Annotated in this window: 36 protein-coding genes and 1 riboswitch (2 of these 37 running past the window's edge); of the genes, 14 read left to right on the top strand and 22 right to left on the bottom strand. The window is 69.2% G+C overall.

Annotation, left to right across the window (positions count from 1 at the left end; genetic code table 11):
• Both GobsT_RS28750 and GobsT_RS28745 read left to right on the top strand, forming a co-directional pair.
• Nucleotides 1-1396, top strand: partial view of a DUF1501 domain-containing protein gene (locus tag GobsT_RS28750; RefSeq protein WP_010043303.1) — the 3' portion only. It extends 8 nt beyond the left edge of the window; 1396 of the gene's 1404 nt are visible here — the last part of the coding sequence; its start codon lies beyond the left edge, outside the window; its stop codon occupies nucleotides 1394-1396.
• A gap of 47 nt (nucleotides 1397-1443) precedes the next feature.
• Nucleotides 1444-3234 carry a sulfatase-like hydrolase/transferase gene (locus tag GobsT_RS28745; protein WP_010043306.1) on the top strand — a complete coding sequence of 597 codons (1791 nt, stop codon included), beginning with the start codon at nucleotides 1444-1446 and terminating at the stop codon, nucleotides 3232-3234.
• A 9-nt stretch (nucleotides 3235-3243) separates the two neighbouring features.
• Here the strand turns inward: GobsT_RS28745 and GobsT_RS28740 are convergent, their stop codons facing one another.
• From GobsT_RS28740 to rfbF, 7 genes are all read right to left on the bottom strand, one after another.
• A complete protein-coding gene (locus GobsT_RS28740) occupies nucleotides 3244-4011 on the bottom strand; it encodes a cephalosporin hydroxylase family protein (protein WP_010043315.1) in 768 nt (255 codons plus the stop codon).
• A complete protein-coding gene (locus GobsT_RS28735; RefSeq protein ID WP_148087907.1) occupies nucleotides 3999-5198 on the bottom strand; it encodes a class I SAM-dependent methyltransferase in 1200 nt (399 codons plus the stop codon). Before GobsT_RS28735 ends, GobsT_RS28740 begins: the two co-directional genes overlap by 13 nt.
• Complete coding sequence (locus tag GobsT_RS28730) at nucleotides 5188-6096, bottom strand: NAD-dependent epimerase/dehydratase family protein (protein WP_010043317.1); 909 nt, start codon at nucleotides 6094-6096, stop codon at nucleotides 5188-5190. The genes GobsT_RS28735 and GobsT_RS28730 overlap by 11 nt, the downstream gene beginning before the upstream one ends.
• The gene (gene rfbC / locus GobsT_RS28725) at nucleotides 6093-6626 is read right to left on the bottom strand and encodes a dTDP-4-dehydrorhamnose 3,5-epimerase (protein WP_010043318.1); all 534 of its coding nucleotides are present in this window, start codon (nucleotides 6624-6626) and stop codon (nucleotides 6093-6095) included. Before rfbC ends, GobsT_RS28730 begins: the two co-directional genes overlap by 4 nt.
• Nucleotides 6627-6768: 142 nt before the next feature.
• A complete protein-coding gene (locus GobsT_RS28720) occupies nucleotides 6769-8013 on the bottom strand; it encodes a class I SAM-dependent methyltransferase (protein WP_010043319.1) in 1245 nt (414 codons plus the stop codon).
• Complete coding sequence (locus GobsT_RS28715) at nucleotides 8010-8996, bottom strand: NAD-dependent epimerase/dehydratase family protein (protein ID WP_010043320.1); 987 nt, start codon at nucleotides 8994-8996, stop codon at nucleotides 8010-8012. The genes GobsT_RS28720 and GobsT_RS28715 overlap by 4 nt, the downstream gene beginning before the upstream one ends.
• A 59-nt stretch (nucleotides 8997-9055) precedes the next feature.
• On the bottom strand, nucleotides 9056-9823 hold the full coding sequence (rfbF, locus tag GobsT_RS28710) for a glucose-1-phosphate cytidylyltransferase (RefSeq protein ID WP_010043321.1): 768 nt from the start codon (nucleotides 9821-9823) through the stop codon (nucleotides 9056-9058).
• 229 nt (nucleotides 9824-10052) lie between these two features.
• On the opposite strand from rfbF, the gene GobsT_RS28705 reads away from it, so the two are divergent.
• Nucleotides 10053-11522, top strand: a complete 1470-nt coding sequence (locus GobsT_RS28705) for a tetratricopeptide repeat protein (RefSeq protein ID WP_010043322.1) — start codon at nucleotides 10053-10055, stop codon at nucleotides 11520-11522.
• Between the two features lie 355 nt (nucleotides 11523-11877).
• Nucleotides 11878-12177, top strand: coding sequence for a hypothetical protein (locus tag GobsT_RS28700; RefSeq protein WP_148087906.1), 300 nt, complete (start codon nucleotides 11878-11880; stop codon nucleotides 12175-12177).
• A gap of 221 nt (nucleotides 12178-12398) precedes the next feature.
• Here GobsT_RS28700 and GobsT_RS28695 read toward each other — a convergent pair whose 3' ends face one another.
• Nucleotides 12399-15944 carry a beta strand repeat-containing protein gene (locus GobsT_RS28695; RefSeq protein WP_109570800.1) on the bottom strand — a complete coding sequence of 1182 codons (3546 nt, stop codon included), beginning with the start codon at nucleotides 15942-15944 and terminating at the stop codon, nucleotides 12399-12401.
• 1129 nt (nucleotides 15945-17073) lie between these two features.
• On the opposite strand from GobsT_RS28695, the gene GobsT_RS28690 reads away from it, so the two are divergent.
• The 3 genes from GobsT_RS28690 (at nucleotide 17074) to GobsT_RS28680 (ending at nucleotide 24388) form a co-directional block, all read left to right on the top strand.
• The gene (locus GobsT_RS28690; RefSeq protein WP_010046801.1) at nucleotides 17074-18591 is read left to right on the top strand and encodes a serine hydrolase; all 1518 of its coding nucleotides are present in this window, start codon (nucleotides 17074-17076) and stop codon (nucleotides 18589-18591) included.
• An 89-nt stretch (nucleotides 18592-18680) separates the two neighbouring features.
• The gene (locus tag GobsT_RS28685) at nucleotides 18681-22820 is read left to right on the top strand and encodes an AAA domain-containing protein (RefSeq protein ID WP_010046803.1); all 4140 of its coding nucleotides are present in this window, start codon (nucleotides 18681-18683) and stop codon (nucleotides 22818-22820) included.
• Nucleotides 22821-22984: 164 nt separating this feature from the next.
• Nucleotides 22985-24388, top strand: a complete 1404-nt coding sequence (locus GobsT_RS28680; protein WP_010046807.1) for an IS701 family transposase — start codon at nucleotides 22985-22987, stop codon at nucleotides 24386-24388.
• Nucleotides 24389-24740: 352 nt separating this feature from the next.
• Here the strand turns inward: GobsT_RS28680 and GobsT_RS28675 are convergent, their stop codons facing one another.
• Complete coding sequence (locus GobsT_RS28675; RefSeq protein ID WP_010046813.1) at nucleotides 24741-25070, bottom strand: hypothetical protein; 330 nt, start codon at nucleotides 25068-25070, stop codon at nucleotides 24741-24743.
• 76 nt (nucleotides 25071-25146) lie between these two features.
• On the opposite strand from GobsT_RS28675, the gene GobsT_RS40645 reads away from it, so the two are divergent.
• Both GobsT_RS40645 and GobsT_RS40640 read left to right on the top strand, forming a co-directional pair.
• Nucleotides 25147-26205, top strand: coding sequence for an IS66 family transposase (locus tag GobsT_RS40645; RefSeq protein ID WP_109570801.1), 1059 nt, complete (start codon nucleotides 25147-25149; stop codon nucleotides 26203-26205).
• The gene (locus GobsT_RS40640) at nucleotides 26202-26528 is read left to right on the top strand and encodes an IS66 family transposase (RefSeq protein WP_010045508.1); all 327 of its coding nucleotides are present in this window, start codon (nucleotides 26202-26204) and stop codon (nucleotides 26526-26528) included. The genes GobsT_RS40645 and GobsT_RS40640 overlap by 4 nt, the downstream gene beginning before the upstream one ends.
• On the opposite strand, the gene GobsT_RS28660 is transcribed toward GobsT_RS40640, so the two are convergent.
• On the bottom strand, nucleotides 26461-27579 hold the full coding sequence (locus GobsT_RS28660; RefSeq protein WP_010045510.1) for an IS4 family transposase: 1119 nt from the start codon (nucleotides 27577-27579) through the stop codon (nucleotides 26461-26463). The genes GobsT_RS40640 and GobsT_RS28660 overlap by 68 nt on opposite strands.
• Before the next feature lie 134 nt (nucleotides 27580-27713).
• The gene (locus GobsT_RS28655; RefSeq protein WP_010045512.1) at nucleotides 27714-29348 is read right to left on the bottom strand and encodes a CTP synthase; all 1635 of its coding nucleotides are present in this window, start codon (nucleotides 29346-29348) and stop codon (nucleotides 27714-27716) included.
• Nucleotides 29349-29637: 289 nt separating this feature from the next.
• On the opposite strand from GobsT_RS28655, the gene GobsT_RS28645 reads away from it, so the two are divergent.
• Entirely contained in the window at nucleotides 29638-30870 is a 1233-nt protein-coding gene (locus tag GobsT_RS28645; protein WP_232068452.1) for an ISKra4-like element ISGob7 family transposase, read from the top strand.
• Between the two features lie 141 nt (nucleotides 30871-31011).
• On the opposite strand, the gene GobsT_RS28640 is transcribed toward GobsT_RS28645, so the two are convergent.
• From GobsT_RS28640 to GobsT_RS28590, 11 genes are all read right to left on the bottom strand, one after another.
• Entirely contained in the window at nucleotides 31012-31695 is a 684-nt protein-coding gene (locus GobsT_RS28640) for a Dph6-related ATP pyrophosphatase (protein WP_010045515.1), read from the bottom strand.
• Entirely contained in the window at nucleotides 31692-32639 is a 948-nt protein-coding gene (locus GobsT_RS28635; protein ID WP_010045517.1) for a cobalamin-binding protein, read from the bottom strand. Before GobsT_RS28635 ends, GobsT_RS28640 begins: the two co-directional genes overlap by 4 nt.
• 11 nt (nucleotides 32640-32650) lie before the next feature.
• Nucleotides 32651-33193 carry a DUF6580 family putative transport protein gene (locus GobsT_RS28630; protein WP_010045523.1) on the bottom strand — a complete coding sequence of 181 codons (543 nt, stop codon included), beginning with the start codon at nucleotides 33191-33193 and terminating at the stop codon, nucleotides 32651-32653.
• Between the two features lie 119 nt (nucleotides 33194-33312).
• Nucleotides 33313-33504: riboswitch (cobalamin riboswitch) on the bottom strand.
• A 32-nt stretch (nucleotides 33505-33536) separates the two neighbouring features.
• Nucleotides 33537-34298, bottom strand: coding sequence for a 3-deoxy-manno-octulosonate cytidylyltransferase (gene kdsB, locus GobsT_RS28625; RefSeq protein ID WP_010045527.1), 762 nt, complete (start codon nucleotides 34296-34298; stop codon nucleotides 33537-33539).
• A gap of 79 nt (nucleotides 34299-34377) precedes the next feature.
• On the bottom strand, nucleotides 34378-35100 hold the full coding sequence (locus GobsT_RS28620; protein ID WP_010045529.1) for an ABC transporter ATP-binding protein: 723 nt from the start codon (nucleotides 35098-35100) through the stop codon (nucleotides 34378-34380).
• Nucleotides 35093-36262: an ABC transporter permease gene (locus GobsT_RS28615; protein ID WP_010045531.1), complete on the bottom strand. Its 1170-nt coding sequence runs from the start codon at nucleotides 36260-36262 to the stop codon at nucleotides 35093-35095. Before GobsT_RS28615 ends, GobsT_RS28620 begins: the two co-directional genes overlap by 8 nt.
• A 42-nt stretch (nucleotides 36263-36304) precedes the next feature.
• Complete coding sequence (locus GobsT_RS28610; RefSeq protein WP_033199147.1) at nucleotides 36305-36937, bottom strand: ABC transporter permease; 633 nt, start codon at nucleotides 36935-36937, stop codon at nucleotides 36305-36307.
• A 149-nt stretch (nucleotides 36938-37086) separates the two neighbouring features.
• Nucleotides 37087-37923, bottom strand: coding sequence for an alpha/beta fold hydrolase (locus GobsT_RS28605; RefSeq protein WP_010045535.1), 837 nt, complete (start codon nucleotides 37921-37923; stop codon nucleotides 37087-37089).
• 788 nt (nucleotides 37924-38711) lie between these two features.
• A complete protein-coding gene (locus GobsT_RS28600) occupies nucleotides 38712-38984 on the bottom strand; it encodes an acyl carrier protein (RefSeq protein WP_010045537.1) in 273 nt (90 codons plus the stop codon).
• Nucleotides 38984-42370: a polyketide synthase dehydratase domain-containing protein gene (locus GobsT_RS28595; protein WP_010045541.1), complete on the bottom strand. Its 3387-nt coding sequence runs from the start codon at nucleotides 42368-42370 to the stop codon at nucleotides 38984-38986. The genes GobsT_RS28600 and GobsT_RS28595 overlap by 1 nt, the downstream gene beginning before the upstream one ends.
• 337 nt (nucleotides 42371-42707) lie before the next feature.
• Entirely contained in the window at nucleotides 42708-50489 is a 7782-nt protein-coding gene (locus tag GobsT_RS28590; RefSeq protein ID WP_109570802.1) for a type I polyketide synthase, read from the bottom strand.
• Between the two features lie 340 nt (nucleotides 50490-50829).
• Here GobsT_RS28590 and GobsT_RS28585 point away from each other — a divergent pair, with 340 nt between their 5' ends.
• From GobsT_RS28585 to GobsT_RS28570, 4 genes are all read left to right on the top strand, one after another.
• Nucleotides 50830-51915, top strand: coding sequence for a S49 family peptidase (locus GobsT_RS28585; protein ID WP_109570803.1), 1086 nt, complete (start codon nucleotides 50830-50832; stop codon nucleotides 51913-51915).
• 517 nt (nucleotides 51916-52432) lie between these two features.
• Nucleotides 52433-55936: a hypothetical protein gene (locus GobsT_RS28580; RefSeq protein WP_010050009.1), complete on the top strand. Its 3504-nt coding sequence runs from the start codon at nucleotides 52433-52435 to the stop codon at nucleotides 55934-55936.
• A gap of 147 nt (nucleotides 55937-56083) precedes the next feature.
• The gene (locus GobsT_RS28575; protein ID WP_010050011.1) at nucleotides 56084-57241 is read left to right on the top strand and encodes a hypothetical protein; all 1158 of its coding nucleotides are present in this window, start codon (nucleotides 56084-56086) and stop codon (nucleotides 57239-57241) included.
• Between the two features lie 115 nt (nucleotides 57242-57356).
• Nucleotides 57357-57671 carry the 5' end (the start) of a hypothetical protein gene (locus tag GobsT_RS28570; RefSeq protein ID WP_010050013.1) on the top strand. It continues 540 nt past the right edge of the window, so the window shows 315 of its 855 coding nt (coding positions 1-315); the start codon lies at nucleotides 57357-57359; the stop codon falls past the right edge of the window.

Genomic DNA, 57671 nt, shown 5'->3' with positions numbered 1-57671 from the left:
TCGCGATTTCGCCTCCCTCGCTCTCGCCGCGATGCTCCACCGCGACGGCTACTCCTCCGACGCGGCGTGGGCGCCGCCGGACGGGAAGCCCCACTTCGCCCCCAAGGCGAAGTCGGTGATCTGGCTGTTCATGAACGGCGGCGTCTCGCACATGGAGACGTTCGACCCGAAGCCGGCGCTCACCAAGTTCGCGGGCAAGACCATCAAGGAAGGCCCGGTGCCCGACGCGCAGGACCCCGAGAAGCTCAAACTCGCCCGGGTCACCGTGGTCAACGACGCGAACGGCCAGCAGCGGAACAAGCTGTACCCGCTCCAGGTGGGGTTCCGGAAGTACGGGCGGGCGGGCGTCGCGTTCAGCGACTGGGTGCCCCACATCGGCTCCTGCGTCGATGACCTGGCGGTGATCCGCTCGATGTGGACGACCGACGACAACCACGGCGCCCAGACGCAGTTCCACACCGGCCGCCACATGCTCGACGGCGAGTTCCCCACGCTCGGCGCCTGGGCGCATTACGGGCTCGGCACGCTGAACGAGAACCTGCCCCAGTTCGTGTCGATGGGCAGCCGCGAGTACTGGAACCTCAAGGACGGCCACTACCTCGGCCCGGCGCACGACGCCGTCCCGGTCCGCGTCGATCCGGCGAACCCGCTCGACTACGGCAAGCCCGAGGTGGCGGTGACCGCCGCCGAACAGAAGGCCGGCTTCACGCTGTCCGGGAAGCTCAACAAGTTGCGCGAGAAGGATTACCCGAACGACCCCGCCCTGGACGCCCGCATCAAGAGCTACGAGCTGGCGTTCCGAATGCAGAAGTCGCTGCCCGAACTGCTCGACTTCTCAAAGGAAACTGAGGAAACCAAGAAGCTCTACGGGATCGACCGGCCCGAGACGCGCCCCTTCGGGATGCAGTTGCTGGCGTCGCGGCGGCTGGTGGAGCGCGGCGTCCGGTTCGTCCAGATCCAGCACGGGGCCGGCGGCGCGGGCGTGTGGGACGCGCACGGCGGCCTCAAGGCGAACCACGCGAAGAACTGCCTCGCGGTCGATCAGCCGGTCGGCGGGCTGCTGAAGGACCTGAAGCGGCTCGGGCTGCTCAAAGAGACGATCGTGGTGTTCTGCACCGAGTTCGGCCGCACCCCCGGGTCGCAGGGGAGCGACGGCCGCGACCACCACATCTACGGGTTCAGCGTGTGGATGGCCGGCGGCGGCTTGAAAGGCGGGGTCGTTCACGGCGCGACGGACGAGATCGGATTCCACGCGGTCGAGAACCGGCACTACGTCACCGACGTTCACGCCACGATCCTACATCAACTCGGCCTCGACTCGCGGAAGCTCGAGATCCCGGGCCGCAAGCGCCTCGACATCGACCACGGGGCCGTCATCAAGGACATCATCGCGTAGCCGGCGCGGCTCGCGCGGCCCCTTCCGCCTCTCCTGGAGACTCTCTCGTGTTACGCGCGTTTGCGGTTCTGGCGCTCGGCTTCTTCGCGCTCCCGGCTTCGGCCGCGGGCAAACCCAACGTCGTGCTGATCGTGATCGACGACTTGGGGCAGCGGGATCTCGGCTGCTACGGCAGCACGTTCTACAAGACCCCCAACATCGACCGGATGGCCAAAGACGGCGTGCGGTTCACCGACTTCTACGCCGCGTGCCCGGTGTGCTCGCCCACCCGCGCGAGCATCATGACGGGCAAGTACCCGCAGCGCGTCGGCATCACCGACTGGCTCCCGGGGCGCAAGGACCTGCCCGGCCAGCGGCTCAAGCGGCCCGAACTGAAGAACGAACTCGCGCTCGAAGAAGTCACCGTCGCGGAGACGCTCAAAGGGCACGGGTACGTCACCGCGCACATCGGCAAATGGCACCTGGGCGGGAAAGGGTTCGAGCCCGAGAAGCAGGGCTTCGACGTGAACGTCGCCGGCGACCACACCGGCACCCCGCTGAGCTACTTCGCCCCCTTCGCGAATAAGGCCGGGGCGACGATGCCGGGGCTGGAGAAGGCCGCGCCCGACGAGTACCTCACGGACCGGCTGGCCGCGGAGGCCGAAACGTTCATCACCGCGAACAAGGACAAGCCGTTCTTCCTGTACCTGCCGCACTACGGCGTTCACACCCCTCTGCGGGCGCCGCAACCGCTGGTCGATAAGTACAAAACTCAGGCCGTCCACGGGCGGCAGAGCAACCCCGTGTACGCCGCGATGGTCGAGAGCATGGACGCCGCCGTCGGGCGGGTGCTCAAGCGGCTCGACGACCTGAAGCTGAGCGACAACACGCTGGTGCTCTTCACGAGCGACAACGGCGGCCTCGCGACCCTCGAAGGGATGCCGTTCGCACCGACGATCAACGCCCCGCTGCGCGAGGGGAAGGGGTACCTGTACGAGGGCGGCGTTCGCGTGCCGCTGATCGCGAAGTGGCCCGGCAAGGTCAAGCCCGGGACCGTTATGGATCAGGTCGCGTGCAGCATCGACTTCTTCGACACGATCCTCGAAGCGACGGGGGCGACGAGCGCGGCCCGGCGCGACGGCGTTTCGCTGGTGCCGGCGTTCGGCGGCGAGAAGTTGAAGCCGCGGGCACTGTACTGGCACTACCCGCACTACGCGAACCAGGGGAGCCGGCCCGGCGGGGCGGTTCGCGCGGGCAACTACAAGCTGGTGGAGTACTACGAGGACGGCCGGCGCGAGCTGTTCGACGTGGCGAAGGACCTGTCCGAGAGCCGCAACCTCGCCGCGGACAAGCCGGACGTGGTGAAGGACCTGGCCGCGAAGCTCGACGCCTGGCGCACGGACGTGGGCGCGAAGATGCCGACCCCGAACCCGGACTACCGGCCGAACCCGCCCGACAAGGACGGGGCGATCACGCTGCACGCACGCACCGCGCTCGTGACCGGCACGATGCTGCGGTTCGAGCCGCTTCCGCACAAGAACACGCTCGGGTTCTGGGTGAACAAGGACGACTCCGCGACGTTCGACTTCACGGTAGACAAGGGCGGCACGTTCGCCGTCGAGGTGCTCCAGGGGTGCGGGAGGGGGAGCGGCGGCGCGGAGGTGGAACTCGCCGTCGGGGCCGAGAAGCTCACCTTTACGGTCAAGGACACCGGCGGGTTCCAGGCGTTCGAGGCCCGCGACGTGGGCACGCTCAAGGTCGCGGCGGCCGGGCGGCACACGCTCACCGTGAAGGCGAAGACCAAGCCCGGGGCCGCGGTGATGGACCTGCGGCAGATCGTGCTGCGGCCCGCGAAGTAGGCGCCCGGCTCACGCCGCCCGGCGCAGGTACGCCGACGGCCAGTAGGTGACGTGCCGGGCGATCTTCCCCTCGTTGAACGCGAACGTGTTCTCTTCGAGCGTGAACTGCGGGTTGGCGGCCTGGAACTCGCGGGCCGCTTCGGTCGGGTTGTCCCACTCCCACCCGGGCTGCGACCCGGGCCGCCCGGCCAGCGCGCCCATGATCCCGTCGGTCGCCACGATGTACGACCCGGGGCTGACCAGCTCCGCGTACAGGTCCAGTTCGGCGCGGACGTGGGCCTTGGAGTGGTTCGAGTCGAGCAGCACCAGCACCCGCTCGCCGGGGCGGATGAGGCCCTTCACCTGCGCGACCGTTTCGGGGGCGGTGGAGCTGCCCTCAATGAGCGTGATGTAACCGGCCAGCGGGTGCGCCTCGATCGCGGCCCGGTTGTGCGGCCGGATCTCGATGTCCACCCCGATCACGCGCCCCTTATCGGTCGCCTTGCACAGGCTCGCGTAGTAGATGAGTGAGCCGCCGTGGGCGACGCCGGTTTCCACGATCACGTCCGGCTTCACCCGGTGCAGCACCTCCTGAATCCGGATCATGTCCTCGGGCAGTTGAATGATCGGGCGCCCGAGCCAGGTGAAGCCGTAGGCGTACTTCTGCGTCCAACCGACGGTGACCCAGTGCTCGGTGATGAGGTCGAACGCCGCGGCCGAGTCCAGCGGGTGCTCCTCGCGTGCCCCGCCGCGCTCGGCGGTCACGGTCCGGGCGTCGGTGTCGATCACGAGTCGCATGTCACGGCCTCCTGCATCGGGTCGATCACCTCGGCGCGGCTCCCGAGGGCGGCGAGCTGGTCCCGCACCTCGGCGAGGTAGTTGGGGTTGAACACCAGCACCGCGGCGGCCCCGGCGGCGGCCCCGGGGGCGGCGATCGGGTGCCCGGTCCCGGGGAGGTACTTGCCCTGCTTGGCGGGGTTCACGTCCACCACCCCGGCGACCCGCGTCCCGTCCGGGTCCGCGAGGTTGCAGAACGTGACGCCCTTCGCCCCCGCGCCCCACGCGAACACCGGCCCCCGCGCGCCCGCCTCTTCGAGCATGGCGCTCCACGCGGCGCGAAGGTTCTGTTCCTCGGCCGTGAACGCGCGGGCGAGCGCGCACGAATGCGCTCCGCTCTTCAGCTCCCGCGCTTCGGGAGGAGGGCCGCCCCCCCACACCGCCGTGCCTTCGGCCCAGAGGTACTGGCCGCCGAAGATGTGCCGCACGTCGGTGACGCCGAACCCGGCGCGCGCGAGCGCCAGCGCGAGGCTCTCCGCCGTGAACAGCGAGCAGTGCTCGTAGAAGAAGTCCCACGGCACGCGGTTCCGCAGGATCCACTCGGCGCACGGGGTCTCGAAGAACACCCGGGTCGCGCCCGACGCGCCCACGCCGGCCCGCACGGTGCGGAGCAGGGCCAGCGGGTCCGGTATGTGCTCGATCACGTGCCGGCACACGACCGCGTCGGCAGGCACCGCCGTTTCCGGGCCGTAGAAGTCGGGAACGAACCGGACCCGCCAGCCCGGCGCCTCCAGCGGGCCGGTGTACGCGGGATCGAACCCGATCGCGTCGCACGCGCTCCGCGGGTGCCCGAGCAGCTTGTGAAGGAACGCGCCCTTCCCGCACCCGACCTCGACGATGCGTCCGGACGAAACCCCGCGCCCGACGACGATGTGGTCGGCCAGTTGGTCGAGGTGCGCGTTGAACGCGGCGGAGTGGTTTTGGCTGTTCTCGTAGCTCGGCCCGTACTCCACGAGTGCCGGGTCGAACACCGCGTTGAACACGAAGCCGCACCCGCCGCACGCACGCATCTCCAGGTCGCCGCGCGCGATCGCGCGGGCGGACGCGGCCGCGTCGAACAGCAGGTTCTGGTGAACGGGTACGCCGGTCCGGGACAGGAACGGTTCGGTGCCGGCCGAGCCGCACACTGGGCAGGTCTCACGCGGCACGGTTCGCCCTCCACCAGCCCACGGTCTCGTCCAGCCCGGTGCCGAGGTCGATCCGGGGCCGCCACCCGAGTTCGTCGCGGAGCCGGGTCACATCGGCGACCAGGAGCGGCGGTTCGGCCGCGGGCGTGTCCCGCTCGCCCAGCCGGACCAGTTCGGGCCGCCCGCACGCGGCGGCCACCCGCCCGATCACATCGCGGACCGCGACCGGCGTTCCCGACCCGACGTTCACGGCGCCCGTCAGCCCGGCCCGCGTGAGCGCGACGAGCGCGTCGGCGGCGTCGTCCACGTGCAGGAAGTCGCGCACCTGTGTGCCGGCAGAGCACGCCGCCGGCGCGCCCGCGAGCAGCGCCCGGGCGACCGACGGGACCAGCCGCGCCGGGTGCTCGTGCGGCCCGTACAGGAAGAACAGCCGCGCCCGCGCGACGTTCACGCCCCGTGCCGCGCCCAGCGTTTCGGCCCAGTGCCCGAACGCGAGCTTGCACCGCCCGTAGGTGGTGTGCGGCCGCGCGGGCGGGTCGGTCTCGCGGCACGCACCGGCGGCCGCCCAGTCGTACTCGGCGCACGACCCGGTCACCACCGCGCGCCGGCCGCCGTTCCGGACGAACGCGGACAGCAGCCGCTTCGACGCCTCCGCCCACCGGTGGTTCTCGGGCGTCGTCCAGTACACGCCGGGGGTCGCGACCCAGGCGAGGTGGAGCAGGTGCGTGGGCCGCACGTCCGCAACAAGCTGTTCGGCCTCGGCCGCGTTCAGGACGTCGCACCGGTGGAACCGTACGCCGTCCGGGACCGGCGCCCGGGGCGCGCGTGCCGTCGCGTGGACCTCGAAGTGGCCGCGGGCGGCGCGGACGGCCGGGGCGCCGATGAAACCGGTCGCGCCGGTGATGAGCAGGCGGTTCATGTCGGCAGGTCCGGGAAAGACAGGTCGCGCGGCGCGATCACGCGCCGGTCGCACGGCGGCCACGCGATCCCGAGCGCGGGATCGTCCCAGCGGGCGCCGCGGGCGGCCCCGGGCACGTAGAACGCCGACATCTGGTAGAAGAGTTCCGTGCCGTCGGCGAACGTCTGGAACCCGTGCGCGTACCCGCCCGGGATGTACACCGCGCGGCGGTTCGCGGCGGTGAGCTCCACCGCCACCCACTTCCGGTACGTCGGCGAGTCGGGCCGGGCGTCGGCGACCACGTCGAGCGCGGCCCCGGCGGTGCAGCGCACGAGCTTCACCTCCTCGTGCGGGGCCGCCTGCCAGTGCATCCCGCGGAGCGTGCCGGCCCGGGTGTTGAACGACACGTTGCACTGCGCCCACTGCGTGCAGAGCCCGCGGCGGGCGAACTCCTCCGCGCAGTAGGTGCGCGCGAACAGCCCGCGGTCGTCGCCCGTCGGCTCGGGCTCGATCACGAACACGCCCGGCAGCTCGGTGGGAAGGAACAGCATGGCAAAGATCCGACAATACAGAAGAGGTTTCACCGCAGAGGGCACGAGAGGGCGCAGAGAAAAAGACCCACGTGTGCGGGCGAATTAAACCTCAATGTCTTACTCTCTGCGCCCTCTCCGGTGAAACCTCTTCTGCTCCACCTTACGCCACGCGGGGGAGCGGGACGGGCAGGATGAACTTCCCGCCGCGCGCGCGGTACTCGGCCTGCTGGCGCAGGATCTCGTCCGCGAAGTTCCACGTGAGCAGCAGCGTGTAGTCCGGCATGTCCTCGAGCAGCTTGTCCGGGGCGTGGATCCGGAGCCGCGTGCCCGGGGTGAGCTTGCCCTGCTTCACCGTGCTGCGGTCCACCACGAAGTCGAGCGTCTCCGCGCCGATCCCGCAGAAGTTCAGCAGCGTGCTCCCCTTCGCGGACGCGCCATAGGCGGCGATCCGCTTGCCCTCGCCCTTCAACTGCGCGAGCAGCGCGCGGAGCCCCTTCTTGATGGCCGACACCTGCTCCGCGAACGCGCGGTACGGCTCGAACGTGTTCACGCCCCACGCCCGCTCTTCCGCGAGCAGGTCCGTGACGCGGGCCGACACCGCGTCCACGCTCTCGGCGGGCGCGGCGAAGATGCGGAGCGTGCCGCCGTGAATGGGCACCCGCTCCACGTCACGAATAACCAAGCCGTGCCGCCGGAAACACGCGTCCAGGGCGGTGAGCGAGAAGTAGCACAGGTGCTCGTGGTAGATCGTGTCGAACTCGCACCCGTCGAGCATGTCCTTGACGTAGGGCGCCTCGATCACCGCCACGCCGCTCGGCTTGAGGAGGGCGCGGACGCCGGCGACGAAGCCGTTGAGGTCCGGCACGTGGGCCAGGACGTTGTGCGCGTGGAACACGTCCGCGCGGTAGCCCTCGGAAACGAGCTGGTGCGCGTACGCGCGGCCGAAGAACTCGGTCCGGGTCGGGATGCCGTGGCGTTCCACGGCCACCCGGGCCACGTTCCGGGCGGGCTCGACGCCGAGCACCCGCACGCCGGCGCTCTGGTAGTTCTTGAGCAGGTACCCGTCGTTACTCGCGGCCTCCACGACGAGGCTGTCGCGGCCCAGGCGCTCGTCGCGCGTGACCCGCTGAGCCAGCTCCGCGGCGTGCCGCAGCATCGTGTCGGAGAACGACGAGAAGTAGACGTAGTCGCGGAACAGGTCGTCGGGCGGCACCTCGGCGGTGATCTGCACCAGCGAGCACCGCGGGCACACCGCGAGGTCGAGCGGGAACGTGGGCTCGGGCGCGGCCGGGGCCGCCGGGTCGCGCAGAGCGTTAGCTAGGGGCGTGCTCCCGAGCGAGAGCACCGGGGAGAGCGCGCCCGCCCCGCACGACCGGCAGGACGGGGAGGCGGCGGTCGCGGTCATGCGGCTTTTCTCGCTCCCAGGAAGTTGCGGTACCAGGGCACCGTCCGGCTCAGCCCCTCTTCGAGGGTGAACAGCGGCTCCCAGCCGAGCCGGGCGCGGGCCTTCGCGGCGCTGAGCGACTGGTGCTTGATCTCGTGGCTCGCCTCGTTCCGCACGTCGGGCGTGAGGCGCGTCCCCATCTGGTCGAGCAGCAGTCGCACGAGGTCCAGCACGGTCACCTGGGTCTCGTTCGAGAAGTTGAACGCCTCGCCCCGGAGGGTCGGGTCGGCGGCCAGCTTCTCCGCGAGCATCAGGTACGCCGCGGCCCCGTCCTCGACGTAGAAGTAGTCGCGGATGTGCGTCCCGTCGGACCGGATCACCGGCCGCTCGCCGCGCATCACCGAGCGGATGGTGCCGGGGACGATCCGGTTCCAGTTCAGGTCGCCCGGGCCGTAGAAGTTGCCGCACCGGGTGATCGCGACGGGCAGGTTGTAGGTGGTGGCGTAGCTCTGCGCGATCAGGTCCGCGCAGGACTTGCTCACGTCGTAGGGGTGGCGGCCCTGGAGCGGGGTGCCCTCGTCGTAGGGCAGCTTCTCGGCGTCGCCGTAGGCCTTGTCGGAGGAGGCGAGGACGATCTGCCGCACCTTCGGGCTGCGGCGGCACGCCTCCAGCAGCGCCCAGGTGCCCTGGACGTTGCTCTCGAAGGTGGCGACCGGGTTGCGGTTCGCCACCGGCACCAGCGTTTGCGCCGCGAGGTGGATGACGGTGTCGATCTCGTACTCGCCGCACACCCGCTCGAGCAGCGCCTGGTCGCACACGTCCCCGCGGACGGACTTCACCTGCTTCGAGAGCCCGCTGCGCTCGAACTCGCTGTCCGGCGCCCAGTCGCGGACCAGGCACACCACGTCCGCCTGCGCGCGCAGGAGCCGGCGAACGACCCACCCGCCCACCAACCCCGTGGCGCCGGTGACGAGCGTCGGTCGATCGAGCCAGAACCCGCTCATGCGGCCCTCCGTTCCTGGTTGCGTGTCTCGCGGTCGGTCACGGACCTCGCCGCCGCTCCTCACGCGGCCTTCCACGGCGCGCGGCCCTCCAGCCACAGCGCCTCCAGTTGCCGCTTGTCGCGGAGCGTGTCCATGCACTGCCAGAACTTGTCGTGCTTGTACGCGGCGAGCTGGCCGTCCCGCACGAGCCGCGGGAGCACGTCGTGCTCGAAGCTCTCGCCGTCGCCGCCGATGTAGTCGAGCACCTGCGGCTCGGCCACGAAGAACCCGCCGTTGATCCACCCCTCGCCGGTCTGCGGCTTCTCGGTGAAGCACCGCACCAGGTCGCCGTCGAACTCCAGCCCGCCGAACCGGGCCGGCGGGCGGACCGCCGTCACCGTGGCGAGCTTGCCGGTCGAGCGGTGGAACCGCAGCAGCGCCTGCACGTCCACGTCGCTGACGCCGTCGCCGTAGGTGAGCATGAACGTCTCGTCCCGCAGCCACGGCGCGACGCGCCGCACCCGCCCGCCGGTGTTGGTGTGCAGCCCCGTGTCGACGAGGTGAACGGTCCAGTCCACGCCGGCCGGCTCGTGGTGCGTGACCTCCCCGCGGGCCAGGTTCACGGACAGGCTGCCGGTGAACCGCGCGTACTCCACGAAGAACTGCTTGACCACGTCGCTCTTGTACCCGAGCGCCACCACGAACTCCGTGACCCAGTGGGCCGCGTAGTGGCTCATGATGTGCCAGAGGATCGGCCGCCCCCCGATCTCCACCATCGGCTTGGGCCGCGTCTCCGTTTCCTCGGCGAGCCGGGTGCCGAGACCGCCGGCGAGAATGACCGCGCGCATGGGTCCTCCGTCCTCCCTGACGGAAGTAATTCGTCTGCGGGGGGGCGGGGACTTTACCCGGTCTGGCCCGGCGCCCGCAAGGCCGACTCGGAAACCTGCGCAGGGCGACGCGCGACGTGGGTGCGGGGGGCTGGGAACGGGGCGCGTGGGGGAGTCTCGCGGCGGCATGTTGAACCGCTCATTCCGCCCGGCTAAACTGCATGCCGGAATTTGCCCATTTGGAGACCGTATGTTGCGCCCATTTGTTCCGATGTTGTTGCTCGTCCTCGCCGCACCGGCTGTGGCCGACGACAAGGACTGGACCGGCAAGACGGTGACGCTGACGGCCGAAGTGAAGCTCGGCCAAAAGCAGACCGGCGGGCTGCTGAGGAACGGCGCGGTGCTGGTCAAATCGAAAGTGTACGTGGTCAAATCGGACGACGGTGAGTTCGTGGAGCTGGTGGGCGAGTCCGGGCTCATCTACAAGAGCGAGGCGGAGGTGGTCGCGGTCCGCGAGATGCCGAAGAGGGGCGCGCCGGCTCCGAAGGTTGACGCCAAGAACCTCTGGGCACGCGGCGCGAAGGTGCTGCCCAAGAAGCGAACGTGGCTGGTCCAGTTCGGCGACCGCGACGCCGACGGTAGCCAGTTCCTGTTTCCGCTGTCTACGAATTTGCCGCTCGAGGTCCGGTCCGACAACGGCGACGGCTGGGTCCGCATCCACGATCGGGTGCGCGAGGGGTGGGTGCATAAGGATGACCTCGTGACCAAGGACGAGGCGCCGGCCCACTGGGACCGCGAATTGAAAGCGGACCCGGAAAACACCCACGCTCTTTACATGCGGGGGATCGGCTGGCGGGAAAAAGGCGAGCTGGATAAAGCCCTCAACGATTTCAACGAGTGCATCCGGCTCGAACCGGACTTCACGTCCGCGTACCTCAGCCGCGGAAACGTGCTGAGCGACCGGCGCCAGTTCGCCAAGGCCATTGCCGACTACACCGAGGTGATCCGCCGGTCACCTCAGAGCTCGCTGGCGTACTGCAACCGCGGGCACGCGTACAACGACACGAAGGAGTACGATAAGGCTCTTAAGGATCTCGACGAATCGATCCGGCTCAACCCCCGGTACGTGCCCGCACACCTGACCCGCGGCAAGGCTTGGTACGGGAAGGGGGAGCACGATAAGGCGATCGCCAATTACACCGAAGCGCTTCGATTAGACCCCCGGTACATCTCCCCCTACCTGCACCGCGGCCTCGCGTGGGCGGCGAAGGGGGAGCACGACAAGGCGATTGCGGATTACAGCGCGGCGGTGCGCCTCGACCCGAAGTCCATCTACGCCCACCAACAACTCGCGGCCGGGTGGGCGGCCAAGAAAGAATACAAGAATGCGCTCCGCGGCTTCGAAACGCTCGCCGAACTGAACCCGCGTCACGCGTACGCGTTCCACCAGATCGCGTGGCTGTGCGCGACCTGTCCCGACCCGGCGGTGCGCGACGGGAAGAAGGCCATCGAGGCCGCCAAGAAGGCAATGAGCCTTGATAAGTTGAACGATTATGGGGACACGCTCGCCGCCGCTTATGCCGAGGCCGGCGAATTCGACCAAGCCGTGTCGGTGCTGCTCAAGACACTCGAGAACAAGACCATTGGCGCCGACGGTCGCAAGGTTTTAGAGTCGCGGCTCAAACTGTACCGTGACAAGAAGCCGTTCCGGGACGGTTAACGGGCGTGGCGGCCTGGTCACCCCCGGCCCGCTCGCGCTCTCGCGACTTCTGACCGCCCCTTAACAGATAAGTTGTTATTGCGTATTTGAGTCCAACTCGCCGCGCCGGAGACCCGCAGAGGGCCGCGCGGCGTTTCGCAATTGCGGACCCAGCATCGTTTGCCACTCGGCCGGCGGCGGATAAATTCCTGTATGCGTGACGGACTCAACGAATAAATCTGACACGAGCAACCGGAGCACGTCTCAGCGGGCGACACGTGAGAACGGGACGTGCCGGCGTTGCAAATCCGCCGCCGCCCGGGTCGATACTCCTTGTTGTGGCACCGCCCTGTATGGAGAGATGATGACGGACGGGATGCAAGTGACGCTGAACAACGTTCGGGAAGCCGCACAGCACGTGCTTGCCGAGTTCGGTGGCAAGCGCCCGCCCGTACTGCCCGAGAAGCTCGCCGATTACCTGTCCAGCGGGAGCGCGACCGGCACCGTGTACCGGATTCCGGTGCTCAACCCCCGGGCGGGCGCCCGGGTCGCTCTGGTGAGCCCGGTCCTGCGCGGCTTCATCGTCGTCAGGCTCGACCGGCCGCCCGTGGAAGGCGCCAAGGTCGAATCGATTCGCACGGAGGGCGTGCCGCCGTCCACACACGGGGCAAGCTGAGGCTTGGCGCGTCGGCACGCCCGTTTCACGTTCGCCGGCGGTGACGCGAATCACGCGGTGCTTGTTTTGAGTGCCTGTAAGGGCGCCGGCCGTAGCCAGGGCGCGGAGCGAGTTCGCGAGCGCAACCCCTGGGCACGTATATGGTACAAGGCCGAGGCGTGAGGGGGACAACGGTGCCCCCTCACGCCTCGGCCTCCGGATCAAACATCACTGCTCCCGGCTCAGCCCACGTAGACGCCGCCGCTGAAGGACGGGGAACCGGCCAGCAGGCTCAGCTCCTGCACGCCGTCCACGAACCCCTTCACGTGCGGGCCGGCGCCCGGGCCGGCGCCCGTCAGCACGTAGGTCCGGCCGTCGATCACGCCCACGCCCACGCGCACGCCGCCCGTGAATTGCGCCCCGTACGCCAGGAAGCTCTGCTGCTGCGCCCCGGTCCGGCCGCTGAACACCTTGACGTGCGGGGCCGCGCCCGCGCCCGCACCGGTCACAATGTCCGCCCGCCCGTCCCCGTCCAGGTCGCCCGCCGCCACGTACACCCCGCCGGTGAACGCGTCGTAGGCCAGGAAGCTCTGCAGCACCGACCCGTCCTTGCCGCTGAACACCTTCACGTGCCCCACCGCGCCCGCGCCGTTGCCGGTCACGATGTCGTCGAACCCGTCGCCGTCCACGTCCGCCACCGACACGCGGACGCCGCCCCGGAAGCCCGCGTCGTAGGCCAGGAAGCTTTGCAGCAGCGCCCCGTCCTTGCCGCTGAACACCTTCACGTGCGGCGCCGATCCCGCGTCTGCCGACACCACGATGTCGTCGAACCCGTCCCCGTTCACGTCACCCGTCGACACGAACACGCCGCCGGTGAAGCCGTCGAACGCCAGGAAGCTGCGGATCAGCGTGCCGTCGGACGCGAACACCTTCACGTGCCCGCCGGCCGCCCCGGCGCCCGCGCCGGTGACGGTGTCCGCGCGGCCGTCGCCGTCCACGTCCCCCGACGCCACCCGGATCTCGCCCCCGAAGCCCGCGAACGCTACGACCTCCTGCCCCGGCGCCCCCGTTACCGGGTCCACCAGGCGCACCGTGCCCGCGGTGCCGCCGCCGGTGCTCACGCTCACCACCGTCGACTTGGCCGCGCTGTCGTCGTTGGTGATGGTGCCGGTGCCGGTGGCCGCCCCCAGGGTCGCGTTGAGCGCCCCCGACAGCACCACCGTGAACGTCTCGTTGGCCTCCGCCTGCGTGTCCCCGTTCACCACCACGGCGATCGTCTTCGAGGTCTCGCCCGGGGCGAACGTCAGCGTGCCCGACGCCGCCACGTAGTCGCTGCCGGCCACCGCCGTACCGTCCGCCGTCGCGTAGTCGATCGTCACCGTCTGCGAACTCGGCTCGGACAGGGTCACCGTGAAGGTCACCACGTGGGTGCCCTCGTTGCCCTCCGCGGTCGTCACGCTGTCGATCGAGGCCACCGGCGGCAGCGTGGTGATCACCACGTCGTTCCCGTCGTTGCCCACGTAGCTGATCGTGAAGCCCACGCCGTCCGCGAAGAACGTCGCGCCCTCGGGCAGACCGACGAACGTGCCCACCACCGCGTCGGCGCCGTCGTTGTTGATCAGGATGTAGCTGTTGCCCGCGGTCGGGGTGAAGCCGGTCGTGACCGTCAGCGTGGCACCGGTCAGCGTCACCGCGCCCGTCACGTTCACCCGGTCGTTCGGGTCGCTGGGCGCGCCGGGCGTGTTTTCGACCACCTCTGCGGCCAGGATGGCGCCGGGGTCCAAAGTCAGGTCGCCCGTCAGGTCGAGCCGCCCCGGGGTCCCGCCCGGGGCCAGCGTCCCGCCGCCCGCGACCGAAACCGCCAGGAGGTCGCCGGTGCCGCCCAGGACCGCGCCCCCGGCCACCTGGACCGCGCTGCTGAAATTATCGTCGATCAGCAGGGTCCCGGCCGAAACCACGATCGCGCCGCTGTAGGACGAGTTGTTTGAGAGCGTCAGCTCGCCGGCCCCGGTTTTGGTCAGCCCCCCGGGGCCCGAGAGCCCGCCGGAGAACTCGACGGCTAGCGCGTTATCGATCGTCGCGCTCCCCCCGCCCCCGATCACGATCGTGTTATCGATGTCGGTCGTTCCGGTGATCTGGAACGTGGTGCCGGGTCCCAAGACGATCTGACCGGTTCCGAGGTTCGCGTCGGTCGCGACGCTCAACGTGCCGTTGAGGACAGTCGTGTTCGTGTGGGTGTTGGTGCCCGTGAGGGTGAAGGTGCCGGTGCCGTTCTTGAACAAGGTGCCGGTGCCGCTGACGGCGCCGCTCAGGGTCGTGCTGCCGTTGTTGCCGCCGGTCGTGAGGTCGAACGCGCCGAGGGACACCGCGCCGGAACCGGCCAGCGAGCCGATGGTCTCGGTGGCGCCGAGCGCGAGGGTGGCGCCGCCGGCGACGGTGACTGCCACCGTGTCCGCCACAGCGGCCCCCCCGGCGAGCGTCAGCGTGCCGCCGTTGAGCGCGACCGGGCCGGTGAACGTGTTGGCACCGGACAGGGTCAGCGCCCCGCCGTCGAACTTGTTGATCCCGCGGGCGCCGCCGGTCTCGGAGATGACGCCGGAGAGGGTCACCGTGGTGGCCGGCGGGACGACGATGGTGCTGACCGCCGCGTTGAGCGTGATCGCGTTGGCGACGGTCCGGTCCGCGTCGAAGATCAGGGTCCCGCCGCCGAGCGTCAGCGCGCCGGAGCCGAGGGCGTCGTCGTTGGCGACGACCAGTCCGCCGGCGCTAACGGTCGTGCCGCCGAGGTACGTGTTGGTCCCCGAGAGGGTCAGTTGACCGGCTCCGGTTTTGGTCAGCCCGCCGGCCCCGGTGATCGCCCCGGACAGCGTCACCGCCGTGGCGTTGTCGACCGTGGCGGCCCCGTTCAACGTCACGGCGTTGCCGATCGAGGTGGCACCGGTCACCTGGAGCGTGGCGCTGCCTCCCAGCGTGAGCGCACCCGTTCCCAGGTTCGTCCCGGCGGACACGCTCAGCGTGCCGGCGTCGACGGCGACCGTTCCGGTGTAGGAGCTGTTGGTCCCCGACAGGGTGAACGTGCCGGTGCCCGTCTTGATCAGATTGCCGCTGCCGGTGAGCGTGCCACTGAAGGTCGTGTCGCTGCCGTCGCCCGCCGTCAGGGTGGAGGTGCCCAGGCTGACCGTACCGCCACCGGTCAACGACCCGATGGTCTCGTCGGCGCCGTCCAGGATGAGACTCGCGCCGGTGTTCACGGTGACCGCGACCGTGTCCGCCAGAGATTCGGTGGCGGTAATGGTGAGGGTTCCGGCGTCGATCGTCACCGTACCCGTGAGCGTGTTGCCGGCGATCAGCACCAGATCCCCGGCGCCGGTCTTCGAGATGCCCCCGGCGCCGCTGATGCTCAGCGCGATTTCGGTCGTGCCCGAGGCGACCGAGTCCGCCAGTCCGGTAGTCAGAACGAGCGTGTTGCCGGTCAGTGTGTAACCCGCGCCCTGGATCTGGATGTCGTTCAGGGTAAAGCCGGCCGGGTAATCGTTGTTAGTCAGCCCACTCACCCCGGTCGGGAAAATCAGCCTGTCCCCTGCAACCGGTGCGACGTTGGCGAGAGTCTCGTCTTCCCAGTTGTTGACGTTCGTCCAGAGCGTATTCCCGCCGGCCCCGGTCCAGGTCAGGATTGCGGGAACCGACCGGTCCTCCAGAGCCGTCAGTTGCAGCCACGTGCGCGCCCCGATGCGGGTACGGGGGGTGAACGTGTCGCGGAACCGGCGTGAGAGGGTCGAGAGCAGCATTGCGACTTACCTCAAGGTGTTGGGCAGCGGTGCGGAGAACGTCCCGACCCCGCTGGCGAGATGGCCCGAGCGGGGTTCAGGAAGGGCAAACGGATCAATCCCCGGCGTGGGCGGCCGAGGTGGGGCCATCAATCAGGTCGAGTTGGGCGCGAGCCGTTTGCCAGTGCTTGTCAGTCTTTTTCCGGACAAATACGGAGCAGATTTTGACCGGAGCGTAAGACCGATTGGAGTTAACGTTAGACGGAAAAATGCGCAGTTCAAGTAGCTTGGGGGATTTAAGAGATATTGGCCCGACCGGATGGGCTGTATCTCGGTATTGGGAGCCGTGCTGCGATAATGACGTTGCTACACACGGCGTCTTGACGGAACGTTCAGATGGTGCGAAGTCATCCGCGCTACCCAATGCAACTTCGAGAGTTCCCAATGCGTGCGAAACGGAGTTGCGAACCGCGCGCCGCTGTTGAACTGATTTCACACGAAATACCGGCCCAAACGGCATAACGCTCAATTTCGCCGCGCCCGCTCCACGGGGCTACGAGCGAGTGATCTGCCATCTGGTTAGAAGGGGCGTTGCTCGCTCGAATGTCGCGCAGTCGCGGGAGCAAATGTCGCGCGGATCGTTGCCGCGCGACGGATCGCTGTGAGGAGGGGCTGTTTCGGGCTCCTTGGAACACCCGCTGGGGGCGGTACGGGACATTCGCTACCGGTTCGCTGGTCACGAGCTGGTACGCCGCTACCCGCGAATCACACGGCGCAAGCCCGGCTTCCGGCCGTAACCAAATACCGAGGTAACCGCTGCGCAGGGTGGAATGAAAGCGGCAAACTGTTTACGGGATGGCACTTGCGGCGATTCGCTTCGCGTCGCAGGTTCCGCCGTAGGGGCCGAAATTCCGTGCCCACCGCTCCGTCAGATGCCGGAGGTGAGAGGTGCAAACTTCTGGTAGCGAGATGAAGGGGAATAATGGTGGGGTGTTACCGGATTTGCGGATCGAACGGTTGCGGCTCCCCCCGGAACTCGAAAGGTGAAACGGCCAAATTCTGTACAGGCGCCGCGATCCGCGGGGCACCTCTTGCGGGGGATGTGGTTCCGTGAATGATGGTGGCTCCCGCACGTTCCGGAGAGATCCTCATGCGCTGTTGCGCCGTCCTGTTCGCGTTCCTGTTCGCCACGGCCCCGGCGAGGGCCGCCGGGTTCGACCCCAAGATTATTGACGAGGTGGCGGAGAAGGCGCTCAAGGAGTTCTCCGCGCCCGGGTGTGCGGTGGTGGTGGTGAAGGACGGGGAGGTGGTTTATCTGAAAGGGTTCGGCGTGCGCGAAAAGGGCGCGGACGACAAGGTCACGCCCGACACGGTGTTCCCGATCGCGTCGTGTTCAAAAGCGTTCACAGCCACGCTCCTGGCGATGCTGGCCGACGACGGGAAGCTGAAGTGGGATGACAAGGTGCGCGACCACCTCGACTACTTCCGGCTCTCGGACGAACTGGCGGACCGCGACGTGACGCTCCGGGACCTGCTATGTCACCGCACCGGGATGCCCCGGCACGACCTGCTGTGGGCCGCGCTCAGCACAGACGGCGCCGATGTGATCAAGCGGTGGGGGAGGGCGGCGCCCTCGACCTCGTTCCGCTCGAAGTGGGAGTACGCGAACGTCCCGTTCACGACGGCCGGGGTGATCGCCGGGCGGTACGAGAAGGGCACCTGGGCGGACGCGGTGAAGGCCCGCATCTTCGCCCCGCTCGGGATGACGAGCACCAGCGCCACCTGGAAGGAGGGCCGCGGGCGGCCGAACCACGCCACCCCGCACTACTACGGGCTGGACAAGTCGGTGTCGGCGGTCGGGTGGGACGAGATCGACCACGCGGGCGGGGCCGGGTGCGTGAACAGCTCGGCGCGCGACCTGGCGGCGTGGCTCCGGTTCCAGCTCGCGGGCGGCAAGTTCGACGGGCGCCGGCTGCTCACCGAGCGGGCGCTGAAGGAGACGCACACCCCGCAGATGCTGCTGCTCCCGGAGGGGCCGTTCGCGGTCTACCTGCCGCCGAAGGTGACGCGATTCGCGGGCTACGGGCTGGGCTGGTTCGTTCACGACTACCGCGGCGTCACGTGCGTGTCGCACGGAGGCACGCTCACCGGGTTCCGCGCTCAGTGCATGCTCGTTCCCGAGAAAAAGGTCGGGGTGATGGTGCTGTGCAACCTGCGCCCGTCGCTGGTGTGCGAGGCGGTGGCCAAGACCGCCCTCGACGCGCTGCTCGAACTGCCCGCGGAGGACTGGGTCGCGTTCCACAAGACGCAACTGGCGCTGACGGACTTCAACACTGCCGCGGCGAAGCAGCGGCGCGAAACCGCTCGCAAGCGGGACACGAAGCCGAGCCTGGAACTGTCGCGGTTCGTTGGGGGCTACGAGGAACGCGCGTACGGTCGCGCGGAGGTGACGGTCGAGGGCGACAAACTGCACGTGAAGTGGGGACGGTACACGTTCCGCGCGGAGCACTACCACTTCGACACGTTTACGCTGGTTCCCATCGAACCGAAGGGCGACATCGTCTCGCTGGACCGCAGCACGTTCGACCTCCAGTTCCGGTTGGGTACGAACGGCGAGGCGGAGGGGATGAAGTTCCTCGAACAGGAGTTCCGCCGCGCGCAGAAATAGGGGCCGCCGGGCGCGCCGGCTGAGATTGCGACCCGCGCGCGTTCGGTGGTATTGGTTGGTTTTCTCGGATCGCCGCGCAGGGATCGCCGTTGAACGCACCATCCGGGCTCACGATCACCGCCACCGACCTCGGGGAGTACGTCCGCCACCACTCCTGCGACCGCCGGTTCCACCTCGCGGTCCACGCCGCGCGCGAGACGGAGCCGCTCCCGTTCTTCGACCGGCTGCGCACCGACCTCGACCCGGTGCTGGCCGAACTCGGGCGCCGGCGCGAGAACCAGTGGGAAGCGGAGCTGAAGGCCGCGGGGTTTCGCGACCTGGCCGCGCCGCTCCCGAAGGGGAAGCGGGATGAAGTGACCTGGTCCGCCATTGCGGCGGTGCTGGAAGCGCTCCCGCCCGGCGCGTCGGGGTACGCGCGCCAGGTGGCCGTCGGGGGCACCGTCGGCGCGTTCCGCGTGTACGGGCTCATCGACTTCATGCTCGTGAAGTGGACCGGCGCCGGGCCGGTGCTGGTGCTGGTGGAGTGTAAGGCCAGCCGCCGCGACCGCACCTACCACCGCGTGCAGGTGACCGCGTACCGGGTGCTGCTCCGCGGGCTGCTCGGCGGCCGACCGGTGGTGATCGGCGGCGCGGCGGTGGCGCCCGAGGCGATCGAGTGCGTGGTCGCACGCCTCGACCCCGAACGCAACACCACCCAGTCCATCCTCGCGCTCCCGGCGCTCGACCTGGCGCACGAAGAGGCCGACCTCGTGCGCCTGCTCGCGCCGGGCGGGCGGCTCGATGCCGCGGCGTCGCGCCCGCTCGCGGAGCTGGGGTTCCAGATCGATACTAAGTGCGACGGCTGCACGTTCGCCCCGCACTGCATGGCCGAAAGCGCGCGGTTGCGCCAGGTGGAGCTGCTCGGCATCGACCCCGTGACCACGCGGCTGCTCCGCGGCGCCGGGCTGGGCACCCTGGACCAGCTCGCCAACCCGCCGATGTTCGAGCCGAAGATCGAGGCGCTGGCCCGCGATCCCGGGTTCACGGAAAGCCTGGATGTGCTGCGATTGCGCGCCCGCACGCGTCTGCACACGCTGCCCGTGCTCCCCGGTTCGCGCCCGGTGCCGAGTTCCGGAGTCGAGCCGGTTCCGAACACCGGCGTCGGGCACCTGCCGCCGCACGAGGCCAACGGCACGCGGCTCCTGCGCGTGTACCTGGCGGTCGATTACGACTACACCGAGAACCGGGTTGGGGCGCTGGCCGCGCACGTTACCCGCGGCCCCCAGCGCATCGACACGCCGTTCGCCGACGGCGCGCCGGTTCCGGGTGTTCAGGAGCTGACCGAGAGCGGAAAGGACCGCTTCGGGAAGCCGGTTCACGAGTGCCGCCCACTCCACGGTGAGGGCGAGGTGGTGGAGTTCCAACCGGTCCCGTGGAGCGGAACGGACTACGCGGCCGACACCGCCGCCGAGGGCGAACTGATCCGCCGGTTCTTCGACCGGCTCGCGGGGGTGATCGCCCGGGCGGCCGGGGGCGAGCCGGCGCCGGTTCACTTTTACGTGTGGTCGCGGTCGGACGTGCGCTACCTCATTGAGGGGTGCTGCCGGGCGGGGCCGGAACTGCTCGGCCCGGTGCGCCAGTTGTTCGGTTGCCGCGAGGGGCTGGAACAGCAGATGTACTCGGCCGTTCGCGAAGAGGTGAACCGCCGGTACGCGCTCGGCTGGACCGGGCGCGGGCTGGGCGTGGTCGCTTCCCTGGAGTGGGCCGGGCGGCGGTTCCACTGGACGCGCGCGGTGAACGGCGCGGCGTGCGACCTGTCCCGGGTGTTCGCGCAAGGCGTCTTCGACTTCGTGGCCGATCTCGACATCGCGCCCAACGGCGACTGGACCACAGAAGGGGCCGGTGCGAAGCACACATTTGAAGTCCGCGCCCGGTTCGGCGACGGGCTGCCGGCACCATACTGGCACGCCGTCTGGGGCACACTGCCCGACAGCGACCCGCGGGCACAAGAGGCGGTTCAGCGCTACCGCGTGGCCGGGGCGCCGGGGCTGCTCGAAGCGTACCTGCTGGCCCGCGTGCAAGCGCTCCGCTGGCTCGAAGAGTGCATTGGGCCGAAAAACCCGGGGATCGAAAAGGCGCCGCTCGACCCGAAGGCGCTACCGGCGTTCAAGCTCGGCCGCGACGGCGTGGCCCGCGCCGCCACGGACTTCCTCCGGCTCGACCAGCACGTGCGGCGCTCGGACTGGGTGGCGATGCACTTGGTGCCGCCGATCGGCCGCGTTCCGGCGGGCCGCACGCTCCCGCTCAAGCAGGTGAAGGTGGGTGCGGACAAGAGCACGATCACGGGCGTGATCGAGCTGTTCGCGTTCGGCGGGCTGAAGCTCGCGGACCTCGAAGCCCGGTGCCAGTTCGGGCCGGGCGCGTTCGCGCGCCTCTCGCCCTGGAACGGCGACCCGAAGCAGGGGCAGGCGGTCGCGCAGCTCACTTCGGCGGTCGGGCGCACCTGTGTGGTGCGTGATGTGAACTGGAAGACCGGGCAGGTCACGCTCGACGCGATGTACGCCGAGGAGGACCGCTACCTGCTGTCGAGCGGGGCGAGCAAGAAGGCCGAGGTGCTGTTCGACCGCGGGTACGCGACGCTCGACGAGAACGTGTCGGACTACGTCGCGGGGCGGGTGGACGAGCGGCTCCAGCGCCCGAGCCACGTGTACGCGTGGTTCGACCCGGTGGACCCGCGCCCGCCGATCGTGCCGCCGCTTCCGGACGCGGAATCAACCGTGCTTCAGAAGCTGCTGGACACGTTCTTGCTCCCGCCCGGGGGAATGTACCCGGCGTCGCCCGACCAGGCGCGTGCGGCGGTGGACGGCCTTTCGACGCGCGTGCAACTGATTCAGGGGCCGCCGGGGACCGGGAAGACTACCACGACCGCTTTGGCCGTGCTCCTGCGGGTGCTGGTCGCGGGGCGCCCTGGAGACGTCGTGCTGCTGTCGGCGCACACGCACACCGCGCTCGACAACCTGCTCGAGCGCATCGACCGCTACCTCGAACCGTTCCGCACCCACGCCGCGGGCGCCGGGCGCCGGCTCCTTCCAATACGGTTGGTTAAGGTTCACACCAACGATCCGAGCCAGCACATCGCGGGCGGGGCGGTGGAGAACATTCCGGCCGCTCTGCTGGGCACCAAGAAGAAGCTGACGGAGCTGTCGGCGGGCGGCGTGGCGGTGATCGGCGGGACGACGGCGGGGCTGTTGAAGCTCGCGCCGCTGGTGGAGAAGCTCAAGACCTACAACGGCGGGGAAGGGCTCCAGACATCGCTGCTCGTGGTCGATGAGGCGTCGATGATGGTGTTCCCGCACTTCCTCGCGCTCGCTACGCTGGTGGCCCCGAAGGGACAGATCCTGCTCGCCGGCGACCACCGCCAACTGGCGCCGATCACGGCGCACGACTGGGAGGCCGAGGACCGCCCGCCCGCGGTGCTGTACCAGCCGTTCGCCAGTGCCTACGACGCGGTCCGGCGGATCATTGATGCCCACGTACCAGCGGGCGGCGCGATGTGGTCCGGGCTGCGGCTCACGTTCCGACTTCCGCCCGTCGTGCGCGAGCTGATCGGGCGCATCTACCGCAAGGATCGCATCGAACTCGCAGGGCTGCCACGCGCGCCCGTTGCCGGCGCCGAGGGGGGCGGGGGCGTGTGGTCGGAGGTGTGGCGCTGGAACGTGGGGCTGTTCCTCGCGATCCACGACGAGGCCGGTTCGCGGCGCAGCAACCAGGTCGAAGTTTCCGCGATCGAGGCGCTACTGGCTGCGGCGCCGGCACTGACCGCGGGCTCGGTGGCGGTCATCACCCCGCACCGGGCACAGCGGAGCCTGCTGGCGACGCGACTGGCGGCGCACACGGCGCCGGGCGGCGCGGTCGGGGTGATCGACACCGTGGAGCGCCTCCAGGGGGGCGAGCGTCCGACGGTGATCGTGTCCGGCACGGTGAGCGACCCCACCGCGGTCGCGGCCAACGCGGGGTTCGTGCTGAACCTGAACCGGGCGAACGTGGCGTTCTCGCGCGTTCAGGACCGGCTCGTGGTGGTGTGCTCGCGGGCGCTGCTGGACCACATCCCGGCCGAGGTGGAACACTACGAGTCGGCGGCGCTGTGGAAGGCGCTGCGCGATCTGTGCAGTGAACTCGTCGGCGCGGTGGAGGTGTGCGGGCACGCGCTCAAGCTGTACCGCCCGCCGGCGGGGGCCACGCCGGTGTGAAGCGCACTCAATCCGGCGCGGCGAGTCCGGCGAATTCGTCGCACCCAAGAAGCAAGTAGGACTTACGCAGTTGACTTATGGGGTGGTAGCACTACAGCGCTAAAAGTCGCAAGTAGTGCGTTGATTTGAACTAAAATAGCTTCCCGGCACTGAGGAGGGATGCGATGACGGGAGCTCAACTGGAGGCCCTGGGCCCGGCGCTGGCGACGTTCCTGGAGGGTTTCCGAGCCCACGTCCGATCGGCCCCGACGTTCGAGCACCTGCGCACGTACTCCCGCGGGTTGCTATCGGACCTGCCTCGGAAGACGGCCGAGCCGGTGGCCTTGGCCGCGGGCACCCCGGTGCGAACGCTCCAGGAGTTCCTCCGGGATCACCAGTGGGGCCATGCGGCCCTGGGACACGACGTGCCGAAGCGGATCGCCCGCGTGTTGCTCGCGGAATCGGGCGCCGACACCGGCACGGTCGGGCTCATCGACGAGACCCGCGCGGTCAAGAAAGGGACCAAGACACCCGGGGTGGGTCGCCAGTACCTGGGGTGCGTGGGCAAGGTGGACAACGGCATCGTGACCGTGCACCTGGGTGTCACCCGGGGCTCGTACCGGGCCCTCCTGGACGCCGACCTGTACCTGCCGGCCGACTGGTCCGAGGACCGCTCGCGGTGCCGGTCCGCGGGTATTCCCGACGACGTGGTGCACCGGCCCAAGTGGCGCATGGCCCTGGAACAGGTGGACCGGGCCCGGGCCAATGGGGTGCACCTGGATTGGCTCACGTTCGACAGCGAGTACGGCAAGAGCCCCGAGCTCCTGCGGGGCCTGGACGACCGCACGCAGGCGTTCGTGGGCGAGGTGCCGTCCACGTTCTCGTGCCGCGTGGTGGCCCGCTCGGGGGCCCAACCGGTCCCCGGGGTGAAGGGCCAAGAGGCCCGGGACGTGGTCCGCCAGGCGGGCGCATTCCGGTCCCAGGAGTGGCAGATCCTGCGCCTGTCCCGGGCCACCGCCGAGGACCAGGTGTGGCGGGCCAAGCGGGTCCGGGTGTGGGCCTCGGGCGCGGCCGGTTGGTCGCCGGGTCCGTACTGGTTGGTGTGGGCGTGCAGCGACCAGACGGGCGAGGAGAAGTTCCTGGTGTCCAACGCCCCGGTCGGGTCCACGGCCGAGGCCCTGGTCCGAGTCGGGTTCCGCCGGGCGGCCGTGGAGCACGTGTTCCGGATCTGTAAATCGGAGCTCGGGTTCACCCACTTCGAGGGCCGCAACTATGTGGCCCTGCGGCGGCACCTGGGTCTGTGCGTGGCCATGCTCGGGTTCGTGGCCGAACACACCCAACAACTGCGGGGGGAAAAATCCCCAGGTGACCGCGGAGCAGGTGTGCCGGGCCCTGGCCCTACTGAGCCGCGAGTGGCTCGAGCGGGCCCGGGAGACCACGACACGGGTCTGGGTGTTGGAGGTCATCGCGTACCACCAGCGCCGCAATCGGGCCGCCACCGCGTCCAAACAACGACGCGTCGTTCAGCCACGAACGCGCAAAATACCAAGAACGCCAAAGCCGAAACGGCCGGCAAAATCTACAGTTAGGTCAAAGTAGCGCTGTAGTGCTATAACTTCGCGCAAAGTACAGTGCTGGCCGGGTAGGGTATATAACCTCGCTCGGCGGTGCGGTCGAATAGTTCATCCAGGGCGGACGCACAAAGGGCATGTTCGACGGCCGCCCGAGCCATCACGCTAATGGGGCTACCATTCACGAAACGATCAAATGTGGAGCATAGGATCATCATTTCCTCGGCACCTCGGGCTCATCAAGTCGTTACCAGAAGGCACTTTATGATCGAGAGCGGGCATGGTGAATGGCCTATTTGTGGTAAACACCAGCTTGCTTGGAAGCCCTACTGTCGTAAACCCCCGATTGAACGGTATTGGGGTTAAGAGCTCATGTTATGCCACAAGTTGGCCTTGCCTTTTTGAGTACGTGGATCATGGGGGTGAGCTTTCGAAGGCCGCGCCAGAGGGTGAGCCAGCCGGGCACTCCATCCCGTCGTCGGTTCATGTGCCCGCCCAATCGCCCGAGCGCCAGCACGAACGCCCCCACGGACCAGTTGGGCTCGGACCGCCCGGTGCGCCAGATGCTCAGCGCCTCGACCGCGGTGGCTCCCACCAGTGGGGCCGCCGGTTGAGCGCTCTGGGTCGAGTCCCGGGCCGCGTCCCGCAGGCCCAGCAGGCCCACCGCCACCACGCTCAGCCCCCCCACCGCCGCGGACAACGTCTCCGGGTACTTGTTTAGCGCTCCTGTCAGCGGGGGTGCAGCGGATCGGTGGCCGATTTGGTAACATCGCGGTATGGACGAGCTCGTGTGTCCCGGTTGCCGGGACCTCTCCAAGCAAGTCGCCGAACTCACGGCCCAGGTCGCCGAACTGACCCGGCGGCTGGACGAGGCCACGCGCGCCGGCAAGCGGCAGGCCGCTCCGTTCCGCAAGGGCCCGCCCAAGCCGAACCCGAAGCCACCCGGCCGCAAGTCGGGCGATGTCCACGGCAAGCACGGTCACCGCTCGCCGCCCCCACCCGAACAGGTCGCCGAGTGCCACGAGGCCGACCTCCCCGACGCGTGCCCGCACTGCCGGGGCCGGCTCGTCGAGACCGGCACGGCCGAACAGTTCCAGACCGAGATCCCACGCCAGCCGCTGATCCGCAAGTTCCGTATCCACATCGGGCACTGTGAGGCGTGCGGGAAGCGGACCCAGGGCCGGCACCCGCTCCAGACGTCCGACGCCCTGGGCGCGGCGGCCAGCCAGGTCGGCCCGGACGCTCAGACCGCGGCGGCGCTCCTGCACACCCAGATGGGGCTGTCGCACGGCAAGGTCGCGTCGGTCTTCGAGACCCTGTTCGGCATCACGCTGACGCGCGGGGCCAGCGCCCAGATCGGCCTACGGGCCGCCACGCGGCTGGAGCCGGACTACCACCTGATCCTCGGCGAGGTGCGGGCGTCCGAGCAGATTGCGGCCGACGAGACGGGTTGGCGGATCGGAGGGCACCCGGCCTGGCTCCACGCGTGGGTCGCCGACCGGGCCACGGCTTACGGCGTCGACTCGAAACGCAGTGCCGACGCCCTGGAGCGGGTGATCGGGGCGGACTGGTCGGGCGTCCTGAGCCACGACGGGTTCGCCTCCTACGAGCGATTCGAGGGGGCGATCCACCAGCAGTGCCTGGCCCATGTGCTCCGCCGCGCGCGGGAACTGCTGGAGCGGGGGACCCGCGGGGCCGTGCGGTTCCCGCGCCAGGTGATCGCGCGGTTCACCGAGGCGATCCACTGGCGGAATGAGTACGCGCCGGGGACGTGGACCGACGACCAACGGGACGCGCACGGTCGCAGTTCGACGACCGCCTGCTGGAACTGGTGACGCGACCGCGGGCGGTGCCGGCGTACGTGACGCTGGCGAAGCACCTGTGGAACCATTTCGAGCAGTGGTTTACATTCGTGTTCGACCCGCGGGTCGAGCCCACCAACTGGAAGGCCGAGCAGGCGATTCGCCCCGCGGTTGTGAACCGCAAGGTGTGGGGCGGGAACCGGACCGCCGCGGGCGCGAAGGCGCAAGGCGTGTTGATGTCCGTGTTCGAGACGTGCCGCCGCCGGACCCTCTCGGTCGTGGATCACATCAGCCAAACGTTGCGATGGTTCGGCAACCGGCTCCTACCTCGCCCTGTGCTACTACCGGCGCGCTAAACAAGTACGTCTCCGGAGTGCGGTGCCCCAACTCCTCCACGCCGCACCCGCTCTTGAGAGCCTTGTGATACTCCTCAATGATCGGCCGTTGACAATACCAACCGGCCACCTCACGTAACCCCGCGGCCGTGTCCAGGGCCCGATCGGTGAGCAGGAACCACTCCACCGGGTCGACACCGTCCGGCGGGTTCGGTTCCCACACCCGCAACGCCCACACCCCCAACGCCGGGGCCGAACCGGACGGGTCCGGCAACTCGACGCGCACCCCGGCCGCCGACAGGTCCGCGGTGCGGGTCGAGCCCCCGTGCGGGCCACACCGCACCTCCCCAGACCAGGCGCTCACCGCCGACAACGCCCGCAGGTGGGCGTGCAATGTGGCCTCATCCGATCGCACCCGGTCGTGCCGGGACCGGACCACGAACCGGTGCCCCCCGGTGACCAGCGCCGATAGGTACTCGAACGTGTCCGACCCACGATCGCTCACATGCACCCAGTGCCGCCCGTCCGGGGCCGGGCCCACGGCCTCTAACCCCGTCACCCACAGTCGGCTCTCGCGGTCCTGCCGCTGACGCCTCTGGGCTTTGGTCTCGCCCCGGTTGGATCGGGTCGGCGGGCGCCGGTGCAGGATCTGGGCGGCCAACCCCAGGACCGCCCCGGAGCCCGCGTCCACGGCCAGGCTGTTGTGGCACTCCCAACCGGTGCCGTGCCCGTTGCCGATCGGCCCCATGCGCGGCAACGCCCGGCCCGAGTAATCCAGTTCGGTGGTGTCGTGCAGCACCAGCACCGCACCCGTATGGGCGCGCATGCGATTTCGCGTGTGCGCCCGGTGCGGTGCGGTGACCGCCTCGTGGGTCGCCTCGGGACGGCCCACGAGGCGGTTGAACGCCCGGTAATCGGCCGGGTCGGCGAACTTGTCCGGCAGACTCTCGGCTCCGCTGGCCACCAACAGGTCGGCCAACGTCGCCAACCGCCGGTTCACCCGCGCGTCGCCCAGATCGACATTACCAAAATGAATCGACCCAAACCCCGCCGCCGGAAATGTATCGGTCATCATGGCCCTCCTTGCCGGACTTACACGTCAACCGTGCCGACACGACGGGTCAACCCCAACTTGTGGCATAACCTGAGGGTTAAGAGGCCAAAGCAGATGAACCCTTGCGATCCTTCGTGGCTCATCTACTTGCTCTATTTCATAACCACCGCGACGGGCTTCTTACCGAGCCGGCGGGCCAAACTGGCGCCGACGAAGTCGCGGAACAGTGGGTGCGATTTGGTCGGCTTGGAGAGGAACTCCGGGTGCGCCTGCACGGCCACGAACCACGGGTGGTTCGGTAGTTCGATCGCCTCTACCAGATCGCCGGACGGGCTCGTGCCCGAGAACACCAACCCGGCGGCGGAGAGCTTTTCGCGGTAGGCGTTGTTGACCTCGTACCGGTGCCGGTGCCGCTCGCTAACCACGTCCACGCCGTACGCGGCGCGCGCCTTCGTGCCGGGCACTAGGTGGCAGGGGTACGCGCCCAGGCGCTGCGTCCCGCCCAAGTTCGTGACGTTCACCTGTTCCTCGAGCAGGCACACCACGGGATGCGGCGACACCTTATCGAACTCGGTGCTGTTGGCCCCATCCAGGCCCGCCACATTCCGCGCGAACTCGATCGTCGCGCACTGGAGCCCGAGGCAAATGCCGAAGAACGGCAGCCCCGTCTCGCGCGCGAACCGGATGGCATCGATCTTGCCCTCGATCCCGCGCTTGTCGAACCCGCCGGGGACGAGCAGCCCGTCGACGCCCGCGAGCGCCTGGGCCGCGCCCTCTTCGGCGAGTTTGTCGGACTCGATCCGGACCACCCGCACCTTCGCGTTGTTGGCAATGCCGGCGTGGTCGATCGACTCGTACACGCTCTTGTACGCGTCGCGGTGCTTCACATACTTACCCACGAACCCGATGGTTACCTCGTGGGCCGGTGCGCGCATCCGGTCGAGCATCGTCCGCCAGGCGCTCATGTCCAGCGGCCTCGCCTGAGTCAGCGCGAGCTTTTCCACCACCAACTCGTCGAGCTTGTTGTCGGCGAGGCTCAGCGGCACCTCGTAGATGCTGAATTCCTTGTCCTTCTCCTCGATCACCGCATTGCGCTCGACGTTGCAGAACAGCGCGATCTTCTCGCACTCGTCCTTCGGAATGTCGCGCTCGGTGCGGCAGATCAGGATGTCGGGCTGGATGCCGATCTCGCGCAGGTCGCGGACGCTGCGCTGCGTCGGCTTGGTCTTCAGTTCACCCGCCGCTTTCAAATACGGGACGAGTGTGAGGTGGACGAACAGGCAGTTGTGCTTGCCGACGTCCAGCGCGAACTGCCGGATCGCCTCGAAGTAGGGCATGCCCTCAATGTCGCCGACGGTCCCGCCGATCTCCGTGATGACCACATCAACGTCCGGCGCGACCATCTTCCGGATGCAGGACTTGATCTCGTCCGTGACGTGCGGGATCACCTGAACCGTTTTGCCCTTGTAGTCGCCGCGGCGTTCCTTTTCGATCACCGAGAGGTAGATCTTGCCGGTGGTGTAGTTACAGTCTTTGTTCAGGGTGGCGTGGGTGAACCGCTCGTAGTGCCCCAGGTCGAGATCGGTCTCGGTGCCGTCGTCGAGCACGTACACCTCGCCGTGCTGGTACGGCGACATCGTACCGGGATCCACGTTCAAATACGGATCGAGCTTCTGAAGCCGCACCCGCAATCCGCGTTCCTCCAACAAGAGGCCGATCGATGCCGATGTTAAACCCTTCCCGAGTGAGCTTACGACGCCCCCGGTCACGAAGATGTGTTTGGTCATCGAGCAACGGTTCCTGGAGTGCGACGGTACCAAACTATCAGTATATCGCCCGCCGGGACGGGAACAATCAGCGGAACGGCCCCAGGGTGCCCCTCTGGATTTTGGCATTTGTGAACGGTATGGGAGCCGGCTGGGGAAGCCGTGGCAATCTGGGAGGGATACTGATGCCGACGCTGACTATAGAATACAGTACCGAATCCGAACGGTTGGCCTTGGAACAACTGCTGGGCTATTTCACGGACCTGAATCGTCTGGCCCAAGAAGCTCCCGACGGCACGGTCCTGGCCGCCTGCGAGAAGCATGCACTCGATCAAGGGCGCAAACTGTTGCGGACCACACTCGGTGCCGCCTTGGGTTCACGGATCGAGAAGGACGAGCAAAAAGGGGGCGCGCCCGCACCTGCGCGAAGACGCACCCCGGGCGCTCCAAAGGACCGCACACCCGAACGGTTGTGACCGCCGTTGGTCCGATTGAGCTGGAGCGGAGGTATTTCCACTGCCCCACTTGCGGGCAAGGCGAGTTCGGAGCCGATCGCGGGCTGGGCCTCAGCGGCTACGTCACCCCGGGCGCCTGTCGGATGGCCGTCTTGCTGGGCGTCCAACAGTCCTTCGCCAAAGCCGAAGTGACTCTGGCCGAGGTGGTCGGCTGGGAATTGGACGACAACACCATCCGGCAACTCTGCCACGCCACGGCGGCCCAGGCCACCGCCACCCGGCAACACCGCTCGACCGCTGAAGTCTTCACCCGAGCCCAAGCCGCGGCCAGGACCGAGCGGCCGGTGGACAGCGAGTTGCACATCGACGCGGGCAAGGTCAACACTGTGGAGGACGGTTGGCGGGATCTCAAGATGGCCGTTTTTGCCCGGCGCGAGCGAAGTGCGCCGACCACGGCGATGGACTGGGAGGGACGCGACCTGCCAACCCCGTTGGCGCGGTCGGTGATCGCGGCCGTGGAGGAGGCGAGCCTGTTCGGGAAGCGGTGTCACGACGAGGCCACGCGACTGGAGTGGACCGATTCGAGCCAAATGACGGTACTGGGGGATGGGGCCGAGTGGTTGTGGAACGTGTCCGAGCAGCACTTCCGTGACGCGACCCAGGTCCTCGACTTCTGGCATGGGGCGGAGTACCTCGCCAGCGGGGCGAAGGCGGTGTTCGGTCCCGGGGTCCAAGCCGCGACGGCGTTTGTCCGGGGCAAGTCGAAGCTGCTGGAAGACGGATATCCCGGGTTGGTGGACTGGATCGGAGAACTGACCGGGCAGATGCCCGCCGGAGGCGACGGAGCCGCCTTGGGCGGCGTATTGAATTACTTTTGTGGCCAACAGGGGCGGTTGAATTATGCGGTGCGTTTGCGGCGGGGGCAGTCGATTGGAAGCGGGTTGGTGGAGGGAACGGTTAAGCAATTGCTCAACATCAGAATGAAACAAACTGGGGCGAGATGGAATCTGGGGCATGTGGCACCGTTTGTCGAACTGGGGGCATTAGCAGCGGGGCCGGAGTGGAAGGGGTTTTGGGAAAACCAATAACGGGCCAAAATCCAGAGGGGCACCCACGGCCCCACGGGCGCGCGAACCGAGCCTCCCGCGTTTCCGGTGCGAATCGTTGTTCCGAAAAGTGAACGGGGTCGCCTGGAACGTGCCACCCGCAACATCTGCAAATGTGGCGGTTCACTCTGGTGCGGCGCCCGGCAGCAGGTCCGCGAAGCAGAACCCGTCCCGTTCGATCGTGTCGCCGACCCGCATCGGGATCGGCCGATCGAACATCGGGCCGGCGTAACAGAAGGTGTGAAACTCACCGTTCTCCCCACACGGATCGGCGCCCGGCGTCAGTTCGGCCAAAAGCCGCGCGTCGAACTCCCGACCGACCAACTGCCGGGTGAGTTGCTTCGGATCGACGCACGACAGCGTAGCCCGGAGCCCTGCGCCGATCATCTCCCGCGCCAGCGCGGGCGTGTCCGCCGGAGAACCCCACAGCGGGAACAGCGGCTCAATCCCGGACCCGGCCAACTGCCGCTCGCGGTAGGCGCGGACATCGGCCAGGAACAGGTCACCGAACGCGAGCCCGCTGACGCCCGCGGCTCTCGCCCGTTCTACGAGCCCGCGCATCCGGCTCTCGTACTGGTCGTTCGAGCACGGCCACGGCAACGGGACCGCCCACAGTGGCAACCCGGCGGCCTCGGCCTGCGCGCGGACCAGTTCGGCCCGAACGCCGTGCATCGCGACCCGCCCGAACGCCTCGTTCAGGGTGGTCACCAGCCCAACAATCTCTACCTCACCGCGCTGTCGCAGAACGTGCAACGCCCAGGCGGAGTCCTTGCCCGAACTCCACGACAGCAGCACCTTCGGCCTCATACGGTCACCGGCCGCGCGTTCCCGATCTCTTCGCGCGTCAGCCGTCGGGCGGTGGGCAGTCCCGGCGGGAGCGGGTGAAGGGCCGGGTGGAGCGCGTGAGCGACGATCTCGGCGCTGTCCACGAGGCGCGGCCCGGGCCGACTGAAGTACGCATTACCGTCGGTGACGTACACTCGCCCGGAACGAACCGCCGGAAGCGCCTCCCATCCCGGGCAGTCCCGGAGCGCCGGAAGATCGACGAGCGTCCGCTCCAGCGAGAAGCCACAGCACGCAACCAATAGCACGTCCGGCCGCGCCGCGACTACGTCCGCCCAGGCGAGCGTGCGCGACGGCCCGCCGGACACGCCGAGCACCTCGTCGCCCCCGGCCAGTCGAACCAGTTCCGGGGTCCAGTGCCCGCAACTGAACGGCGGGTCGAGCCATTCCAACACGACCACCCGGGGGCGAGCGGTCACCTGCTCCGAACGCTTAGCGACCGTCCCGATCCGTTCACGCAGCGCGGCCACGGCGAGGTCCGCCCGTGCGGGCACGCCCGCCGCGTCGGCGACCAAGTGCAACGTGTCGAACACGTCCCCCAACGAGGTCGGTTCGAGGTTCACGACCCGCGGCCGGCCGGGCAGCGTACAGGCCGCCGCGGTCACCTCGGCTTCGGCCACCGCGCACACGTCGCACAGCGCCTGGGTCACAATCAAATCCGGCTCCAAACGCTCCAGCGTCGGCAGGTCAAGTGTGTAGAGCGCCCGTTGCGTTTGCAGTCGCTCGCGCACCAGGGCGTCGATCTCACGGCTGATGGCATCGTGCGGGATCAGCGTGCGGGTCACTTTGGGAAGCGCGGTCACGAACGCCGGATAGTCGCACTCATGAGTCACCCCCACGAGCGCATCGCCGAGCCCGAGTTCGCAAACGATCTCGGTGGCGCTGGGGAGCAGGGACACGATTCGCACGACCGCCTCCGTCAGTTCGCCGCCGCGGGCACGGGCTCGCGGACGGCCGGGAGCGCGCGCTCGGCCAGAGCCAGCGCGCCGAAAAGCAGCGCCACGAACGTAGCGTCCCCGAGCAGGGTGTTGCGGAAGTACGGGACCGCGGCGACGTAGCACGACACCAACTCGCCGAGCGTGTGCGGGTAAAAAACCAGCCAGGTGGCAAAGTTGGTGGTGACGAAAAACTGGACCGCCCCGAGGAGCGTGACCGCCGCGGTCGAGGCCGCCGTCCGCCGGAGCCGGAGCCGGCGTGCCAGTAACACGTTCAGCGCGAGGCTCCCGTACACGGCCGGCACGAGCACGTGCATCCCGGCAGTGAGGTCGCCGGGAACCAAAGCGGCGAGTGGAACCAGAACCGCGAGCCGCCGGTCGGCAAAGCACGCCCCGGCGAAGATCGCCAGAGCCCCGACCGGCGTGAAGTTCTGCGGGTGCGGAAGCTGGCGTACAAGGGCCGCGGCCGCAACCAGCGACATCAGCAGAAGAACACGCGGCAAACGGGACGGGTAGTCGATAGACACGCACGGCTCCTTGTTCGCCGGGACGGGCGAACCGGGTGCCTGCGGAGGGGGCCAAAGCGGACAAACGGGTGCGCACGCGCACGGAGCGCCTGTCGGCCGGTCGCCTGGTTCCGAGGCACCGAACGGGTGAACGACAGGCAGGTCTTCTGGCTTACGGCTCGTAGCGGGCAGCGGGCGGCCTTCCCATGACGAATCACAGTGGCGGGTGCCCGAACCCTGGCCGAACACAGCAGCGGCCCTGCGCCGGAATCGCACCGGCTTCCCTTTTCGTCGCGCCGCACGCCGGCACGAACCTGTCGAGACGAATCTGACTTATGCGCCCGCCGACGGATCGGCCACGCGGTCAGGCGGCGCGCCGGGCGCTACCGTCGGCCGAGCGGTACCACCGCACGAACGCGGCGTAGTCCGCGGGGGTATCGACCCCGCGGTGCGCGTGCGCCACCACCCCGACGCTGATCGTACCACCGGTGCCGAGCACGCGGAGTTGCTCCAGCTTCTCCGACTGTTCCAGCGGGTGCGCCGGCGTCGCGGCGATTCGCGGCAGGAACTCGCGGCGGTATGCGTACACACCGAGGTGTTGGAGGAACCGGGCCGGGCGCGCGGCGAAATCCGGCTCGTCGTCCCGCACCGCCGGGATCGGCGAGCGTGAGAAGTACAGCGCCCGCCCGCGGTCGTCGCACACCACCTTCACCACGTTGGGGTTGCGATACGCTTCGAGGTCTGGAATGGGCACCGCCAGGGTGGCCATGTCGGACCCGTCACGCATCAGGTCGGCCAGCAGATCGATCGCGTCCGGTTCCAGTTGGGGTTCGTCCCCCTGTACGTTAATGACCACGTCCGCCGTGAGGGTCGCGGCGACCTCCGCCACGCGGTCGGTGCCGGACGGGTGGTCGGCGCGGGTCATCGCGACCCGCCCGCCAAAACTGGCCACCGCGGCACGGATGTCTTCGTGGTCGGTCGCCACGACCACCGTGTCGGCGCACCTAGCCTCGCACGCCCGCTCGTAAACGTGCTGGATCAGGTACTTGCCGGTGTCCCTCAGCAGGGGCTTGCCGGGCAGTCGCGAGGACGCGAACCGGGCCGGAATCACAATCGCGACGCGCATCGGGCTCACCTCCGGGTCCGTCGAGCGCCCGGAGATTAAACCCACAACCGCCAGCGGACAAGGCGAACCGCGCCGGCCGTCAGCCCGGCCCGCCGGCCGGCGCGGCGCGGCCGTTCGCGGAGTCGCTCACCACGCGCCCGTCTTTCATGCGGATCACGCGGTCGGCCCGCTGGGCCACCTCGTCGCTGTGGGTGACCACCAGGAGCGCGAGGTTGCGCGCCTTCTGGAGCGACGCGAACAGGTCGAGCACCTTGACGGCGTTGTCGGAGTCGAGGTTACCGGTGGGCTCGTCGGCCAGCAGTATCGCGGGGTCGTTCGCCAGGGACCGGGCCAGCGCCACCCGCTGCCGCTCGCCCACCGAGAGCTGAACCGGCAGGTGGTTCGCCCGCTTGCTCATCCCGACCAGTTCGAGCAGTTCCTCGGCCTTCTTCGCCCGCGCCCGGGCGGAAAGGGCCGGCCCCTCGAACATCGGCACCTGCACGTTCTCCTTCGCCGTCAGCGTCGGGATCAGGAAGAACGACTGGAACACGAAACCGATCTGCCGGGCGCGGAAGTGGTTCAGGTTCGGGCACTTCGAGAGCGGCTCCCCGCGGTAGTACACCTCCCCCGCGACGGGCGTGTCGAGCACCCCGAGCAGGTTCAGGAGCGTCGATTTGCCGCACCCGGACGGGCCGGTGATCGCCACGTGCTGCCCGGCGCGCACACCCAGCGTTACGCCGTTCAGCGCGCGCACGTCGCCATCGGGGTACGTCTTCGCGAGTTGCTCGCCGTAGAGTAGGTAGTCGGCGGGGCGGTCAGTCATGGCGCAGCGCCTCCGTCGGCAGGAGCCGGGCCGCCCGGTACGCGGGGTACGCGCCGCCGATTAACCCGATCAAGAGGGTGATCGCCGCCCCCTCCAGGATCACCATGAGGGACAGGTCCGGCTCGATGAACCCGTTCACCTTGGGCGAGAGGGTGAGCGACTGCATCCCCACGAACGCGATCAGCAGCCCTGCCGTGGTCGCGCCCAAGGCGATCATGGCGGCCTCACCCAGAATCATGCGGATGACCCGGGACCGGGGCCAGCCGACCGCCCGCAGGATGCCGATCTCGTGCGTGCGCTCCAGCACCGACATCGCCATCGTGTTCAGCATGGTGATCGTGCCGACCGCGAACGCGATCGCGGACACCAGCCACGACACGGCCTTGATCAGCTTGAGCTGCGAAACCGACTGAACGTACTTGTCGGGCGGTTGTGCGTCGAGCCGAGCCGTGGGGTCTTTGGGGTCGCGCAGGTCGGCGACCCGCTGCTGCACGGCGGCGATCTCGGCCGCCCCGTCCGCGGTGCCGCGCTTGACCCGGATCGAGAACCCGGTGACCCGCTTGCCGGTCAGCGCCTGACCGTCCGCGAACGGAACAATCGCCCCGCCGTCTTCAAAGACCACGGGGCTTTTGTAGACGGCCACCACCGTGTACGGGTGCTCCGGATCGGCCACGAAAGTGACCGTGTCGCCGACCTTTTTGCCCATCGCGCTCGCCCGCTTCTCCCCGAGCATGATCTTGTGTGTGTCCTCCGCCTTCAGCATCTCGCCGGACAGGAGGGCCATGTCCTCGAACCCGAAGTTGTCCGGCTTCCAGCCCTGGACCAAGAACGTGTTCTCGTTCACCGACCCGCTGTCGCGGATCGTGTTGGCGGTGCTGACGACCCCCTCCGACACCCGGTCCACCACGTCGGTCCAGGACCGCACCTGCTCGACCATGTACTCGCGGAAATCGCTGTCGAGCCCCAGCGGCTTGTTCGCCTGGAGCACGACGAGGTCCACCCGGCGCGTGTCGAACGCCGACTCCACCGACCGCTCGACGTTGTGGCTGACGGCGAGCAGCGCGATCATGCTCCCGACGGTGACCGCCAGCCCGAGCACCGTGAGCGCGGTGCGGACGGGGCGCCGCGTGAGGTTCTTCAGGATAAAAGCTGCGAAATACATGCCTACAAGCCGGTGGGATAATGCCGCGGGGTAACGAGCCGTTCAGCGCCGGTTGGGACGGAAGGCCTCAAGTCGTGCGTTCGTGTCACGCGGGTCACGGAGCGCCTCGATCGCTTGCTTCACGGCGTCAATGTCGGCCATGCCAGCCGCGACTCGAACGCTAAACCCGGTTATACGCTTGCCCGTGAGGGCCTGTCCGTCGGCAAGCGAAACGATTGCGCTGTAGTTTTCGGAACGGTCCAGGCTGTTGCAAATGCCGACCACTTCATACGGTTGCTCGGGATCGGCGACGAAGACGACTTTGTCACCAACTTCCTTCCGAAGATTTTCGGCCAACTTTTGGCCCAACAGCACTTTGTGTCGGTCCTTGGTTTCCAACCGCCGACCGGCAGTGACCTTCAGATCGCCGTACCAGAAGTTATCCGGTTGCCATCCCTGGATCATAAAGGGGGTATCATTGACATTTCCGTTGCTGCGCATCTCGTGCACCAAGCCGACGACACCCTCTGACACTTGCGCGACGCCCGGGATTTTGCGCGTTTCCTCCACAAAGTAATTACCAAAATCACCGTCCAAAACCATTGGCGCGTTTCGGAGCGTGACGACTAAATCGGCGTAGCTTGGGCTGGGCGGCGGCTCGACCAACTTCTCGACGACCCGCTCGACCTCGACCACTCGCTCAACCTCAACGACCCGCTCAACCGTCCGAAACGTGCCCACCGCCCACAGGCCGACGAATACTGTGAAACAGCCCAGTGCGAAACTGGTTACGCCCACAAAAAGGGGGGCCGCTCCACCACCCTGTTGAACGAGTTCCGTTCATCTCATTGGCTCAGGCGTTTCAGATGCCGTCGGACGGCATCGGTGAAGCCTGCGGTGTTATCGAACATCGCGAGGTGCTTCGCGGCCGGAATGATCTCGGCCGTACACCCCGAAAGGTGTTGTTCTAGCCAACGCGACGTTGCAAGGAAGGGGGAGAATTCGTCGTACAGAGCGACCACCGGTTTACGGATGCCGGCCAGAACGTCGGCGGTCAGCCCAGCCTCGGTCAGCACCTCTTCGCCGCACGTCGTTTCCGCGAGCTTCGGGAGCTGACGCAGCCACCCGCGCCCGAACGGACCGAAGATGTCTTCCAGCTCCTTCAACTTCGCGGAACTCAGGGCGGCGGTTTCGCGGAACAGCCGGGAGAAGTCCACCGTCTCGCCGAGTTCGACGCCCACCTTGGCGAACTGCTCGCGCAGATCGACCCAGATGCTCATCTTTCCGAAGTTCGGTTCGACGTGCTTCAGCCCCGGGAAGAACGAATCCGAGAGGACCACGCCGGCGACGCACTCGGGCGCGACGGCCGCGGCGTGCATCGCCACCACCCCGCCGAAGCTGTGACCGACCAGCACCGCGGGCTTGAGCCCGAGTGCGGCGTGGAGCTGGCGGAAGTCCTCGACCATCACCGCGGACGTGTACCCGGTGGCGGGCCGGGCGCTGGCTCCGTGGCCGCGCATGTCGTAGGTGGTGACGCGGTACTCGGTCGCGAGCGCCTCGGGCAACCCGCTCAGCACCCACACGGCCTGGTTGCTGGTGACGGCGTGGATGAGTACCACGTCCGGCCCCGTGCCGTCCTGCTGGTAGAAGAGGCGCGTGCCGTTAACTTCGACTTCGGGCATGACTGCTCACGTGCGGTGTGGTACCAATCCGGTCTGTTGCGGCACTTCTGGAAGCTCCAACGGCTTCTGAAAGAACCACCGGCGCCGATTCCCTATCCGTGGGGCGAAAACCTCTCAAATCCAAACTTGCTGCAAGTGCTTATTTTCCATTGTCTTGCAGCGAAATTTCCGAGCAAATCCGAAACCGTCTCTCGTTCACCGGGGAGCATTATCCGGGTTTTGCGGGCGCCGTTCGGTGGTAGCGATCGGCCAGCGAACGGGTAGCGAATCGGCAGCGAAAGTACCCGCGAACGTCCGGTTGTGCCCCCGTCGATTGCCGCTAGCCCCACTGTACCCCCCCGTTACACATCGCGAGCGGGAAAGGCCCGCTGCCCGGAGGGGATTGGTCGCGTTGCCCGCGCGACGCGGCGCGCTACCATACTAACCTGATGGCAGCCGAACACGCCGCGGCCCGAGTCGAGGTGGTGCCGTGCGGTTGTAACCCGCGCGAGCCCCGCGGAGCAACCTACCCCCCGGCTCCCTCACCGTGCTCGCCGGCCCGGTCAGCGGAGCTTCCGTGGGCCGGCGGAAGGGAGGGGGTGGCGCCGAGAGGAGTGGTCCCGGCGCGAGAGGGGGGCGCGGAGCGGACCCACCCCCGGCCCCCCTCCCTGAAGTGAGGGGAGGAAGACACGGGCGAACGCGAAGTTTGGCGCGTTCCTTCTGCTTCGGGACCATCGTGCCCGGCCCCCTCCCTTCAGGGAGGGGGCCGGGGGGTAGGTTGCCTTTGCTCCCTCCCTCTTCGCCCGGTATCAGACGTGTTGTTGCAGGAAGGCGACGAGATCACCGAGTTCGAGGTCGTCCGCGGCCCGGTCGCGCAGTCCCTTCAGGAACGATCCGAAGGGCAAGCGGCGCCCGAAGTGGGCGTCCAGCCGCTCGGCCAGCACGACGAGGTCGATGGACGCCAGCCCCAGATCGCCGAAGGCGCGGGTGGACGCATCGACCGCGTCGGGAAAGTCGCGGTCGGGGAACGTCTGGCGTACCACGTCGCTCAGCGCGGAGAGGACTTCGTCGGCAGTTCGCATCAGGCCGGCTCGCACAGGGTGGTCGCGACGACCGCGTCTTTGTTACGGGCCGTCTGAACGCGGAACGCGGCCCCGCCCGCGGTCACCCGCGCGGCGCCGGTGTTCGCGTCGAGTGATTGTAGGGTGCAGCCCTCGCGCGGAACGCCCAGGGCGTCGGCAACGGCCCCGCATGCGACCGCTTTCCGGGCCTCGGCGTCGGCTTCCGGCGTCGCGTTCTTGGGAACCGTTTGAAGGGCGATCCCGACCCACTCGGCGAACGCCGCGAACGCCGCCACCTTCCCGTCCGCAACAGCGACCGCCACGTTCGGGAACGCCTCACTCTTGGCAGCGCCGCGCGGCCGACACACGATCCGCCCGTCGGCGGTTTCCGTTTCCATGTCGGCGGGGAACATCGCTTCGCCGTGCTTCTGCGACCACGCGCTGCGAACCGCGTCCTTCGCGAGCATCCGCCCGAAGAACCAGTCGTTCAGTTCGGCGTCGGTGCCCGTCCAGGTGCCGAACACGTCCAGTTCGGCCGGCGTCATCGTCACGCGCGCCCCGGCGGCACGCAGCACCGGCTGCTTCAGGTCCGCGGGCGGTTCCAGGAAGTAGCACTTTGCAAATGCGGAGTGCGGAGTCGAATTGCCTTGTGTCTTCTGTTCCGAATTCCGCGTTCCGAATTCCGCATTTCCCGCAGCGGCTTCCGCCCACTCGCGGCTCAGGTAGTACTCGTCCTTCGGCCCGAAGAAGTTGACGTGCCCGAACGGCAGGTAGAACCGCCAGTAGCCCGCGCCGGTGAGCCGCAGCCACACGTTACCGGTCTCGTCGAACACTTCGAGGCCGTGCCGGAAGTGCCGGGCCGACTCCTGCTCGTTGTGCCCGCGCACCAGGACGTGCGCGCCGACCTGCGGCGTCGGGCCGAAGTACTCGACCTTCTGCACCTCGAACGGCAGCAGGATGCGGCCGGTCCAGTCCGGCTGCTCGAGGTGCCACGCCCCCAGGATGTGCATCGCCGCATCCATCAGGACGGGGTCGAGGGCGAACTGCGGGTCGGGGTTCGAGCGGAACCACGTTTCCCGCGACTGCACCTCCAGCGTCCCCTCGATCCCCTCGCGCCCGGTGGTGTCGAGCGTGCGGATCATCTGGAACACCGGCCCGTGGAACATGTTCCGGCGCAGGTCCTCGACCGTGCTCTTGCACGGCACCGCGCCGGTCAGTTCGAACGGCAGCGGCGCCGGCGGGTCCGGGTAGCGGTCGGCGAGGAGCACCACCGCCTCCGCGGACGCCTTGCCGGCGCCGTCGCGTAGGAACGAGTTGCCGAGGTCGCGCACGTCCGCCCGGACTTCGACGGCGCCGGTCCCGGGATCGACCACGGCGACCGTCGCCCGCACCTCGAGCGTGGTCGTTTCGGGGTCGAGCGGGAGCCACCGGAACAGCCGGATGTTGCGCAGCCCGATCACCACTTTGCCCGGTACGAGCAGCGACGCGGCCTCGGCCATCGCTTCGAGGCTGAACGTCATGGGCAGCACGGGCAGCCCGTTCTGCCCCGGGTCTTCGCGGCTCACCCCGCGCCCGCCCAAGGTGTGATCGGACGCGTACCGGTCCTCGCGCTCGTCCAGAACGCGCCGGAACACGATCTCGCGCCCGGGTTCGTGATGAACCACCGTCTCGACGAGACAGAAGGGCGGAAGCGCCTCTGGCTCCAGAGCCGGTAAGGGCTCGGTCGAAACGAGCCGATCAGCAGCGGGCGCCGGCGCCGAAGGAACGAACGGGCTCCCGAGGAACGCCGACATCACCTCGCGCTGGGTGTCGAGGAACTGCCCCATCACGCGCAGGTAGTCGTGTACGGCAAAGTCGGACCGACCCATCGCCCCTCTCCGCTCGCCCGGCGGTCCGATCGGCGGAGATTGGCGCGGGTCGGCGGAACTCCCACTCCCTTCCCGCTGACCCACAGAAGCTCCATTGGCCGGGGCTACGAGAACGGTGAGGGGACCGGGTGCCGGGTCTTCGTCCCGCGCCCCGAACAGGTGACCCAAGTTGAGTTCGACGCCGTGTGCCACGAGTTGTGCGACCATGTGGTTGATCTGCGTCGGGCCGCTCTTGCGGGGGACGTTGGCCGGGATCGCGGCGAAGGGCTTGCCGCGCAGGATGTCTTCCACGAAGGCGGACAGGTTCCCGCGCGGGCCGCACTCTACGAACAGTCTCACCCCGTCGGCGTGCATGTTCTCGATCAGCCGCGTGAACTCGACGGGGTGAACCCAGTGGTTCACGGCCAGTTCCCGCATCGCGTCCGGGTCCGAAGGGAACAGCGCGCCGGTCGAGCAACTGTAAATGGGCGTGTGCTGGCCGCCGAACGGGACGGCCGCGAACAGCTCGCGGAACGCCCCCATGTACGGCTCGAACAGCGGCGTGTGGTACGGCCGCTTGAACGGGAGCCGCTCCGCGATCACGCCCTTTTCCGCCAGCGCCGATTCCACCGCGGCGACGAGGTGCGTCGGCCCGACCGCCACGCACTGGTGCGGGCAGTTGTCCATCGCGACGATCACCGCCCCGCCCGCGACCGCCTCGGCGACCTCGGTGATGGTCTGTTTGCTGGCGCCCACGGCGAGCAGCGCCACATCGGGGCCGCCGGCGTCGGCCTCCTGGCGCTGCATCACCTCCATGATGTCGGGCAGCCGCGAGCCGTGCGACTCGCGCGTGTCCATTGCCCCGCTCGCCAGCAGCGCGCCGAGCTCCCCGGCGCTGTGCCCCGCCATCGCGGCCACGGGCACCTTGAGGTGCTCGATCACGCGGTAGATGGCCTGGTCCGCGAGCAGCACGCCGAAGATGGACGGCCCCAGCCCCCGCAGCTCCGCTTCCGCGGCGGCCTTTTCCTCGGCGGTCGCGCTCGGTGGGAGGTGCAGCATCCGGCGCAGCGAGGCCTCCGGCCGCCCCGCCTCCGCGGACAGTTGGTCGGACCACGCGAACGTGTCTTCGACCTCCGGGAACACGCCGCACAGGTCGGCGAGCATGTTCAGGTACTGCGCCCCCTCACCGGGAAACAGCAGCGCCACCGTGCCCTGCTCCGCGAGCGGTTCGGAGAAGTAGTAGGCCCCGTTGGAGTCGCGGATCTGCTTGACCTTCGGGTCGCCGAGCCGGTCCGCGGCGCGGGTCAGCCGCGCGAGCAGGTCGGCGCGCGAGCCGGCGACCACCGCGAGCCGCGCGCCGCCGGGCTGGAGTTCCGCCGCGAGCGCCGCCGCCAGGGGAACGAGTTCGGCGTCGGGCCGGCGCTCCAGGTCGGCGACCAGCGCGAGCGCGCGGGCGCGCAACTCGGCGCGATCGGCGCCCCGCAGCACGAAGAGCACCGTATCCCACCCGGTCGCGGGCGGCGTGGCGGGGAGCGGCGAGTCGGTGAGGGTGTTGGTCATGCCAGATCAGGTTGAAGAAGCGCCGGGCGCCGGCGGCACAGGGCTCCCACCCTGTGCTACGTCCGACGACCCCTCCGGGGTGCAAAACCAAGGCAAAAGAGGAAAGTGCAAAGGCAAAAGAGGTGCAATCCTGTTGCCTTTGAACTTGTCTTTCCGCCCCGGAGGGGCCGGCGGGCGTAGCACAGGGCGGGAGCCCTGTGCCCCTTTCGGTGTCCCAGCGCCGGAGCGCGGGCCTCTGGCCCGCTGACGCTAACGAATCCGTGCGGCGACACGACTCTTCGCGGACGCCCCGCACACTCCTACCGGCGGGCCAGAGGCCCGCGCCCCGGCGCCGACATCAGCCGCCCGCGCCGGACGCGATCGGGTAGCCGTTCGGCCCCGTCGGGACCGGCGACGACTCGCCCGGGGCGCTCGGCCGCGCCGGCTTGGGCGCGGACTCGGTCCCGCCGGCCACCAGCACCTCGGGCTCGCCCTTCGTCCCGAACACGAACTCGTCGACCGCGAACCCGGCCCCCACGCCCGGCTCGATCAGCTTCAGCCCGCGGGCGACGAGGTGCTTCGCGAGGTCCGCCACCATGCCCACCTCGGCCCACGGCCCCCACGCCACCGACACCACCCGCCCCGGCCACTTGCGGTCGAGCTGGCACGCCAGTTTGCTGAGCACCTCGTTGGCCGCGGCGTAGTCGGACTGGCCGCGGTTCCCGTACCGGCTCGTGATCGACGCGAACAGCGCGAAGAACTTCAGCTTCGCCGGGTCCAGCTTGCGGGCCAGCGTCAGCGCGCTGTCCACCTTCGTCCCGAACACGCGGTCGAACGACTCGGGCGTCTTGTCCCGCAGCAGCTTGTCCTCGATCACCCCGGCGCCGTGGATCACGCCCGTGATGCCCGTGGTCGCGTTCAGCCCGGCGATGAGCGCGCCGAACGCCGCGGCGTCGCGCACGTCCACGCACCGGTACTCGACCTCGCTCCCGGCGTGGCGGATGGCGTCCAGGTTCTGCCGGATCTCGCGGTCCTTCAGGAGCCGCTTGTACGCCTGCTCGACCGCCGCGGGCGCGGCCGACTTCCCTTCGGCCTGAAGGAGCTTCATCAGCGCGGCCTTCAGGTCCGCGGGCGCCGTCAGCGGGGTCGTGTCCGGGTGCTCCGCGACCGGCACCGGCGAGCTGCCGACCAGCACCAGGCGCGACTTGTACCGCGTCGCGATCTCCAGCGCGATCTTCGCGGTGATGCCCCGCGCGCCGCCCGTCACGAGAACGGTGGAGTTCGCGTCGAGTTCGATCGCCGCCGTCTCTTTGGCGAGCGGCCCCGGATCGACCTGCCACGTCTTCCGGAACTCGCCGTCGCGGCCGACCTCGAACGGTCCGTCCGGGTCGCCGAGTTCGCCGAGCAGTTGTTCCGCGAGCCGCGGCGCGGGCGCGTCGGCGCTCACGTCGACCGCGCGAACGGTCACCTCCGGCCACTCGTACCCGAGGCACTTCGTGAACCCGGCGATGCCGCCGTGCCCCGCGAAGAAGTCGTCGGGCAGGTCGCGCCCGTACCCCATCGTGCCGCCCAGCGCGGTGACCGCGAGCAGCACCGCGGAGCCGCCCTTGCCGGCCTCGCGGATGTCACCTTCGAGCCCGCGGGCCAGCAGGTACAGCGACTTCACCTCGCGCCGCATCCGCTGCTCGGCGGACTCGCCCGCGGGCGGCTCGGCCAGCGGGAGCAGGTGGATCAGCCCGGACACCGGGCCGACCTTCGACCGCAGGATCTTGAGCAGGTCGCTCACCTCGTCCGGGTCGGTGAGGTCGGCCGTGAACCCGTCCCCGCCGCCGTGCCGCACGAGCGCGGTCTTGATGTCCAGTTCCGCGAGCCGGTCGGCCAGCTCCCGCGCGGTGCCCTGACCGTCGTCGGTGATGACGATGGCACCGGTCGGCGGCTTGAACGTGGGCCGGATCGGGAGCGGCGCGTCGATCAGCCGCACCACGAGCCGCTGCACGTCGCCCTGGCGCGCCCCGGGGTGCAGGTCGCCGCTCGTGCCCGCCGCGGGCGCGGCCGGCAGCGCCGCCGGTTCGTGCTTGCCGTTCGTAGAAGGAGCCGCCGCGGGGGCCGCCTCGTTCAGCGCGCCCATCACGTAGTCCGCGATCCCGCGCAGCGTCTTGATGACGCTGAGCTTTTCCATTTCGAGGTTCGGCTGCTTGCCGTCGGCGCCGGCCTCAATGCTCTCGGCGAGGGCGCCGAGCACTTCCACGCGCTTGATCGAATCGACCCCCAGGTCGGCCTCAAGGTCGAGGTCGATGCTGAGCGCTTCCTTCGGGTATCCGGTGCGTTCGCTGACGAGTTCGAGGAGTTGGGCGAGCAGCGCGTCCCGGTCCAGAACCTGACCGGGCTTCTTCGCGACCACTTCCGCAACCACGACCGGGGCGGGAGTGGGAGCGGGGGCCGGAGCCGGGGTGGGAGCGTGCGCCCCGTTCGTCTCGTGCTTCCCGTTGCGCCCGTTGGCGGGCGCAGCCGGAGCAACGACCGGTGCTGCCGGTCGGGCGACCGTTTGCGGCGCGACGCGGTTGACCGGGGCCGCCACCGGCCGCGGGGCGGTGGCCGCGTGACCGTTGCCGTTCGTGTATGCGTGACCGTTGCCGTTACCGTTACCGTTCGTGTACGCGTGGCCGTTGGTGTACGGCACCGCGGCGTAGGTCGCGTGCCCGTTCGCCGGCGCGGCCGGGGCCGGGGCTGCCGCGGGCGCGCCGAGGAACCCGAGCATCACCGACTTCTGCGTGTCCAGGAACTTGGCCATCACATCCTGGAAGTGCATCATCACGGCGGCCGCGCCGTCCGGCGCCGGGGTGCTGGCGTGCGCGTAGCCGTTCCCGTTCGCCGACGGAACGGGGAGGGCGGGCGGTGTATCGGTGTTGTGCATCATCGCTCGTGAGGGCGTGGTGACGGCAGCGGTAGAGGGAAAGGGTGCGGCAGTTCCGGGCGAGCGGGGGGCCGGAGCCCCGCGAACCGGAGCGGCCGCAGGCGCAGAAGTCGTTTGCACCGGGGAACGCGCAGGCGCGTTCACTTGCGGCGCGGGCGGAGTGCTTTTCGCCGCCTTGGTTTCAGCCGACCCACGAGGTGCCCCGTGGGCAGGAGCGGCCGGCACGGAAGGAGCAGGCGCGGGCGCCGATTGTGCAGCCGCGGGGGCAGGTTTGGCCGCAGCAGCGGCGGCCGCACCCGCGGGCAAGGCCTGGCCCAGCAGCCGCGGCTCCGGCCCGTTGATCGGCCGGCTGCGCACCCCGTTCACCACCCACGCGGTGGCCGGGTGCTTCGGCTTGCCGGTGTCGGCGCTGAGCTTCGCGAGGTCGAACGGCTGAACCGCACGGCCCACGAACAGCCGGTCGAGGTTCGCGCCCACGCCGGCCGTCAGCAGTTGGCCGAGGACGTGGGCCAGTTGCACCAGCCCCGGGCGCGACTTCGCGTCCGTCGCGAGCGCGACGTGCGGCTTGCCGGCGAGGATCTGGCCCGTGAGGCCCGTGAGCACCGCCTGCGGGCCGACCTCCACGAACACCCGCGCGCCGGCCGCGTGCATGGCCCGCACTTCGTCCGCGAACCGCACCGGGGAAACCAGGTGCTCCGCGAGCTGCGCGGCGATCGCGGCCCCGTCGGCGGGGTGCGGGGCGGCGCTGGTGTTCGAGAACACCGGCTTCTTCGGCGCACCGAACTTGGCCTGCCCAAGCGCCTCCGCGAGCGGCGGCTTCGCGCCGGCGATCAGCGGCGAGTGGAACCCGCACGCCACCGCGATCCGCTGCGACCGGATGCCGGCCGCCTGGAGCTTCTCGGCGGCACGCTTCACGCCGGCTTCGGTGCCCGCGATCACCGTCTGGGTGGGCGAGTTGTGGTTCGCGATCCAGACCTCGGGCAGGCCCTTCAGCACCGGCTCGATGGCCTCGGCGGTGGTGTCCGCGGCGATCATCCCGCCGGGCGCCGTCGCGGCGGCCTCGCGGATCGCGCGGCCCCGCTTGAACGACAGCCGCATCAGGTCGTCTTCGGGCAGCGCGCCCGCCGCCGCGAGCGCGGTGTACTCGCCGTAGCTGTGCCCGGCGAACATGTCGGCTTCGACGCCCAGCGCCGACAGCAGCCGGTACATGCCGAGGCTCGTCGCCCCAATGCTGGACTGCGCGACCTCGGTGCGCCGGAGCGCGTCGCGGTTCGCGGCGTCCTGCTCGGGGGTGAACGGCGACGGCGGGTAGATCAGCTTGCCGAGCGGCCGGTCGAGGTCGCCCGCGAGCGTCCCCTCGGCGCGGTCGAGCACCTCGCGCACCTCGCCGAACGCCATCGCCACCTGCGCGAGCATGTCGGGGTACTGCGACCCCTGGCCCGGGAACAGGAACGCGACCTTGCCCGCGGCCGGTTTCGCGGAGAAGTACACGCCGCGCGGGTCGGTGTGGGCGTCGGTCGCCTTCGGCAGCGCCTCCAGGGCGGTGCCGAGCTTGTCCTTCAGGTCCGCGAGCGAGGTCGCGACCACCGCCAGCACCGGAGCGCCCGCGGCGGCCGACTTGCTGCTGTGCCACACGCTGGCCGCGAGATCGGCCGGCGTCGGTTGTGCCCCGGCGGCCAGGGCGTCGCGCACCTTCTTGACCGAATCGAGGACCGCGGCCTTGTCCGCGCGGCGCCACACGAACAGTTCCGCCGGCCACTGCCGCAGCCCGGTTTCGGGGCGGTTCAGGAAGTCGCCGGTGTACTCCTCGAGCACCGTGTGGAAGTTGGTGCCGCCGAACCCGAACGCGCTGACCCCGGCGGTGCGCGGGTGATCGGCGCCGTGGACCCACGGCTTCGCCTCGGTGTTCAGGTACAGCGGCCCGCCGTCCAGGTTCGCCTTCGGGTTCGGCTTCTCCACCTGCGTCGGCGGCAGCACCTTGTGGTGCAGGGCGAACGCGGTCTTGATGAGCCCCGCGAGCCCGGCGGCGCACTTGCTGTGCCCGATCATCGACTTCACGGAGCCGATCGCGCACGTCTGCGCGGCCCCGCCGGCGTCGCGCATCAGTTGGCCGATCGCGCGGGCTTCGGTCTGGTCGCCCACCACTGTCCCGGTGCCGTGCGCCTCGACGAGCGCGACCTTGGAGGGGTTCACCCGGGCCTGCGCGTACGCCCGGTGCAGCGCCCGCAGTTGCCCCTCGGCCCGCGGCGCGGTCAGCCCCTTGTCGCGGCCGTCGCTGGACGCGCCCACGCCCTTGATGACCGCGTAAATCCGGTCGCCGTCGCGCTCCGCGTCCGCGAGCCGCTTCAGCACCGCGACGCCGACCCCTTCGGCCAGCGCGATGCCGTCGGCGTCGGCGTCGAACGGGCGGCACCGGCCCTTCGGGCTGAGCGCGTGCGTCTTGGAGAACGCGACGTAGGCGTAGGGGGTCTGGACCGCGTCGCCGCCCATCACGATGGCGACATCGCTGGTGTTGTCCTGAAGCTCGCGCACCCCGGCGTAGAGCGCGGCCAGCGACGAGCCGCACGCGGCGTCGATCGCCATGTTCGGGCCGCCCAGGTTGAACCGGTTCGCGACCCGGCCCGCGGCGACGTTCAGCAGGATGCCCGGGAACGAGTCCTCGGTCCACTCGGGGAGCATTCCCTCGCCCAGGTCGACGATCTGCTGCGACTTCACCGGCACGCCGGGGATCGAGTCGAGCAGCGGCATACAGGCGCGGAACCCGTAGGCCACCGACAGCGGCATCCCGCCGCCGCCCACGCCCAGGATCGCGCACGTTCGCTCGCGGCTGAACGGCCGCTCCAGGTAGCCGGCGTCGCCCAGCGCCTGGTTGACCGCTTCGAGCAGCAGGAGCTGGAGCGGCTCGATGTTCGGGATGCTCTTCGGCGTGATGCCGTACTTGAGCGGGTCGAACGTGATGTCCGACATGAACCCGCCCCACTTCGACACCATCTTGTCGCGGGCGCGGGGGTCCGGGTCGTAGTACGGGCGCCAGTCCCAGTGACTCGGCGGGATCTCGATGACCGCGTTGGTCTTCGCGAGGATGTTCTCCCAGTACCCCCACAGCGACGTGGAGCCGGGGTAGAAGCACGACAGCCCGACGATCGCGACGTCGCACGGCGGGGGCGCTTCGGGCTCGATGTGGAGGGAACTCAGCGCCGACTCCGGGAGGACGACGCTGTCGCAGACGTTCGCGTGCAGCTCGGGGATGGTGGTGACGCGGTCCCACAGCGCGGCCACCTGGCCGATCATGTACATGCCGCGCTGGAACTGGTCGTCCCCGCTCACGTCCGCGAGCCCGCTGCCGTTGCCGTTGACCGACGCGGCGCGGTCCACGCCCTTGCTCGCCACCCGCAGCCGCCCGAGGTTCATCCGCTCCAGCGCGATTCCCACCTCCAGCGGCGATTTGCCCTCGGCGCGGAGCTTGCGCTTTTCGACCTCGAATGTGTCGGCATAGGGCGTCGGGATGCAGCGGATCGCGTGCCCCGGGCCGGTCTCCAGCAGCACCGTGTCGCCGCACGCGAGCGCTTCCTTTTGAAACCGCGCGGTGATCGCCCCGCCCTTCACGGCCTCCTCGGTGAACAGGTACGCGGTGCCGAGCAGCACCCCGACCTTCACGCCCTTCTCGGCCAGCGGTGCGCTCAGCGCGGCCACCATGCTCGCCGAGCGCGCGTCGTGGATGCCGCCGGCGAATACGACGTGCAGGTCGTCGGCCGGGCGCATCCCGATGTGCTCCAGCAGCACCTCGACCATCGCCTCCCAAAGCGCGAAACTGGTCCGCGGGCCGATGTGCCCGCCGCACTCCTGCCCCTCGAAGATGAACCGCTTCGCGCCGTCCTTGAGGAACATCTTCAGCAGGCCGGGCGCCGGCACGTGCAGGTACGTCGGCGTGCCCATCGCTTCGAGCTGACGCGCCTGGTCCGGGCGCCCGCCCGCGATGATCGCGAACGGCGGCTTGTACGCGCGGATCGCTTCGAGCTGCTCGGCCCGGATCTCGTTCGGGGCGAACCCGAGGATGCCGACGCCCCACGGCCGGTTGCCGAGCTTCGCCTTCGTTTCCGCGAGGAGCTTTTCGGTTTCTGCCTTGCGGAGAAGGGCCAGGGCGAGGAACGGCAGCGCCCCGCCGCCCGCGACGCTCGCGGCGAACGCGGCGGTGTCGCTGACGCGGGTCATCGGGCCTTGCAGGATCGGGTACTTCGTCCCGTGCGCCTTCGCGAGCGGCGCGTCGGGCCGCAGGTGCCCCAGCCGCTTCGCCGATTCCAGCGCCTTACCGGCGCGCTCGCACAGGAGCTGCACCACACCGGCGACGGTCACGCCCTTCGCCGCCAGCGGCGCCGCGGTCACGACGTCCTGCCCGACCAGCCACACGCCGTCCGCCGGATCGGCCGCGACCCGGGCGCGAACCGCGTCGCGCCACGCGGTCAGCTTCTCTTCGGCCGAAAGCGCGGCGTGCTGAAGCCGCTCGTCGTCCTTCGCCAGCTCCTGTGCGCCGGCGCAGTCCGGGCGGGCGTAAATCCGGTACGCCTCGCCGAGCCGCGACCCGAGCACGAGGGCCTCGCCCCCGTCCAGCCCGCCGATGCGTTTGCGGAGCCCGTCCGACACGGCCGATTCGCGCGTGAGCAGGACCTGCGAGTCGAGAACCAGCCCCCGCGCGCCGCCGGCGAGGCACGCCGCCGCCGTGTGCGTGCCGGCCCCGCCGCGCACCCAGAACGGGATATCGGTGCCGCTCTTCTCGGACCGGTGCCGCCACTTCTGGATCAGCACGAACGACGTGTCCGCGCCGACCCGCCCGCCGGCCTCGTGGCCCTTCAGCACGACGCCCGCCGCGCCGAGTTCGACCGCGCGCGCGGCTTCCGCGACGCTGACCGCCTCGCGCAGGACCGCCACATTTTGTCGCTTCAGGTCGTTGATGCGGGAAATGAGCGCGGGCGAGTCCGCGCCGGCCAGGATCACCACCGCGGGCTTGAACCCGGCCACGAGGTCGAACAGGTCGGCGGCGTCGGCACGGAGCTGGACGCCGAACCCGGTTGCGAACTTTGCCAGTTTGGCCAGTGCCGGCTCGGCCGCGGCGCGGGTGGCGAACTCGAGATCCAGCACCCCGCACGCGCCCGCCCGGCAGGCGGCGATAGCGAGCGACGGATCGGCGGCACCCGAAGGAGAAAGAACGATGATGTCGCGCGATTCCATTACTCGCCTCGAGGGCTTCGACCTCCGTGTCCGGAATGTCTCGAAGTCGGGTCACGTTCCCGACATCAATCCGCGCGAGCGTCGGGCCGCCGCTCGCGTCTCAACCGTCAGTATCGGAAGTCAGAGTCGGTTTGGCAAATTGGGCAACGTGGAGAGCTATGGCACATTGAGACTTAGAAGCAAACTGTAATCTGCTTTCGGGAACAGCACGATCTGTCCGAAACGGCGGGTTGTAGGGAGTGCATGTGTTATGCCGAAATTGGGCTGATTCGGTAAGTCCGGCGGTGCCGATAACACCGAGTAATTCGACAGTCCACGGGCTCCGAGCAAGGGACGGCACATGCGCGTCATTCTCCTCACGCTCCTCACAGTCCCACTCGCGATCGGGTGCAACAACGAGCGGTTCCAGCTCAAAACCCGGGTCGCCGGGAACGTCGAGACGCGTCTCGACACCCCGCCCGTGAGCCCGAGCGCCGGGCACGTAAAGCCGGTCCTCGTCCAGGGCGGGGCGCCCCGCATCGCCCTGGTCGACGTGGACGGCCTGATCCTCAACACGCCGTTCGTGGGGCCGCTCTCGGTGGGCGAGAACCCGGTGGCCCTGTTTCGCGAGAAGCTCGAAGCGGTCGCGTGCGACCCGTGCGCGAAAGCGGTTGTTCTACGGATCAACAGCCCCGGGGGCGGGGTCGCGGCGTGCATCGCGATGCGCCACGACCTCGAACAGTTCAAGGCCCGCACCCGGCTCCCGGTGGTCGCGTGCCTGATGGATACCGCGACCGGCGGGGCGTATTACCTCGCCTCCGCCGCGGACCACATCGTCGCGGGGCCGGCGACGGTCACCGGCGGCCTCGGCGTCGTCCTGAACCTGTTCAACCTGCAGGACTTGATGGGCATGGTGAACGTCCGCCCGCAGCTCATTAAATCCGGCGAGCGGACCGACATCGGCACCTCCGCGCGGCGGCTCACCGATGGCGAGCGCGAGCTGCTCCAGGCGATGGCGGACGAGTTCCGCGACCGGCTGGCCGCGGACATCCGGCGGAGCCGGCCCGGTGTGGTGGAGCGGCTCGAGACGCCGTTCGAGGGGTCGATGTTCGGCTGGAATCTGGACCGCGGCCGCACCTTCGACGGACGCATCCTCACCGCGGAACAGGCCAAGGCGCGGAACCTGGTGGACGCGGTCGGCAGCCTCGACGACGCCATAAGCGTCGCGGCCCAGATGGGGTGCCCCGGCGGCCCCGCGCGGCCCGGCGTGGTGATGTACCGGCGGACCAACGACCCCGCCCGCTCGGTGTACGCTGTCACGGCCAACATCCCCCTCCAGGGGGCCGGGCTGTTCCCGTCGGTGCCCGGGATCGACCGCGCGAAACTGCCGACCTTCCTGAGCGTGTGGCAGCCCGAACTCACCATGGAAAGGCTGGGCGGGAAATAGTCCCGGCGGCGCGGCCCCGGCCCGGAGCCGCGCCGCCCGCGACCACCCGGCGAACGCACCGGTTCCACTCGCCCGGCCCACCAACTTAGAAACGTGCCCGGTGGTCGTGTCGCATTTCTTGACGGCCCCGACCCGCCCGGAACGGGACACGAACGCGGTGGGATGAAGGCCATTTTTGACAGGATCGACAGGACGAACAGGATTTAAAATCGGTCAGTCTTCATCCTGTTCGTCCTGTCGATCCTGTCAAAAATGGCCTTCCGAAACCTGTGCCCCGCACGGGCCGCAAAAAGCCGCCCGTTCTCGTACACGTGACCGGCGTTCGCGGCTCGTCAGAAGCGGCCCCCGCGCCCGGCCCACCATCTCAGGAACGCGAAAACGCGCCGCCGGCGCCCGGCACTTGCCCGCGGCGCGCCGAGCGGGCACAATTCAGGTCTGGGAACTCAACCGGTCCCGCGCCCGTCCAACACCGGTAGACCCACTTCTCGCTCGCACACCCGACGAACCGGAAGCCGTCATGCCATTACGCACCCTCTCCCTTCGACCGTGGCTCGGGGCCGTCGCGCTCGCGGCGGCGCTCACCAGCCCGGCCGCCGCACAGCCGCCGGGGCCGCTCGAACTGGCCCGCGGGCTGCGCGAGAACGGCCAACTCGACCTGGCCGTCGAGTACCTCAAGGAGATCGAGGGCAAGCCGCTGTCCGGGGACGACAAGGCCGCGCTGCTGCTGGAGCGGTCCAAGTGCCTGCTCGAAGCGTCCGAGGAAGAGCCCGACGAGGGCACCCGGCAGGGCATGATCGCGCAGGCGAAGGAGGGGCTGAACGCGTTCGTCCAGAACCACCCGAAGCACCCGCGGGCGGTCGAAGGGCTCCTGTCGGTGGCGCGGCTCACGTCGCTTGACGCCAAGGAGATTTTGAGCCGCGCCCGGAAAATGGAGGTGCCCCCGGCGGGCGACGACGCGGCCGAGGGCCGCAACCGCGAGCAGGCGGTCCAGAAGCAGGCGGCCGAGGCCGCCCGGGCGCGGCCGCTGTTCCAGCTCGCGTCCAAGCGGTTCGCCGAGGCGTCCGCGCGGTTCAAAACCCAGATCGAGGACAAGGCGCTCGACGCCGGCCCCCGCCGGGTACTGGAGCGCGAGGCGTTCGAGGCCGAGCTGGCGAGCGGCATCAACCAGTTCAACATCGCCGAAACGTACATGCCCGACGAGGCCCTCACCGGCCCACAGAAGACGGAACGGGCTAAGTTCCTGGGCGTCGCCAAGGAGACGTTCAACCGGCTCAGCAAGGGCGCGCAGACCAACCGCGCGGTGTGGGTGGCGCGAGCGTGGCACGCCGAAGTGATGTACGAGCAGAGCGACGCCGCCGCGGCCGCCGCCGAGGTCAACGCCGTGCTCCGCTCGAACCTGGCCGAGGCCGAGGACGGCAAGCGGCTGGCCCGGTTCTTCCAGTTGCGGCGCAACGCGCGGGCCGCGCTGACGGAGCGCTCGGCGGCCAAGATCAGCGCCAGCGTCGGCGAGATGCGGGAGTGGCTGCGGCAGTACGGGAGCGCCCGCCGGCCGACGCCCGAGGTGTTCGCGGTCAACTACTTCCTGGCCCGCACGCTCCACTTCCAGGCCGACGCGATCACCCCGCCGCCCAAGCCCCCGGCCACCGCCGTCGTCCCGAGCGAGACCGCCCGCCGGCTGTACGAGGAGGCCGAGCGGATCTACCGCAAGCTGGCCCAGAGCGACCACGAGTACACCGCCCGGGCGGCCCGGTACCGCGTGAGCGCGGTGCGGCGGCTGCTCGGCGAGGCGGACCAGAACCCGCTCGCCTACGCGACCTTCGAGAAGGCCCAGATGGCGTCCCTCATCCAGCTCGGCAAGCTGACCGCCGCCGAGGACAAGGAGCAGCAGGCGCTCGGCGACCCGAAGGCGGCCCCGGCGGCCCGCGACGCGGCCCGGGCCGAGGTGAAGCGGGTCCGGGACCGGGTGATCGCCCTGCTCGAGCGCGCCCGCGAGCTGGTCACCCCGCAGGACGCCCCGGCCGACGTGACCGACGTGCAACTGCGGCTGATCTACTACTACCTGCAAAACGACCAGTTCTACCAGGCCGCGGTGCTGGGCGACCACGTGGCCCACACCGTCAAGAGCACCGGGGGCAAGCCGGCCATCGCCGGGCTGCTCGCGATCGGCGGGTACGTCAGCGCCAGCCGCGCCGCCCGCGGGGACAGCCCGGAGGCCATCGGCGCCGCCCGCCGGACCGACCGCGACCGGGCCGTCGCGCTGGCCCGGTTCCTCGACGAGCGGTACCCCAACGACGCCGCCACCGACGCCGCCCGGCACCGGCTCGCGGGGCTGCTCGCCGACGAGAACAAGCTCATGGAGGCCTACGAGGTGCTGGTGAGGGTGCGGCCCGGGTACGCCCAGCTCACCGGCGCCCGCCTGCTCCAGGGGTACGTCGTCTCGCAACTGGTGGCGCCGCTGGACTCGAAGCTGTCCAAGGAGCAGAAGGCCGACCTGTTCCGCCGGGCCACCGGCGAGCTGGCGAAGGTGCCGAAGCCGGCGCTCATCGCGGCCGAGGACGAGGTCCGCGGGTACCTGTCGGCCCGGTGCAGGCTCGCGTCCATGATGCTCGCCCAGAACCGCGCCGACCCGGAGACCGAGGCCCGGGACGCCGGGTTCAACCGGGCCCTCTTCCTGTCCGAAGAGATCCTGGCCGAGGTGCCCACGTTCGAGAGCCTCGCGGACCCGGACAAGAAGCTCAACCTCGACGGGCTGGAGCTGAACCACCTGGCCCTCGATACGTACACCCGGGCGCTCTACCTCCGTGCCCGGGCGATGACCAACAACGGGCAGTTCGACGGCTCGATGGCGCTCATCAAGCCGACCCTCGACCAGGTGGCGGCCAACGGGCCGCTGATGACCGCGGAGGTGCGCGGGTGGGCCGGGCTGGGCGGCGGCGCGAGCGCCGAGGACCGGCAGAAGGCCCGGGTCGCGCAGCTCGCCGCCGCGATCGACAAGGGCCGCGTGGACGTGATCCTGGCCGGGTTCCGCACGCAGGTGCGCCAGGGCAAGGCGCCCGAGGCCGCCAAGATGTTGGACCTGCTGGCCCGGGCCGGCGGCTCGATCGAGGAGAGCCTGCCGCTGCTCGAGCCGGTCGCCCGCGAGCTGGCCGCGCTCATGGTCGCCCGCCAGAAAGAGGGCAAGGCCGACGAGGCCAAGGCCCTCGGCGCCGGGCTCGGCGTGCTGCTGGACAAGATCCGCAGCGTGAAGACGCTGACGGTCCCGATGACCCTGTTCGTCGGCCAGACGCTCCAGTCGATCGGCAAGTCGGCGGACGCCATCGAAACGCTCAAATCGGTCCCGGCCCCGACCTACAAGGACTGGGACAAGAAAAAAGCCGACGAGATCCCGCAGGAGGAGCGCGGCAAGGTGACGAACCAGATCCGCGACTACGCGATCGCCCAGCACACCGTCATCCAGGCCCGCATCGATCTGAAGCAGTTCGCCGACGCCGAAAAGGCGCTCAACGAGATCGTCGGCACCAACGAGAAACCGGGGTGGGGCGCCGGCCGGCTGTACTTCCGCAAGGCCCTGGCCGAACTGCACGAGGCCAAGGGGGCGGCCGAACCGGACCTGAAAAAGGCGAGCGCGGAGTGGGGGCTGGCGGTGAAGCAGTGGAACACGCTGTTCCAGATCCAGAACGCCCGGCTCGGCAACTTGCAGCAACAAAAGGGGTCCGACCCGCAGGCGCTCGTCGACGCGCGGAACGCGTTCGCGGACGCGTTCTTCGACGTCCAGCGGTGCGTCGTGGTGGCGAACCAGCAGCTCCGGAGCGGGCCGGCCCAGGCCGCGAACTTGCAAAAGACGTACGCCGACGTCGCGCGGAAGTGCGCCGACATCGAGAAGCGAATCGCCCCCGCGGAGTGGCAGCCGGAAGTGCGGAACCGCTACCACGAGCTGATCAAAGCCACCCCGCCGCTGGAAGAGGCGTACAAAGCGGCCGGCGGAACCATGTTCCTGGAGAAGGCACAGCCGCGGCCGTGACCCGGCGGGGCGTGCGGGACCGCCCCGGCCCTCGCGCCCCGAATTCCCTCCCGGGCCGCCAACGCCGAGCGCCCCACCCCGTTACGCCTCGGCCGGCACAACCGAGCGCCGGCGCGCCACGTCCCGAACTAAAACCTGGGGGTCTCCATGTCCCGGCTCGTGTGGCTCGTGATCGCGTGCGGGCTCGTGCTCGCGCCCGGATTCGCCAACGACACCAAGACCCTACCCAACCAGAACCGGGCGGCCGACGCACTCACGGCTCGCCTCAAGCAAAAGGTCAAGATCGACGGCTCCAAGGTCGGCGCCAAAACGCTCGCCGAAGTGCTCGGCGAAATCGCCAGGAGCCACGACATCAGCTTCGTGCTCCTGGAAAACGAGTTCAAAGCGCAGCAGGTGGTCAACATCAAGGACAAGGTGTCGGTGGTTAAGAGCCTGGGCGCGGACGGGCTCACGGTCGCCGAGTTCCTCGGCGCGTGGCTGCCGGGTCTGGGCGCGACGTACCAACTGCGCCCTGAGTACATTGAGGTGATCCCACTCCGCGCGGTTCGAGCGGACGTAGCCCCCGCAAAGAAAGGTGATCCGGTCGAGCAACTGCTGACGACCCTCGCGAGTACGGAGGTTGATCTCGAAAACAAGAACCTGAACGAAACCCCGCTGTTCGAGATGCTCGGGTTCCTGTCGAAGAAGTATTCGTTGGTGTTCGCCGTCAACGAGAGCGCGTTTAACGCCGAGGGGTTCCCGAACATCCGAGACGTAAAGCCGACTGTCATAACCACCGCGCTACGGGGGCAGTCCCTCCACCAGCACCTGAGCATGATCCTCGAAAGCTTCGGGGCAACGTATCTCGTGAAGAACGGTGTCATCGAGATCGTGCCTGTGCGGCACGCGGCGGTCGTGGCGAAATCGCCCCTCGATACGTCAGCGATTTCCGACAACGGCGGGCGCCCGCGGCTCAAGGAGCCGCTGGTGTCGATGGTCGTCAAAGAGAAGGCGCTGAACGACACGGTCGCGCGGCTCGCCGAAACGTACGACCTCACCGTGGTCGTTTCGCCCCAAGCCGGTGAAGCGAGGTTTTTGCCGGTCAACGCCCGACTGCTGAACGCGCCAGCCGACCGGGCCATCGAGTTGCTCGCGATCCAGTGCGACCTGCGTGTCGTGCGCAAAGGTAGCGTGTACCTGATCACGAGCAAGGAGCAGGCCAACGAGCTGTTCAGCGAGAAGCTGGAGCGCGAGCGCCAGAAGATCGAACTGGAGAGACTGCGCAAGGAATCGGTGGCCCCGCCGCCACCCGCCCCCAAGAAGTGATCCGCCCCTTCTGGGGCGTGAGCCGGCCCCGGAGCGCGAACAATCTTTCTGACGCGCGGTGCCGTCTGGTAGGATGCTCTCTGCCGTCCGGCACGCACCCTCTGGAGCCGCGCCTATGCGCTCGACCCTCCGTCGCCTGTTCGCCGCCGCCGTGTTCGCCGCGGCCCCCGCGGTCTCGTTCGCGGCGGCGCCGACACCGGCCGCCGCGAACAAGGCCGCCAGCCCGCTGGACGCCGCTCGCAAGGCGCTCGACGAGGTCGGCGACATGCACTACCAAAACAAGTCGCTCAGCGAGCTGGTCGGTGACCTCAAGGAGAAGACCCGGGTGCCGGTCACCATCGACCCGCTGGTGTACCAGTTCGGGCTGGACCCGAGTCAGCCGACCGTGAGCGTCACCGCCAAGAACGTGAAGCTGAAAGACGGGCTGCAA

This window comes from Gemmata obscuriglobus (assembly GCF_008065095.1).
GTDB classification, from domain to species: Bacteria; Planctomycetota; Planctomycetia; order Gemmatales; family Gemmataceae; genus Gemmata; species Gemmata obscuriglobus.
Note: the sequence above shows the minus strand (reverse complement) of the source record. Positions and strands in the feature narration are given on the sequence as shown.

Excerpts from the sequence above, each read along its gene's own strand:
- GobsT_RS28600 (WP_010045537.1), bottom strand. The coding sequence starts at position 38,984 with ATGCGAACTGCCGACGAAGTCCTCTCCGCGCTGAGCGACGTGGTACGC.
- GobsT_RS28615 (WP_010045531.1), bottom strand. The coding sequence starts at position 36,262 with ATGTATTTCGCAGCTTTTATCCTGAAGAACCTCACGCGGCGCCCCGTC.
- GobsT_RS28575 (WP_010050011.1), top strand. The coding sequence starts at position 56,084 with ATGTCCCGGCTCGTGTGGCTCGTGATCGCGTGCGGGCTCGTGCTCGCG.
- GobsT_RS28605 (WP_010045535.1), bottom strand. The coding sequence starts at position 37,923 with ATGCCCGAAGTCGAAGTTAACGGCACGCGCCTCTTCTACCAGCAGGAC.
- GobsT_RS28680 (WP_010046807.1), top strand. The coding sequence starts at position 22,985 with ATGACGGGAGCTCAACTGGAGGCCCTGGGCCCGGCGCTGGCGACGTTC.
- GobsT_RS28700 (WP_148087906.1), top strand. The coding sequence starts at position 11,878 with ATGCAAGTGACGCTGAACAACGTTCGGGAAGCCGCACAGCACGTGCTT.
- rfbF (WP_010043321.1), bottom strand. The coding sequence starts at position 9,823 with ATGCGCGCGGTCATTCTCGCCGGCGGTCTCGGCACCCGGCTCGCCGAG.
- GobsT_RS28740 (WP_010043315.1), bottom strand. The coding sequence starts at position 4,011 with ATGCGACTCGTGATCGACACCGACGCCCGGACCGTGACCGCCGAGCGC.
- GobsT_RS28730 (WP_010043317.1), bottom strand. The coding sequence starts at position 6,096 with ATGAACCGCCTGCTCATCACCGGCGCGACCGGTTTCATCGGCGCCCCG.
- GobsT_RS40645 (WP_109570801.1), top strand. The coding sequence starts at position 25,147 with ATGGACGAGCTCGTGTGTCCCGGTTGCCGGGACCTCTCCAAGCAAGTC.
- GobsT_RS28620 (WP_010045529.1), bottom strand. The coding sequence starts at position 35,100 with ATGACTGACCGCCCCGCCGACTACCTACTCTACGGCGAGCAACTCGCG.
- GobsT_RS28690 (WP_010046801.1), top strand. The coding sequence starts at position 17,074 with ATGCGCTGTTGCGCCGTCCTGTTCGCGTTCCTGTTCGCCACGGCCCCG.
- GobsT_RS28695 (WP_109570800.1), bottom strand. The coding sequence starts at position 15,944 with ATGCTGCTCTCGACCCTCTCACGCCGGTTCCGCGACACGTTCACCCCC.
- GobsT_RS28655 (WP_010045512.1), bottom strand. The coding sequence starts at position 29,348 with ATGACCAAACACATCTTCGTGACCGGGGGCGTCGTAAGCTCACTCGGG.
- GobsT_RS28715 (WP_010043320.1), bottom strand. The coding sequence starts at position 8,996 with ATGAGCGGGTTCTGGCTCGATCGACCGACGCTCGTCACCGGCGCCACG.
- GobsT_RS28705 (WP_010043322.1), top strand. The coding sequence starts at position 10,053 with ATGTTGCGCCCATTTGTTCCGATGTTGTTGCTCGTCCTCGCCGCACCG.
- GobsT_RS28590 (WP_109570802.1), bottom strand. The coding sequence starts at position 50,489 with ATGGAATCGCGCGACATCATCGTTCTTTCTCCTTCGGGTGCCGCCGAT.
- GobsT_RS28595 (WP_010045541.1), bottom strand. The coding sequence starts at position 42,370 with ATGACCAACACCCTCACCGACTCGCCGCTCCCCGCCACGCCGCCCGCG.
- GobsT_RS28580 (WP_010050009.1), top strand. The coding sequence starts at position 52,433 with ATGCCATTACGCACCCTCTCCCTTCGACCGTGGCTCGGGGCCGTCGCG.
- GobsT_RS28660 (WP_010045510.1), bottom strand. The coding sequence starts at position 27,579 with ATGACCGATACATTTCCGGCGGCGGGGTTTGGGTCGATTCATTTTGGT.
- rfbC (WP_010043318.1), bottom strand. The coding sequence starts at position 6,626 with ATGCTGTTCCTTCCCACCGAGCTGCCGGGCGTGTTCGTGATCGAGCCC.
- kdsB (WP_010045527.1), bottom strand. The coding sequence starts at position 34,298 with ATGCGCGTCGCGATTGTGATTCCGGCCCGGTTCGCGTCCTCGCGACTG.
- GobsT_RS28720 (WP_010043319.1), bottom strand. The coding sequence starts at position 8,013 with ATGACCGCGACCGCCGCCTCCCCGTCCTGCCGGTCGTGCGGGGCGGGC.
- GobsT_RS28585 (WP_109570803.1), top strand. The coding sequence starts at position 50,830 with ATGCGCGTCATTCTCCTCACGCTCCTCACAGTCCCACTCGCGATCGGG.
- GobsT_RS28640 (WP_010045515.1), bottom strand. The coding sequence starts at position 31,695 with ATGAGGCCGAAGGTGCTGCTGTCGTGGAGTTCGGGCAAGGACTCCGCC.